The organism is Legionella taurinensis, assembly GCF_900452865.1.
Classification (GTDB): domain Bacteria; phylum Pseudomonadota; class Gammaproteobacteria; order Legionellales; family Legionellaceae; genus Legionella_C; species Legionella_C taurinensis.
This window is the reverse complement of record NZ_UGOZ01000001.1, coordinates 2414823-2471393: the sequence shown is the minus strand read 5'-3', so window position 1 is coordinate 2471393 and position 56571 is coordinate 2414823. Positions and strand designations below refer to the sequence as shown.

Genomic DNA, 56571 nt, shown 5'->3' with positions numbered 1-56571 from the left:
GTTCATCAAACCCGATGTCAGCACCCTGTGTATCGGCCAGGCTGCCTCTGCCGCCGCGCTGCTGCTTTGCGCCGGCGCTGACGGCAAGCGGTTTTGCCTGCCCAATGCCCGCGTGATGATTCATCAGCCTTTAGGCGGTTACCGCGGCCAGGCGACAGACATTGAAATTCACGCACGTGAAACGCTGGCTGTCAGGGAGCGATTGAACAATATCATGGGTAAACACACCAAAAAGACGCCTGACCAAATCATGCGGGATACCGAAAGGGACAACTTTATGAGTGCGACCCAGGCGATGGAATACGGGTTAATTGACAAGGTCCTCTACGATCGTAATGCTCTTGCGAGCGAAGTGTAATTCAGACGGCTACGAAAAGCACAGGCAACTGTTAAGTTTTCGTAGCCGCATTGCCTTTATTTTTTCAATTGTCTAAAATTTTACTAGATTGCCACAGATAATGGCATAAAGTAAGAAAGGGGTTTATCAATGAGTAAAACTGGTAACAGCGATGGGGATAAAATTCTTTATTGTTCATTCTGCGGAAAAAGCCAGCATGAAGTCAAGAAGTTAATCGCTGGCCCTTCCGTATTCGTCTGTGACGAGTGCGTGGAATTATGTAACGATATTATTCGTGAAGAAACACAGGATGTGGCGGAAGAATCAGAATCCCATTTACCGACGCCCCGTGAGATTTCACAGTTCCTGGATGAGTACGTTATTGGTCAACCTCATGCCAAGAAAGTCCTGTCAGTCGCTGTGTACAACCATTACAAGCGCCTGCAGCATAAAACCGAGGACGGCATCGAGCTTGGCAAGAGTAATATTCTGCTGATTGGACCGACAGGAAGCGGTAAAACCCTCCTGGCTCAGACCCTGGCCCGTTTGTTGAATGTACCGTTTACCATGGCAGACGCCACGACACTGACCGAAGCCGGTTATGTGGGGGAAGACGTTGAGAATATCATTCAAAAACTGCTGCAAAAATGCGATTACGATGTGGAAAAAGCCCAGCAGGGCATTGTCTACATCGATGAAATCGATAAGATTTCACGAAAATCTGACAACCCGTCGATAACGCGCGATGTCTCCGGCGAAGGGGTCCAGCAGGCCTTGTTGAAACTAATTGAAGGCACGGTGGCTTCTGTTCCTCCTCAAGGCGGCCGTAAACACCCGCAGCAGGAGTTTTTGCAGGTCGATACCTCCAACATCCTGTTCATTTGCGGCGGTGCTTTCGCCGGTCTTGAAAAAGTCATCCGCGAGCGCAGCGACAAATCCGGCATTGGTTTTGCCGCCCAGCTTAAAAACCAGAAAGACAGCAAGATCAATGAAAAGATTCTGGAATCCCTGGAATCCGAAGATTTGGTGAAATACGGCTTGATTCCTGAGTTTGTAGGCCGTCTGCCAGTGGTCACTACCCTGCACGAGCTGGATGAAGAGGCCTTGATCGACATTCTGACGCGGCCGAAAAATGCGCTGACAAAACAATTCCATGCCTTATTCAAAATGGAAGACGTGGAACTGGAGTTTCGTGATGAAGCCTTGCATCAAATCGCCAAAAAGGCATTGGAGCGAAAAATAGGTGCTCGCGGTCTGCGCGCCATCCTTGAAAATATTCTTTTAGATACCATGTATGATCTACCTTCCCTGGATGGGATTAAGAAAGTGGTGATTGATGAGAATGTTGTCAACAATACCGGTAAACCTATCCTCATCTTCGAAGGTGACGAGAGCAAGCAATCTGCCGCTGGCGGTTAAGCGCTGTTTTTTTACACCTTGTCGTTAGATTGCCATTGATTTTTAAGAAATCAATGGCAAGTGTCCCAATCTTATATGCGTCTAAGCTGTTTTGATATAAATTGGTAATGATACTTGGGATAATCGTCTGAAGAAGGGCTTATTATGTCTAGTGAAAATAAATTCATATCGAATGAAAGCGAATTGGTGTCACCATTACCTGTACTGCCGCTTCGTGATGTCGTGGTATACCCTCATATGGTTATTCCGCTTTTTGTGGGAAGGGAAAAATCCATCAAGGCCCTGGAAGCGGCGATGGTGGACAATAAACAGATTTTTTTAGTCGCTCAACGCAAATCATCCAATGACGATCCAACGCCGGAGGATGTGTTTAGTGTGGGCACCGTATCGAGTGTTCTGCAACTATTAAAATTGCCTGACGGCACCGTCAAAGTCCTGGTTGAAGGCGAGGTGCGGGCCAAAGTGGTGTCTTACAATCAGGAACATGGTTATCTCGAAGCCAGTCTTGAGCCAATGCACGAAGTCAATGAGAGCCATAAAGAGCAGGAAATTGAAATCATCATGCGCTCGCTGATGTCTCAGTTTGAGCAATACATCAAACTTAACAAAAAAATCCCACCCGAAGTGTTAAGCTCCTTAGTCGGCATTGAAGAGCCAGGCCGACTCGCGGATACCATTGCTGCGCATTTGAGCATCAAAGTGGATGATAAACAGGAATTGCTGGAAATTGTCGATGTCGGTACCCGCCTTGAGCGATTGATGGCAGCCATTGAAGGTGAAATTGATTTACTGCATGTGGAAAAGCGCGTCCGCGGCCGCGTGAAACGGCAAATGGAAAAAAGCCAGCGCGAATATTACTTAAACGAACAAATCAAAGCCATTCAAAAAGAACTCGGGGAACTGGGTGAAGAAGGCAATGAGATTGAGCAGCTTGAAAACTCGATTAATAAAGCCGGTATGCCCAAGGAAGCCAAAATCAAAGCGACTGCTGAGCTGCAGAAACTAAAAATGATGTCGCCCATGTCGGCTGAAGCGACCGTCATTCGCAATTACCTGGACTGGATGCTGAGCGTTCCCTGGAAGCGTAAGAATAAAATTCAATTTGATTTGAAGAAGGCCGAGAAACTGCTGGATAAAGAACATTACGGTCTTGAAAAAGTCAAAGAACGAATCATCGAATACCTGGCGGTCCAGAAGCGCGTAAAACGCCTCAAAGGCCCCATTTTGTGTCTGGTTGGACCACCGGGGGTAGGTAAAACCTCTCTGGGACAGTCGATTGCCAATGCCACGGGCCGTACGTTTATCCGTATTGCCTTGGGTGGTGTGCGCGATGAGGCTGAAATACGCGGCCATCGCCGGACCTACATTGGTTCCATGCCCGGTAAAATCATTCAGAAACTGTGTAAGGCCGGCGTAAAAAACCCGCTGATTATGCTGGATGAGGTCGATAAAATGGCCATGGATTTCCGCGGTGATCCGGCTTCCGCCCTGCTGGAGGTGCTTGATCCGGAGCAAAACCATACCTTCAGCGATCACTACCTGGAAGTAGATTATGACTTAAGCGATGTCATGTTCATCGCCACAGCCAATTCCCTGGAAATCCCCGCACCCCTGCTTGACCGGATGGAAGTCATTCGCCTTGCGGGTTACACCGAGGATGAAAAGGTCAATATTGCGCTGACTTACTTAGTTCCCAAGCAGGTTACGCTCAATGGTCTTAAGTCCGATGAAATCAACATCGGCGAGAGCGCGGTCAGGGAAATTATCCGTCATTATACCCGTGAGGCTGGGGTGAGGAATCTGGAGCGTGATATTGCCAGCATCTGCCGTAAGGTGGTGAAGGAAATTTTATCAAGCAAGAAAACCAGAAAAATCACCATTTCCCGGGCCAATATTGAAAAATACCTGGGCGTTAAAAAATTCCGTTACGGACTGGCTGAACAGTTTGATCAGATTGGTCAGGTGACCGGACTCGCCTGGACAAGCGTCGGCGGTGAGTTATTAACCATCGAAGCCTCCATGATACCGGGTAAGGGCAAAACCATTCATACCGGCCAATTGGGCGAGGTCATGCAGGAGTCCATCCATGCTGCCATGACGGTGGTCAGAAGCCGTGCCAAAACCTTTGGGATCGCAGATGATTTCTATGACAAGAATGATTTCCACGTGCACGTGCCGGAGGGGGCAACGCCTAAGGACGGCCCCAGCGCGGGTATCGGCATGTGTACGGCGCTGGTATCGACGCTGACGCAGATTCCTGTAAGGGCTGATGTGGCGATGACCGGTGAAATTACTCTGCGCGGGCAGGTTCTGCCCATTGGCGGTCTAAAAGAAAAGCTCCTGGCTGCTCATCGCGGCGGCATCAAGCATGTCATCATTCCTGAGGAGAATTCCAAGGATCTGGAAGAGATCCCTGACAATGTCCTGCGAAAGCTGACTATTCACCCGGTGAAGACCATCGAGCAGGTTTTAGACATCGCTTTACAGCGCAGCCCCAGGGTTGATTCACCCATTTCAGAGGTAAATCCGGTGGTGACAACAAAAAGTTCAAAAAAAAATAAAAATAAGGATTTACACGCACACTAATAAGGGGTATATTTCATTCCGTTGCCCGCCACTGGCGGGCAGTTCAAGGATGTGGACGCTTAAACCGAGAAGATGCAGTTAATCGACTCAACTTATGGATGAATAACTGGATAGGGGAAAAGATGAAGAAGAGTGAATTGGTAGAAGCAATTGCTAGTAGTGCTGGTGTTACTAAAGCAGATACCAGTCGTGTATTAGATACTTTTATTGCGACTGTGACTGATGCTTTAAGAAACGGCCATGATGTTGTGTTACCAGGATTCGGTTCATTTTCAGTTGGCAATCGTTCTGCTCGTACAGGAAGAAATCCACAAACTGGCAAAACCATTCAGATCCCTGCTTCAAGAGTTCCAAGATTCAAGTCTGGAAAGAATCTGAAGGAAGCAGTACAGGAAGCGTAAGTTTTTTGGGTGCTTAGCTCAGCTGGGAGAGCATCGCCCTTACAAGGCGAGGGTCGCAGGTTCGATCCCTGCAGCACCCACCAAGAATTGGAGTGGTAGTTCAGTTGGTCAGAATACCGGCCTGTCACGCCGGGGGTCGCGGGTTCGAGCCCCGTCCACTCCGCCAGATTAACGCGCCGTATGGCGCGTTTTTTTTATCAACCGAGTTAATCTGAATTTCTTGCGTATTTACATTAAAATATGGAACTTCGAATATGTTGCAAAAGTTAAATGAACGCATACAGGGCGTTGTAGCCTGGGTAGTGATTATTCTGATTGCGGTAACCTTCACTTTATTCGGAGTCGACTATTACATGCAGTCTCATCAGGCATCAGATTCTGAAGTGACCGTTAATGGTGAACCCATCAGCAAGCAATCCTTTGAAATCAGTTATCGCCGTGCCCGCCAGCAGCGCGACCCTTCGCAAATGACAACCGCCAGTGAAGTGGCCTTGCGTAAGGAAGTACTGGAAAACATGATTGTCAATCAGATTACCGTGCAAGCGGCGAGAGGGGCAGGCTTTGAAGTGAGTCCTGAACAGGCCAATGCCGCCATCGTCAGCATTCCCCAGTTCCAACAGGATGGTCATTTTTCTACTGAACGTTACCAGCAGGCTCTAAGCGGTGCAATGTTCACGCCGGAGTCTTTTCAGAAAGAAGTGCGTCAGGGCATGCTGTTGAATCAACAACGGTTTGCCTTCATGGGCAGTGCCTTTGCTTTACCCGAAGAAATCAAACGCTTTGTCAAGCTGTACATGCAGACCCGCGATTACAATTACCTTGAAATTCCCACCTCGTTATTCACTGATCACATTAAAATTGATGATTCCCAGGTGGCTGCATACTACAAAAAGCATCAACAGCAATTCATCGAAGCGGAAAAAGTCAGCATCGATTACATTCGCCTGTCCATGCAGGACATCCGTAAAAACATTCAAGTCACTGACAGTGACATTCAGCGTTACTATGAAGACAATCAAAGCAATTTCCTGACACCTGCTCAATGGCAGGTAGCCCACATTCTGTTCGCGATACCGGACGACGCCAGTGTCGAAACGGAAAAGCAGATTAAGCAAAAGGCGGAGGAAGCTTATCAGGCACTGGAAAATAATCCCATGCAATTTTCTCAATGGGTAAAAACCATGTCAGCGGATAAATTGTCTGCGGCCAACGATGGTGTCTTGCCCTGGATTGTGGCTGGAAGTACTGAATTTGATAAGGCCCTGTCCGGCCTGACTCAGCCCGGCCAGATTTCTGCACCGTTTAAAACGGCTCATGGTTATGAAATCTTTAAACTCATCGCCTATAAGCCGGCCAAGCTTAAGCCGCTGACTGACGTGAAAAAAGAAATTTCCGAACAGCTTTCCGCTGAACTTGCACAGGCTAGTTATGCTCAGGTGTTGGAACAGTTGACGGATCTAAGCTACCAGACCCCCGATTCACTGTCGCCGGCAGCCGATGAATTGAAACTAAAAATTGAGCAAACCGAACCGTTTACCCGCCAGGGTGGCCAAAGCGACATTACCCGCAACAAGCAGGTTGTCAATACGGCATTCAGTCACGATGTGCTGGAGTTGGGCAATAACAGCGAACCGGTACAATTGGACAATGACAGCGTCATTGTTCTTCGGGTAAATAAACACATCCCGGCTTCCAAAAAACCCCTGGAACAGGTGAAAGAAACCATTGTTAAAAAACTAACTCTGCTGCAGGCGCGCAAAGAAGCAAAACAGTTAGGTCTTGATTTGCTCTCTACCAAGTCGGACAAGGGCAAGCAGGAAAAAATCATCGACGAGAAAAAATTGACCTGGCATGAAGTAGAACAGGCCACACGCGATACCGATAAAGCCGATGCCATGATCAATGACCTCGCCTTCAGCCTGCCGCGTGTCAACAGCCGCGAAGGTCGTAGTCTGGTCAATGGCGACTACGTGATTGTTCAGCTTAAAAAAATTAATGATGGCCGTTATTCTTCGCTGGATAAAGAGCAACAGGCAAGCCTGGCTCAGCAGATTGAATCGAGCTATGGCGTTATGGATTACGATCTGTACGTCAATAGCATTATCGCTAAAGCCAAAATCGAGAGACATCAGTAAATGGTATAAGGTTGTTTAGGGAGTAAGCGTATGGCAAAAAATTTTTCTGATAACATGCTGTCCCAGATGTATTTAGGTTTGGCGGCGGATTATAAGAAGCTCTTTGAGCAAAGCCCGGCATTAGCACCTGAACAAATTTACTGGACTCTTTATTTTAAAGTCTATGGCGAATTGGCTAATGATGGTTCTGCATTCTATGGTCTTGATGTTGAAGGGCAAGGCAAGGCCTGGGCTGTGTTTAACGCTTTTATCGCTTCCACGCCATTGTACAGTAATAATTTTGCCCAGTTACAGCAATTTCAGCGTGAAGAAAATATTAAAAACAAGCTTAAGAAGAGACAACAGCTCATTTTCATCAATACCGATCCCTATTGCCGACACGATGCCCTTTTTGATTGGGCCATGCTTAACCTTTATTTCAGTAGCCTTCACGCACACCATCACCATGGCGGATGGTGGGGCTCTCATCATCATGGTCATGGCAGCAATGACAGCATCAACGGCGAAGGCTTAGCTTTTTTAATTCTGCTGGTTCTTGTGCTTATTGCTGCAGTGTTGGCCTGTATCGCGCTTTATTACATGTTAAGTCAGACCCTGAATAGCTTAGAGCGCTTTGTCTGGAATGAAGGTTGGTTACAGGCGTTTATCACCCTGTCAAGCATGGCTGCTTTCACTACCGCTGGCGCCTTGTTGGGTACCATGGTGGTTGCATCGCCTTTGTCGGCGTTGGTTCTGGCGGCTGGAATCAGTAATCCCGTGGGGCTGGTTGTTTTTACTACCGTCTGCCTGTCACTGGCTTTAGGTGCCCTGGGTTGTTTTGCGACAAACAAATTACAAAAGTACCTTTTGAAAAACAACGATGCAATTGATCCCATGGATGCCTGCCGTTTTCAATTAACGGATTCAGAAATGAACGACTTGCTGGACGCAGGACTTGACCCTATTGCGGTCAAATGTGCCATTACAGCCCTTCGCGGAAGAATGGGTGAGGAAGGGGTTCCTGCGTTATTAACTCGCTGGTTTACGACCCGCGGCGGGGAAAAGCAAGCGATTTTAGCCCAGGTTCGTCAGCTAAGACGAGGCGAACTAGAGGAAATCAAAGTCGATGACATGACGTTCAATTTACGCCGTCCCCAGGTGTTTATACCTGCCTATTATTACAATGCACAGACGCAGGATTATGTTTATCAGACGGGCAATCTTTACCCGCAACTGAACGTGGTGCCTCCGTCACAGCCTGATGCTTACGTGCAACATCATCATGGCCATCCATCCAACATGGCATCCTATTCTGATTCACCGCCACCTTACGAGCCAACTCAACCGGTCTATGCGCCTACTGCGCCTAATTTCGGCTAGTCATCAAATCTCTGGGGCTGTCCATTGCGTGTGGACTAGCCCTCACAGCACCCATACGGCAACCAATTTCCGTGTTTATTCCAATCGGTTTAGCATCTGGCTGCGCCTCATTCTTTCAATCAATGCCCTACACATAAAGCCAGTAAAAATGAAATGGATTGACAGCAATGGGAGCGGTGAAGTGAAGCAAGCAGCGCGTGCTGGGTTAAGAACCCAGCATCACGTCAACAAAGAGGTTATTCGGTTAAATCCGACATGGAAACGGCATGGTATCCCGCATCCACATGGATGACTTCGGCAGTAATGCCTGAGGCTAAATCAGAGCAGAGAAAAGCGGCCGTATTGCCCACTTCTTCCGCAGTGACATTGCGGCGCATTGGCGTGGAATTGGCATAGGAAGCCTGCATTTTACGGAAATCCTTAATGCCCGCAGCAGCCAGCGTTTTAATGGGGCCTGCTGAGATAGCATTGACACGGATGCCTTTGGGACCAAGGCTTGCCGCGAGGTAGCGCACGGAGGCTTCAAGGCTGGCTTTGGCAATGCCCATGACATTGTAGTTGGGTACGGCCTTCTCAGCACCGTAATAGCTTAAGGTCAAAATGGACCCGGTGTCAGTCATCATGGGAAGAGCGGCTTTGGCCAGGGCCACCAGGCTGTAAGCGCTGATGTCATGGGCAATGCGGAACCCTTCGCGGTTCACGGATTCAACAAAATCGCCGCTGATTTGATCGGCTGGCGCAAAGGCTACGGAATGAATCACGATGTCAATCTCATTCCATTGGTTGCTCAGTTGCTCAAAAACGGCCTGGATATCCTGATCACTGGCTACATCGCAGGGGAACGTCAGGCTTGAACCAAATTCGGCCGCCATGGTTTCGACCCGCTCCCGTAACTTTTCATTTTGATAGGTAAAGGCCAATTGTGCGCCTTGCTCATGGAAGGCTTTGGCAATGCCGTAAGCAATCGAACGGTTACTGGCAAGGCCAACAATCAGAGCCTTTTTTCCATTTAAAAATCCCATCATATACTCCTCTAATCTTTTTTATGAGTCGCAAGCAGTTCGCGCATTTTGGCTTGAATCATGTCAATAGCAATCCGGTTTTCACCGCCACGGGGAACAATAATGTCCGCATAACGGCTTGAAGGCTCAATAAATTGCAGGTACATGGGCCTTACGGTGGTTTCGTATTGGTGAACCACGGATTCAAAGGAACGATGCCGTTCAACCACATCCCGTTTTAAACGGCGGGTCAGGCAGACATCCAGGGGCGTTGACATGAAAATGCGGATATCCATGATTTCACGCAGGGCTTTGTCGCTGAACAATAAAATCCCTTCCAGTACAATGATGGCATGCTGTCCCACCTTGCGGGTTTCAGGCAAGCGGATGTGTTTGGAATGGGAGTAAATGGGAATCTCTACCGACTCGCCATCCTGCAGGCTCTTTAAATGCTGACATAACAGCGCATGATCAAAGGCATTGGGGTGGTCGTAGTTGATTTTTTCCCTTTCGGCAAAAGGAAGATGGCTGTTGTCTTTGTAATAGGCATCTTCTGAAATCACAACCACCTGCTCAGAACCGAGTTCATTGACAATGGTATTGGCTAAAAGACTTTTGCCTGAGGCAGAAGGGCCTGAAATCCCGATGATAATCGCTTTTTTACTCATGATCGTTTCATACTTAAATTTGTGCAAATGGTAAGCGTTTATGACGATAAATTCAATCGAAAACGCATGCAAAAGCCGGAAAGTGCATTCATTTCATGCATTAATCATGACGTTGCCTCTTTAATAATACATACAGGGCCCCTGTACCGCCGTCTTTGGGCTTGGCGCTATGGAAAGCCAGCACGGTGGGAATTTGTTTGAGCCAATGATTGACCAGGTTTTTTAGCACGGGCGCTTCCCCATGCACGCCGCCTTTGCCATGGATAATCAGAATTGAGCGATGCCCTGCCTCATATTGACAGAGGATAAAGGCAAGGAGCGTTTCACGGGCATCTTCCGTTGTTAAGCCATGAAGATCCAGTTTGGCTTGCCAATGGATGGCTCCCATTTTTAATTCCCGGAATCGTTTGGCCGGAATGCCATGGCTTGTGTACGACAAGGTCGTGTGTGCCAATACCTCGTCAGTATAATAGCTGGACAGGTTAATCGGTGGGGGAGGCGGCATTTCACGCCGCGTCCGTTTGGGTGGTGCGGTATGATGTTGGGGTACAATGACTTCACTCACAGACTTGGCCTTACCCTTTTTTAGCGGCTTAACCGACTGCATAGCCTGACGAAACAATGCTTTGTCTTGATCAGATACCCCATCATCCGCCATTACTAAAACCCCTATACAAACCTATTTTAATTATACTCAATCAGACTCACAACATCACGCAGGGGATGGGAAAGGTAAGGCATGTTCTAAATTTAATCATATCGTGGTACAATTGCTCTACCCGATCTCTTTGGAGTCTTTATGCCTAATACTAATCCCTTTACTGTGGTTGAGCTAAACCTATCCTCTTCAAAAAAGAGCGATGTATCGCAAGACCTGCCTTATTTTGAACTCATTAACAGGAGTCAAACCCATGGGAGTGTAAGGACTGAGTCAGAAAGCCTGCCCCCTTATTTTGAATCGCCTGAAGATGACCAAGCCACCGCATTATCGTATGGCAAACCTGAAAAAAAAGAAGTCGACATTGAGCTGATAGTAACTGATGAGGGGTATGACCCAAAAACCAAGGTAAAAATTGGCTCCGGTGCCTATTCTTTAGTGTATAAAATACAGAACGCCAAAACCAGCAAGTGGGCAGCCATCAAAGAATTTGATGAGGATAAAACCGTCGAAAATGATGCAAAAATCTTAAAGACGCTCACTCATAAAAAGAAAGCAACAGCGCTTGAAGGAAAGTATACCGTCGATTTTCTGGACCGTATTGGGCTTGAGGGTAAATTTTACCTGGTAATGGAATACATGCCGCAAGGTGATCTGGAAGGGTTTCTTAGTAATTTTAAAGCGATTCCCAAGAAAAACTGGGATGCTTATTGGAAAATCGCTTATCCAATCATGCTTCATTGCCTCAAAGGGCTGGATTTTATTCACAGTATGGGCATAGCTCATCGGGACATCAAACCGCCGAATATCCTATTAACAGCAACGTACGAACCGAAATTCTGTGACTTTGGTCTGGCGGGAAAATTGGGCAATCCAGCAGAGGCCGTTGGGTCGCCACTTTACTGTGCCCCCGAAATTGTCGAATTGCACAGACGAAGTCAGCAAAGCAGAGGGGCAAAAGCGTCAGTCGTCGGTGACTTGAAAGTGGAAGCCAGTGCCGATTACTTTGCCTTGAGCCTGACTTTCTGGGAATTGGCCGCTCGCGACGAAGTGTATGAAGGCGACATGGAACAATTATACCAAAATCGAGTGGTTAAGGGTGAGCGTTATGACTTGCCCGAAAATTGCCCGGTGAAGGTTTCCACCATCATCCAGTCTTTATGGTATCAGGATCCTGCCAAGCGGCATATACCAACTGGTCTTGATGAACAAAAAGACTTGTCTCCCAAATAACTTAACCGACGCTATTGTTTCAATCTCGATACGCCGCGGCTTTGCCCGCGGCAGCCCATTCAAAATCAGCCGACGAGGCTGAACTTAAACATCGATGCGAGTCCGCTACCGAGAGAGCATCATCTGTGTTTAATAATTCGTTAATGTGTTTATTATAAAATTCATAAGTTGTAATTTCGATCAAATACGATCCCTTGGCCATACCAGGTCTGTCTTATTTTGGAGTCTTTATGCCCAATACTCAACAGAACTTGAATGAAGCAATTCATGCTTTTTCAAAGGAGAACGAGGCCAGCGCTCCCATCGAAGTGTCAGGCGGCAATAAAGGGAAAGAGACCAATCAAATGCCGGCTGACAAGTCAGAAAAAACAGACGGTGAGGATGAGCTGATTGACTGCAGTACAGAGTATAAACCGGAAACCAAGACCAAAATTGGTATGGGCGCCTTTTCTGTTGTCTACAAAATACAACACACCGAGGCTAATCGTTGGATAGCCATTAAGAAAATCGATGATGAAAGCGTCGTCAATGAGGTGCAGGTTTTAAAAGAACTCACCCGACAGAAAAATAAAACCCCGCTGGCAGGGAATTACATCATTGATTTAGTGGGAAAACTAAGCCTGAAAAAACAGGTCTACCTGGGTATGGAATATGCTCCGAAAGGTAATCTCGACGCGTTTTTTAAAAATCATAAACAGATTCCTGTGACGTCATGGGAAGCCTATTGGAAAATAAGCTATCCCATCGTTGTGCAATGCATTAAAGGCATGCAATTCCTACATAACGCCGGGTATGCCCATTGGGATATTAAACCTCAAAACATTCTGTTAATGTCAACGTTTGAACCGAAGTTCTGTGACTTTGGCTTAACGAAAGCCATTGGCAGTCAGGTCGAACAGGTGGGATCGCCGAGTTACTGTGCCCCTGAATTGTTGGAGTTTTTACAAAAAGAATCCTTAAAGGAAAACCGGGTCGAAGGGCAGGAGAAGCCCCTCACTCATTCGTTGAAAGTGACGCGGGCCGGCGATTATTTTGCATTGGGTATTCCCTTTTGGGAATTGGCCGCCCGCAAGGAAGCCCCGGAAAACGACTTGACTGAATTGGTTGAAAACAGAGTGAATAAGGCTGCGCGTTATGGTATTCCCGAATCCTGTCCTGTCAAAGTAGCCACGGTCATTCAATCCTTATGGCATCAGGATCCAACAAAACGACGCTTGCCGGATACCATGGAATTGGAAGAAGTGAGCATAACCCCCTCATTGTAAGAGAGCGTTCGTTAAACGGTTTCAGGTAAACAGCAGGCCTTAGTCGCTGGTTATACTGCCACACGCCGTCGGCGTGTGCTTTTTCTCGACGGGCACTAACAGAATATGGTTTAATTGACGCACAATTTAGGATAATTCTGCGCAATTAATTAACCATAAGGTACCTATGACTGCTCTGACTTTACCAGACACTTCCGAGTTGGTGACGATTCTTGATTTCATTCGCTTTGGCGTCACCCAGGCGAATGCGCACGATCTGTATTATGGCCATGGCACCGACAACGCCTGGGATGAAATGGTTGCTCTGGTGCTTGGCAGCTTGCGGCTGCCGGCTGATTACGATAGCCGATTCTGGCAGGCACGATTGACTCAATCAGAAAAAGAGCAGGTGACCGAGCAATTGTCACGCCGAATTATCAAGCGCGTCCCGGTGCCTTATTTAATTCAGCACATGACGTTTTGCGATTTGCCTTTTTATGTGGATGAGCGGGTGCTTATTCCGCGTTCGCCCATTGCTGAATTAATCAATCACCAATTTTCTCCCTGGATTGACAGTTCAAAGGTACAACGCATCCTCGATCTATGCACGGGCAGCGGCTGCATTGCCATTGCCTGCTGCTATGCTTTTCCCGAGGCGGAGATTGATGCGGTTGACCTGTCCGAAGACGCGCTGGCAGTAGCTGCCATCAATCAGGATAGCCATGAGCTTCACGAGTCGCTCTGTCTCATTCAATCCGATTGTTGGGAAAACGTGCCGGCTGTCCGCTACGACATCATTGTGTCCAATCCCCCCTATGTAGGCGAGGAGGAAATGCAGACTTTGCCGCCGGAATACCGTCATGAACCCGTGATGGCGCTTGAAGCGGCTAACAATGGCCTGGCCCTGGTTGAAAAAATACTGGCCAATGCCCATCATTATCTGACGGATCATGGCATTTTGGTCGTTGAAGTAGGGAACAGCGAGGAGGCGCTCTCGAATGCCTTTCCCGATCTGGAATTCACCTGGCTGGAGTTTGAAAATGGCGGCCAGGGGGTTTTCCTGCTGACTCAGACCCAGCTTAAGCGCTATTTTGGCAAATAAAGGAAGCAACATGAGCGGAAATACCTTTGGCCATTTGTTTCGAGTGACAACGTTTGGCGAAAGTCATGGCAAGGCGTTAGGCTGTATTGTCGATGGCTGTCCCCCAGGTTTTGCCTTAAGTGAAGAGGCCATACAGCCTTTTCTGGATAAACGAAAACCCGGCCAATCCAAATACACCACGCAACGGCGCGAGGCCGATGCTGTGGAGATTCTCTCCGGTGTTTTTGAAGGAGTGACCACCGGCACACCCATCGCCCTGCTGATTCGCAATCAGGATCAGCGCAGCAGTGACTATGAAGAAATAAAGCATGTCTTTCGCCCAGGCCATGCCGATTACACGTACCATCACAAGTACGGCCATCGCGATTACCGCGGCGGGGGGCGTTCTTCTGCGCGTGAAACCGCGGCCCGGGTGGCGGCGGGCGCCATTGCTCGTTTGTATTTGAAGCAGGAAGCGGGGATTGAAATCGTTGGTTACCTGCAGCAAATGGGGGAGTTAATCCTCGATTTTGTTGACGAAAACGAAATCGCTCGCAATGCTTTTTTTTGCCCTAACACGCATCAGATTGACGCGCTGGCCAATACCATTGATCAATTACGCCGGGAAGGGGATTCCATTGGCGCCCGCGTGAACGTCATCGCTCGAAACATGCCGGCGGGTCTGGGTGATCCGGTTTTTGATAAACTCGATGCGACGCTCGCCGCCGCCATGATGTCGATTAATGCCGTGAAGGGCGTTGAAATTGGTTCGGGATTTGCCGTGGTCACCCAAAAGGGGAGTGAGCATCGAGATGAAATGGATAAAACCGGCTTTTTGAGCAACCATGCCGGCGGAATTTTAGGCGGTATCTCTACCGGGCAGAACCTGGAGGTCAGCTTAGCCCTCAAACCGACCTCCAGCATCATCAAACCGGGTAAGACACTGAACACAGCGGGGGAAGAAGTCACTGTTGTGACTAAAGGCCGTCATGATCCCTGTGTGGGCATTCGCGCCGCTCCTATTGCGGAAGCGATGATGGCTTTAGTCATCATGGATCATTATTTGCGTCATAAAGCGCAGAATCGCTGATGAAGGCGTTCCATGAGCCTTGACGCGGCGATGAACTTTCCCCAAGATTTGAAGACAACAAGACAATGAAAGAGGTTATTATGAGCAGACGGCTGAATGTGGCGATCGTAGGGGCGACAGGCGCTGTGGGAGAAGCGTTTCTGACGGTGCTTCAGGAACGCGACTTTCCCGTGGATAAGTTGTATCCCCTGGCCAGTGAGCGTTCAGCAGGAAAAACGGTGCGATTCAATAACCGTGAACTGGAAGTGCTGAACCTCGCTGATTTTGATTTTTCAGGGGTGGACATTGGTTTATTTTCAGCGGGCGGGTCGGTGTCTAAACAGTATGCGCCCATCGCTGCCGCTGCAGGCTGCGTTGTCGTCGACAACACCTCCTGTTTCCGTTACGAACAGGATATCCCGCTGGTGGTTCCTGAAGTCAATGCGCATCGCATCCGCGAATACACCCAACGCGGCATCATTGCCAATCCCAATTGTTCCACCATCCAGATGGTGGTGGCATTAAAACCCCTGCACGATGCTGTGGGAATCAAGCGAATCAATGTGGCCACGTATCAGGCGGTTTCCGGTACGGGCAAAAAAGCAATCAGTGAGCTTATCCACCAAACCGGTGAGTTATTGAATGGCCGTCCGGTGGATGCCCGGGTTTACCCACACCAGATTGCCTTCAATGTCCTGCCGCACATTGATGAGTTTATGGAAAACGGCTATACCCGGGAAGAAATGAAAATGGTCTGGGAAACCAAAAAAATCATGGAAGATGACAGCATTCTGGTTAACCCCACCACGGTCAGGGTTCCGGTTCTCTATGGGCATTCCGAAGCCATTCATCTTGAATTGAAAAAGCCGCTGAGCGCATCCGAAGCACGCAAACTGTTAGCCAAAGCGCCTGGGGTCAAAGTGGTGGATGATCCAGCCAAATTGCGTTACCCGACGCCCTTTTCCCATGCCATCGGACAGGATGAGGTGTTTGTGGGTCGCATACGGGAAGACATCACCGATCCCTGCGGCTTGAATTTATGGGTGGTTGCTGACAACATCCGCAAAGGAGCGGCCACCAACGCGGTACAGATTGCTGAAATACTGCAACGTGAGTATTTATAATTTATACTGTGTAGTATGAGTACTAAACCAAAAATCCCTAACGCCTTCACTGGCCGTCTGGCGGCCGGCATTACCGTGTCTCCTGACTTAGGGACACTGGCTGGCGGTACGGAAGTCACGATTACGGGTCCCAATTTAAGCGCTGCCATCGGGGTAACCTTTGGCGGCAAAGCCGCCATGCGTTTTAAACTGGTCAATCCAACCACGGTAACGGCCCTTACACCCTCTGGGCGCGGTATTGTTGATGTGGTGGTGGTGACCCGCCAGGGCAATATCGTTCATCATGATGCGTTTACTTACAGTGAGTTACCGGAGGTCAAGCGCACCGGGTCCTACCTTGCCGATGAAACCGGCAGCATGGAACGCAAACGCCGTTTGATGGAGCAGGAAGGGCATCGTCAGCTGGCCAGAGTCCATGCGCGTGAACACCCGGATGAACAGCCGTCCAATGTGCCGGAAGGGGAGTTGCAAAATTCCATTCAACAACATCCCTGGCTGGATGCCCAGCGTTTTGATGGCATTGATCCGAATTTGAATCCGGAACCGCCGCTCAATACCGAAGCCCGCCGCGAATTTGACAATGAACGGCGAGAGCAGGAAATGGAGAAACAGTTGCGCCTGGGGAATATGCCCAAATTCACCACTGCACCCAAACCACAGGGACCATAATTCATGACCATCGCCAATGACATCATCAGTTGCCGTATGCCTGATTTTGAGCATTACCTGCGATTGGGTGAATCACTCGATGACATTGATGAGTATGGGTTCACGCCGTTGATTGAATGCGCGATTACGCGTCAGCCCGCTGTTGCCGAGCAGTTAATCAGCCGGGGAGTGAATGTCAATAAAGCGGACGTGACTGGCCGAACCCCGCTTCACTGGGCTGTCGATAATCAGGATCTCGAACTGACGCGGCTGCTGCTGGAACATCAGGCCGATCCCAATGCCTATACCCATTCCGGACTTTCGGTGCTGGTTTATCCTGTTCTTCGTGGTCAGGACACCCTAAAACATTTACTGTACCAATACGGCGCCAAACTGGATTTTGCCCTTGATTTCATTCATGGCAAACTGCTGGGTCATCGTTATGAATTAAAGGGTGATGTCGACATCGTCAATGCCAAAGGCGAGTTTATTGAGCTTGATTACGAAGGCTTTATTCTTGAGTTTACCGTGGCAGTCATCAAGGATTCGTTGCGTCGTTTTACCAGCAGCTATTCCACCCGGCATTTACGGGAACATTTTCCTTTTTTACATGAAATCATGGATGCGTTGGGCACTGCGGCAGAATTGCTTAAGTTTCAGCACCATCCCCATCTGCAGGAAGAGCAGCTTCGTCAGATTGACCGCTTAAGGCAGGCTCCCCTGTTAATTCTACCCGCTGCCAGCCGGGGGCATGCCATGGCCTTTATTCGTTATGGCCAATGGTGGGCTAAAATTGATCGCGGTGAGAACAGCCTGAAAGAAGGCAGTGTCAATATTTACCGCATCACCCGGCCAGACGCCTTTAATCTGGCATTCCTTAAGGAATTTCTCTACCGAAAACAGGGACGAAAGTATTTTCATCAGACTATCAATCAACACCTGGGATTGGTGCCGACGGCACAAATGCCCATCAGTTCACAAATCAGCGGCAACTGTTCGTGGGCAAACGTTCAATCCGTTGTTGCTGTGGGTTACGCCCTGCAGAAAATGGCTATAATCGGACGCCTGGATGACGAAGAAGCCATGAGTCTTTATGATACCTGGGTTGAGTGGGATAAAGACCGGGCGCTTGATGAGTGCGTTCATCGCTTTTACCTTGCCGATCCTGTTCGCAAAGCCAGCTTTGCCGCCATGTTAGGCGCTGTGCTTTTTCAAGCCTGTGATCACAGCCAATCCCATCACATTGCCCGTGCCGAAAAAATATTAACCATACTCAATTTGCCGGAGTATTATTACATACTGCAAAGTTACCTCGAAACGTATTGCATCAAACGCTTAACCCGTCGCGGTAATAATTTGCTGAAACTTCTGGATGACTGCGGCATTAATCCCAATATCGGCGTCACGCCGATTGCAACGGGATTGGAGGATTCAAATTAAGCCTGCCTGAGCTTGTTGAAGCCCAGGCAGGTATCAAGGTCAATTAATCGTGTACTCAGGATTAATCAAGACCTCTTCTTTGCTGTTTTGAGATTTGAATTGCGTTTTAAGCTGTTCAATAAACAACTGGGTTGACGTGGGCTTGTTGCGGTCCTCAACGAAGAAGAGATTGCGGTGCTGGCTAAGGACTTTGGAGACCGGCACGATGACGTTGCTCGACGCGCTTTTGAATTTCTCCGCGTTTTGCCAGTTGTTGATGATCAATGGAATATTCACATCCTCAGCCGTATTGAACGCCTTCAGAATTTCTTCTTTTAATAGTTGTAAGGCTTCAATTTTTGCTTGCGGACTGCTTAAGAACGGGTTGTATCGAGTCGCGCTTAAGTGCTTGATGTGACTGTCGATTAATTGTTGTATCTCGAGGTGTTTCCCATGCGTTTCCATAGCCGCTGTATACACCTCTTCGGATTCCATTTTTTGAATATACAATGTACCAATAGGGAGCTCAGGATTGTGGGTCGCCTTGTACATGTCGACCCCTTGAATGACATTAATGTTGTCATCGACAATTAAAATGCTGCTGACCCAATCCGGTTTGTGATGCAGAAAGAAATCGAGCATCAGCGACTTGGTGTGGCCTTGCTGCTCGCCGGATTTTTTGTCCAGATCAACATACCCCTTGTTCTCCGCCAGATAATCAGTAAAAACCTTTACCATGGTGCTTTTGGTTTCTAAATTATTAGGGAGTGCGGAGGCATCGGGATCAAACGCCTCGTTCGCTTCGTCATAGCTGCATCCAGGGCGGTTTTTTTCAGGAGAATACTGTTGCAATCCAGTTACGAAAGGATTTTTACTTATGAATTGTTGATCACTAATTGCTTTAGTAAATGCCGCACCAGAATATCTTGACAGTTTGGTTTCCAACAGAGCCCTGTTGAGCTTTTTCGCTTCGTCACCGGTTAATTGCGACCACAGAATATCGCAGGGGGTCAGTACACCATGGACAGTAAGACCTTTGTCTTGAAGGTGTTGAATCAGTTCCCTCCGCTCCCGAATAGAAGAGGTCCTAAAGGCCATGTCGGTGAATAGGTAGACGTCTTTAATGCCTTTTTTTAATAAAGCCTCAATAAGGGTGTCGTTATAAATCGCGCCGCCGTCATCACTGTTTGGATCAGGAAAAATAAGGGTATGATCCACATCAAGAAATGCAACAGGTTTAACCATAATATTAATTTCCGATTTAGGTAAACCTAGAGTACTCCTTGAGTCTTAAGGGAAGATTAAAAGAGCCGGCCATTTGATGAATATATGTTGAGACGAGGATGTGTATTGGCTTAGGCAGGGAAAAAAGCCCTCAATCTGCCTTGCGGGCTTTAGGTAAGGGGGCCTGCCCGAAAAATGAATCGCATCCACCCCCTGTCTTGCCCGGGCAGGCGGGCATCCATTCAGTGGCAGGGCCTTTTGCAACCGGGCTTGCAGTTGCAGGTGTCCAACATCCGGAATCCGAATGGTTACCCGCCTTCGCGGGTAAGAAAAGAGGGAGCTCACGAAGCGGGCATCCTTGGTTGTGGACAAGGACAGCTTGAGCGTAGCGGATTGAAGCGGCTTAAAGCCTCAAGCCACGAGAATAAAATTGTGCGGATTAATAACAGGATTCGTGAAATAGTCCCCCTTGCGGGGCACGTTGACTGAACTGCCGCGGTTTAGCCACGGCAGAAAGAACTGGCCATGGTGGGCGCCATGGCCGAAGCGTTAATCAATTGTCTGTTGACTCTCGGTTAACTGGTTCTTTTTTTTTTGCGGATTCCTGCTTTATGGGTAGGACCCGTCCGTTTTGATTTTGATGACCGCCACTCGTATTTTTCTTGCGTTGCTGCTGCTGTTGTTGCGGCTGTGCATTTCGCTGCGTATTCCCCGCAGGGCGGCGGCGGCGATTGCTTTGATTGTGGCTTCGACGCTCTCCGCTATGCAGAGTATGCTGATGGCGGGGTTGACCGCTGTGAGGTTGTTTTTCAGTGCGATGACTGGCGGCTGGAGCGACTTCTTCGCCACCAAACAAACTCTTCCACAAACGTTTGATAAACCCGTTTTGATTCGCCTTGGTTACTTTGTGCGAGGTGAATGATTTCACGGCCGGTTCATCCACTTTGACAGTGTCTTGATCCGTACGGACTAATGTCAGTTCAGGCGGCTGAATCAGGGAATAGCTTGGCTTTTTGTTTTTACCGACATTGTCTTCCTTCAGTCGGGTAATTTCATACTGCGGCGTCTGCATGTAAGGGTTGGCAATGATTAAAACCTGAACACCATGTCGTTTTTCAATGTTCAGTAAAAAATCGCGCTTCTCGTTAATGATGAAGGTGGCCATTTCAACCGGCAGTTGCACTTGCACTTCAGCGGTTTTTTCCTTTAAGGCTTCTTCTTCAATAAGACGGACAAGGGACAGTCCATGAGACTGAATATTACGGACAGTGCCGCGGCCTTCACAGCGCGGACAAACTTCCTGTGCCGTTTCGCCTAATGACAATCTTAAACGTTGACGTGACATTTCCAGAAGGCCGAAGCGGGAAATGCGTCCCACCTGAATGCGGGCCCGATCCGCCTTTAAGGCTTCTTTTAAACGGTTTTCAACGTCGCGCTGGTTTTTACTGGAGCTCATGTCAATGAAATCAATGACGACCAGGCCGCCCAAATCGCGCAGACGAAGTTGCCTTGCGATCTCATCCGCAGCCTCCAGGTTGGTATTTAACGCGGTGGTTTCAATGTCAGAACCGCTGGTGGCTTTGGCTGAGTTCACGTCGATGGACACAAGCGCTTCGGTTCTGTCGATCACCAGGGCACCACCGGAAGGCAGCATTACTTCGCGTTGGTAAGCGGTTTCGATTTGACTTTCAATCTGATAAAAATTAAACAGCGGTACGGTGCTGTTGTACAGCTTCAGGTTAGGCAGAAAATCAGGCTTGACCTGCTCAATGTATTGCTTGGCCTTAACGTAAGAAATTTGATCATCAATGATGATTTCGCCAATGGACTTGCGCAGGTTGTCGCGAATGGAGCGGATAATGACATCGCCTTCCTGATGAATCAGGCAGGGGGCGAGTTGCGTTGTATACGCCTGGCGTATTGCCTGCCACTGGTTGCACAGCATGTCCAGGTCACTTTGCAGCTCATCGAGATTTTTGCCGACGCCGGCCGTACGAATGATGAGACCCATGTCGTCCGGAAGTTGCAGGGCGTTTAAGGTTTCTTTCAATTCATCGCGATCATCCCCTTCAATGCGGCGTGAGATACCGCCGGAATTGGGGTTGTTCGGCATCAGGACTAAATAACAACCGGCTAAGGTGATGAACGTAGTCAGGGCGGCGCCTTTATTACCGCGTTCTTCCTTATCCACCTGGATGAGAAGCTCCTGCCCTTCGCGAATCAGCGAAGTAATCGGCGGTTTGTTGTCATCATTGTAGTCGTTTAAATTTTTGCTTAAGTATTCCGGCGCAATTTCTTTTAAGGGAAGGAAACCCTGACGCTTGGCGCCGTATTCAACGAATACCGCATCAAGGCTGGGTTCGCGCCGCGTGACCACGGCTTTGTAAATATTGCCTTTTTTCTTAATTTCAGAAGGACAATCAATATCCAAATCATAGAGATGATTGTCTTTCACCAGAGCAACACGTACCTCTTCGGCCTGCGTTGCATTGATTAACATTTTTTCCATCGGTTACCCCAATCAGGGCGCAACACACACAGATTAAGACAGTTCAAAGGCCTCGGGTTTGTGTGACAGTCGACGACGTCACATGACAGGCTTGCCCATAACAGGGTCATGGAACAAAGGATACAGTCATGTTCAAGTTGAACCTTACTGTTCTGCCGCCTTACTTACATCACAAACCAGTTCTTTAAGCATCCCAATACGAAGGACAGACCGCGTGCATACGACCGACTCGTAGTACGGTGCATGCTGATGGGTATCATCAGTCATTACTGGTTGTGCAAAAAACAGGGGCATCACGCGCTGTTCTGTACAGTCGTGATCCCTGGCGGATTGATTGCATGGTAAGTAATGTCTAATGTCAGGCATGTCTGGCATGCGCGGGTATCTGAATGAGTTTGTCTTCAATTTGGCTCTGTATTGGGTTGCTTCCTTCTGTCTTAGCCTGAGGGAAGCGCGTTTTAATTATAGAATTCAACAACAAAAACTCGTGAATCCTAAAACAGCCGCGTTGATACCATCGGCTGCTGAATATTTTTATTCGTTTATGCGTTATAATTCGGTCGCGGAAAAAATTATTCCCCGCAGTCATTAATGATAGCAAAAAAATCGGCTACAGCAAATAGGTTTAAGCAGAATGAGTGATGTAAAATACACCGAAATCCAGGCTGAGGAAGCAGGGCAGCGACTTGATAACTACCTGATGCGCGTGCTCAAGGGCGTGCCCAAAAGCCATATCTACCGCATTATCCGCGGCGGGGAGGTCAGGGTCAATAAAAAAAGAGCCCAGGTGTCAACCCGTCTGGCTGCGGGTGACGTGGTGCGGATTCCACCGGTTCGTACAACGCAGGATAAACCGGTTTTTGTCGGGTTAAAGCTGGAACAACGCCTGAAAGACAGCGTGATCTTTGAAGACGAGCGACTGTTGGTCATTAATAAACCCGCTGGGATCGCCGTGCATGGCGGCAGCGGCTTAAGCCTGGGGGTGATTGAGGCGTTGCGCAAAATGCGTCCTGATTTAGCTTATCTTGAACTGGTTCACCGTCTGGATCGCGAAACCTCAGGCTGTCTGCTGCTGGCTAAAAAACGCAGTGTGTTACGTGCAATCCAGGCCTTGCTGGAAGCAAGGGAGGTGACTAAAACCTATTGGGCTTTGCTGGCGCATCCCTGGTCGGGTAAAAAAATTCAGGTTGTTGAAGCCGCGCTTGAAAAAAACCGGCTTAAATCCGGCGAGCGGATGGTGACGGTCAACGAGGTAGGCAAAGCCTCACAGACTCAGTTCAAACTGCTTGAAAATTACACTTGCGCCTGTTGGGTGGAGGCATCCCCCAAAACGGGGCGAACCCATCAAATCCGTGTGCACAGTGCGCATCTTGGCCATCCCATCGTCGGTGATGAAAAATATGGTGAAGTCATCCGCACAGGCGATGTAGAATTGGATCAAAGCCGGCTTTATTTGCATGCGCGGGCAATTCAATTTAACCTAAATGGCATTAAGCACGTGTTTGAAGCCAATCTTGATGAACGCTTTGCCAACACGTTGAAAAATTTACGCTCAAGGAGCTTTTTATCTCATGAGTAAGCGATACCGCTTGGTAGTTTTCGATTGGGAAGGAACCTTAGGTGATACACTAGGACAAATTTTGAACAATGTGGCCGTCGAGGCGCGCCGTTTAAATTTTGGGGAACTGGATGAACAACTGGCCCGCCAATCCGTGGAGTTGGGGTTGGTCAAGGCTATGAAAATTGTTTTTCCTCACCTGACTCTGCAGCAGCATCAACAATTGTTGCAGGCGGTTCAGCAATCCCTGGTCTCGCGGCATGCGGATGTTTATTTGATTCCCGGAGCTAAATTAATCGTTGAACGGCTCGCGGCGGCAGGTTTGGACGTGGCGATTGCCACCAATAAAGGCCAACAGTCTCTGCATCGGGCTTTGCAGCTTTCCGGGCTTGATGCCCTGATTAAAGTCACCCGCTCGGCGGGACAGACGCCGCCCAAGCCCTGTCCGCAGATGCTTGAAGAAATTTTAGATGAATTCTCTCTGACGCCGAAAGACGCGATCATGGTCGGGGATTCTGTGACGGACATTGAAATGGCGAAAAGCATTGGCATGGATGCGGTGGGGGTTGATTTTTATCACCAGCAACGCGAGGCCCTGGAAGGCGCAGGTGCGCTTTGTGTTTTCGACGACTTTCAATTATTCGCCGAATTTATCCACTTACCGGAGTTTCCAAGGAAAAGCGAGTTATGACCACGTTAACCAGCCTGCCTAATCTTCTTACCCTGGCCCGAATCGTGTTAATCCCGGTTTTTATTGTGACGTTTTATCTGCCGTCCCCGGTGGCTCATGGCCTGGCGGCGGCCATTTTTGCTTTAGCGAGCTTTACCGACTGGCTGGATGGTTATCTGGCAAGACGATTAAAACAAATGTCGCCTTTCGGGGCTTTTTTAGATCCCGTTGCGGATAAATTACTGGTGGCCAGTTCGTTGTTGCTGTTGGTCGGAGCCAGGGACATTGATTACATTACCTTGCCTGCCATCGTCATCGTCGGTCGCGAAATCGTCATTTCTGCCCTGCGCGAATGGATGGCTGAGATTGGGCGCCGGGCCAGTGTGACCGTGAGCTACATCGGGAAGATAAAAACCACGGTGCAAATGGTTGCCTTGGTGTTGCTGATTGCCTTTTATCCTGCCCAATCCTGGTGGGGTGTTTTAGGCTTTGTACTCCTTTATGTGGCTGCGATTTTAACGATTTGGTCAATGGTTATTTATTTGTCCATTGCCTGGCCTGAACTCACAAAAAAAGTTAATTGAATGAGTTGACAGGAAGTGAATTTGAGGTAGAATGCCACCTCAAGAGATGCGGGAATAGCTCAGTTGGTAGAGCACAACCTTGCCAAGGTTGGGGTCGCGAGTTCGAGTCTCGTTTCCCGCTCCAAATTAAAGCGACCCAACGTCGCTTTTTTTTTCTGCGAAACACTGGCTGTGTGGCAGAGTGGTTATGCAGCGGCCTGCAAAGCCGTGTACGCCGGTTCGATTCCGGCCTCAGCCTCCAAAAATGCCCAGGTGGCGAAACAGGTAGACGCAAGGGACTTAAAATCCCTCGGGAGTTAAATCCCGTGCCGGTTCGACTCCGGCCCTGGGCACCAATCGATTAAAGAGATGTCGCTAGTATTTCAACGCTGTTTTTCCCCTGTCGTTTAACCTGGCGCATCTAATAAGTTGTGTGCTTTAATTCGTAGTTTCTCATTCCCAGTCATTAAAAAAGCCCTTTTTAAGTAATCAATGGCAAGAACGGGATTGCGCTCTCGCTGATCAGAGACTGCTTCAGAATGATCGGCCCTTATCGACTGGATGGCCAAGTCGTGTCATTTGGAAACAATGACGGGGCTTGCCTGGAAGCGATGACATTAACGCGTCCCTATCAAGGGATTATGTATAATCATTTAAGCTTTCTGCCAACGGGCACACCCTTATAAAGCCCAGGGCTTTGCTTGTGAGAGATAATTTCCCTTCGGTACGGTCAATTTTTACATGGCGCTCCGTCTTTGGGTTTTTAACCTGTACGTTGTCATGTTTTTTACCGGACGGTTTATCGTTTTGAGTGACCAGGTTGTATCTCACAGTGTGTGTTCAATATTAAGTAGAGTGATCAATAAAATGGTACATAAATTAGCTGCTTATTTTAAGCGTGTCTATTACGTCTGTTTTTAACACTTAAAATTTGATACGATGGCACAAGTCAGGGGAAATTAGGGATTGAATTCGATTCTGACTTTAGTCACCCATTTAATTTTATTACCAATCGATCTCATGCCAAATAAGTACCTGATTCCTTTTAAAAGCGCATTATCCAATTACCTCAACCAAACTAAACGTACCCATTATTCGTTTCAATCAAACGAAAAGCATATTTATCAAAGCGATTTTTTGGGATTCTTTCGACACAGTCAAACCGTTTATCCGGCAGTGCAGCAATTACAAAAAAAATTAGACGAAGCAGGCGATGAGGCAGCCAAAGGCATTATCAAGCTTCACTTTATGGATAAGAAGAATAAATGGAATAACTATTCATTTAATCATTACCTGCTGGATGAACTCTATAAAGTAGAGTCTCCGGAGGATTGGGAAAAGGAATGGAAATCCTTTGATCCAAATCCAATTGTCTATTATCAGGGAATTTTATTCAGGGGTTCGGCAGAGTCTACCGCCCATTGCTTTCAATACGGAATAACAGAAAGCACTCAATCGGAGTATCTCGAGGATTACATTCAGGATATGAATGGGGCGATTGGTGTATCCACCACCAAATCCTTTCAGGTCGCAAAAAATTATGCGTTGCCAACCATTGTTACCCGCAATGAAGTGATCCTGGCTACCAAGCCCGTTTGGGCTGAATCGTTTATTTACGTCATCGATTTTAAAGGAAAGACAGCCATCGATCTGAAAGCCACATTTAAATTAAGAGAGAAACACAGCTCGGCTGAATTGTCAGGCAATAAGAAAGAGGTCAACATCGTCGGCACTGTTTGCTCGGAAGAAATTCTGGGTGCATTTTATGTTAACCGTCTTGGGAAAATAAAATGGCATGTTAATCCTTATCGTAAAGAGCCATGGGATGCTGCATCGTTAGAAAACCTCCTCCCCCAAGAATTTTATAATGAACTGGCCAAAGAAACCAATCCGTCATTGTCCAAGCCGGTATTTTCCTGATTGTTGTTTGTTAACCTGTGTTTTTTTGCTTCTTTACGTTCCGGCTTAAAAAAAAGACAGCGCTTTTCGGTAAACACTAATTTGGCGGATTGCTGAATAAAAGCGTCCTGCAGGTTGCTTTGCAGGGTTTTAAACAGGAATAGGGCATTGTGAACTCCTTCATCGCGGCTGGAGTTGAGCTCCCAAAGTAGCAACAGAAAATTAACCCCCGCTTTCATTAACGGTAACCAATATTCCATGCGGTTATCGCCTTCAGGATCATAGTTTTTTATCAAATGGGATTCTTCAACTGGGGAGAGGCATGATTTGAGGGAAAACAGCGCCAGATCGTAGCTGCGATGATTTTTGCCGGAATATTCCCAATCAACGATAATTGTCTTTTCACCATTGAAATAAATACTGGAGGGCAGCAGATCATTATGGGAAGCGACAAACTCCTTATCATCGCGAGTTATCAAAGAAAAAATACTGACAACCACACGATAAATTGCAGTCATTTCTATGTTTCCACTGGCTCTTAAGCGCCGGCTGGCACTGCTTAACGTTTGTTGAAAGGAATAATGGCTTTCAAAATGCGCCAGTTGATGATATTTCTGTATTGTTTTTGCCACAGCCTGGATCGCGCTTATCCGATGGCCTTTAACATTGATTCGGGTAAAATTCTTCGTTTCATCCTGCAAATCGCAGATTTGAAATCCCTCCTCAGGCTTATTGGCGACTAAAGCGGTGTCAAATCCCTGCTTCTTTAATTGCTCAAGGTTGTGGTGTTCACCCTCGCGAGTAAAGGGAGGCCATAATTTACCATTAATGCGAATTAAATAACGCTTGCCGCTCATATCGTTCAGGATTAAAAACTGATTGGTTATGCCGTCCTGAAAAGCATGGGATTTCGCCTCAGTCACTGATTCTCTCAGTACGATTCCTCGGTTGTTAAACTCGCGTTGGATTGCTTCGGCTTTCGTTTGCATCATCACCCTCTAATTCTAAAGAAGAACAGAGTGATTATAAATATAACAATTCGATAATAAAAATCGATTAAATTGATAATAAAGATAGATTTAGATTATGGTTTGTGGGTTAGCCATTCAATTGCCATGACGCGGACGATTAAAAATGCAAGAAAGCATTTAAAATAAAGTTGGATTGCTATACATTAGAGACCTATCTCATGCGGGTGTAGTTCAATGGTAGAACTTCAGCTTCCCAAGCTGACGGCGTGGGTTCGATTCCCATCACCCGCTCCAAAAACGGATCGTCACTCCTCTCCTACGCGCCGACTCATGAGATTGGTAACGGCCTGTCGAGGGGTTATTTTCGATTGCAGCAAGGTATTAATCTGGGTGCAAATGGGCATGTCGACTTGATGATCGCCAGCTAATTTACAGACCTGAGCCGCATTGTGCCTGCCTTCGACCACCTGGCCAATCGTGGCCTCAGCCGTGGCAAGATCCATTCCCTCGCCGAGATATAAACCGAAGCGTCGGTTACGGGATTGATTGTCTGTACAGGTCAATACCAGATCGCCCACGCCGGCAAGTCCCATAAAGGTCTCTTCCCGCGCGCCAAGCGCCAGGCCCAAACGCCGCATTTCCGCTAAACCACGGGTAATCAATGCCGCTTTGGCATTGGCACCAAACCCCAAACCATCACTGATGCCGCAGGCGATGGCCAGAACATTTTTTACCGCGCCACAAAGTTGCACGCCAATGATGTCATTGCCGAGATAAACGCGCAGATTGTCATGGTGCAGGGCTTGTTGCAGGCTTTTTTGATACTCGCCGTGGTTGCCTGCGAGCGTCACCGCCGTAGGTAATCCCTGGGCCAGTTCTCTGGCAAACGACGGGCCTGAAAGGATGGCAAGAGGGTAGTTTTTACCCCAGTGTTCTGTGACTAACTCAGAGAGCAAGCGATTACTCGCCGGATCAATGCCTTTGGTTAACCAGGCAATGCCCGATTCAGGCCTCTGCAATTTAGCCAGCAACGCGGCAAACGCATGCGAGGGAACGGCGAGAATCACCTCGTCCGCGCGTTGTTGACAAGCCGTTAAATCGGCTGTGGCTTCTAATGTTGCCGGAAAGAGTGTGTCGGGAAGGTAGCGCGAATTGCAGCGGTCGCTCTGCATTGTTGCCATGTATTGGCTGTTTTGCCCCCAAAGCAGAACACGATTGCCATGCCGGGCTAAATGAATGGCTACTGCGGTTCCCCAGGAGCCGGCTCCCAGAATGGCAATCGTTTTTTCAGTCATGATTAGTGTGCAGATTCTGTCTGAGATTGGCCTGCGTTTTGTTTTTCCTGTAATTGCTGCATGTACAGAGCGTCAAAATTGATGGGCGCTAAGACCAGCTGCGGGAAACTGCCGCGAATCACTTGAGCAGTAATGGTTTCGCGTGCATAAGGGAACAGGATGTTGGGGCAGAAACTGCCAAGCAGATGATCCAGTTGCTCTTTGGGCGCGCCTTCAATCGTAAAAATACCGGCTTGTTTGACTTCCGCCAGAAAAGCCACGGCATTTTGATTTTTGACTGTTGCGGTAACGGTCAAAACCACTTCATAAATGTTGCTTTCAAGCTGGCTGCTTGCTGTATTTAAATCGAGCGTCAGTTCAGGCTCCCATTTTTGCTGAAAAACAGCCGGCGTGTTTGGGGTCTCGAAGGACGAATCTTTCATGTAAATGCGCTGAATCATAAATTGCGCTTCAGCGTGTTGCGGTTGATTTGCCTGTTCAGTCATAGTTGTCAGCCTTTTAAAAGTTTATCCAAACGCCCCTGTTGTTCAAGGGCATACAAATCATCACAGCCACCGACATGCTGGCCATTGATAAAAATCTGCGGCACGGTGCGGCGTCCGCTTTTGTGAATCATTTCGTCGCGAAGCGCGGGATTATCGTCAACGCGAATTTCGTCATAGTGTACGCCTTTGCTGTCCAGCAGCTGCTTGGCGCGAGAACAGTAGGGGCAATAGCCGGTGCTGTAAACGACAATGGTGGTCATCTGTTATTTTCCTTTTACCAGAGGTAAGTCGGCAGCCTGCCAGGCACTGATGCCGCCGGCCAGCACCACCGGATTGACAAATCCTTGTGTACGCAATTTAGCAGCCAGGGCCGCTGATTGCAAACCGCGTCCGCAAACGAGAATGATGGGTTTGTCTTTGTACTTGTCCATTTTATTCTGCTCAAAATCGTCCTGGCTGGCGCGAATGGAGTCGATGATGTGGCCTTTGCGGTAATTTTCGGCATCGCGCAGATCGATGACGACGGCATTGTCATCGTTAATTAATTTAATCGCTGCCTGCGGAGGCAGTTCTTTGCCGCGGCTACGCTGTGCCTTCAGTTCATTAACAAAGATCATGATCAGGACGACAATCAAGGCTGTCACCATAGCCCAATGATGAATAATAAACGTTTTGAACTGTCCCATGCTTTACCCGTCTCATCTAAAAATAGCAAATTATCCTTAGAATGCCTGCATAACGCAAGGCATCTTGTTAATTACCTGCCGCCATGGCCTGCAAACGTTTGATTCGTTCGGCAGTAATGGGATGAGTAGAAAATAATTCGGCTATTTTCTGACCACTTAGCGGGTTGACTATAAACAGATGCGCCGTGTTGGGATGTGCATCGGCCTCGGTAAACTCTTCCTGTTGACTGGCGGTTTCTAATTTGGCTAAGGCGCTGGCAAGCCATAAAGGATGGCCAGTAAGCTGGGCGCCAAACGCATCGGCTTCATATTCCCGCGAACGTGACACGGCCATTTGAATCAATCCGGCCGCCAATGGCGCCAGAATCATCATCAGTAATCCAACCACGGGGTGTGTGTTTTCATTGTCGCTGTTGTGGTTGGCCACGGAAGTCCACATGAACATGTTGGCGATACTGCCAATGGCGCCGGCCAGTGTTGCGGCAATGGCGCTGATGAGCGTGTCCCGATGAACCACGTGAGCCATCTCATGAGCGAGAACGCCGGTTAATTCCTCCGGGGTCATTCGCGTTAAAATGCCGCTGGTGACGGCAATGCTGGCATGTTCAGGATTACGGCCTGTGGCGAAGGCGTTGGGCGTTGGATTATTGATGAGATAAACCCGGGGCATGGGTATCTGCGCTTTTTTCGCCAGTTGCGACACGATGGTGTACACCGGGTGGGAGGGATCAAGGGGCTGGGCATTGTACATGCGCAGCACAATTTTATCAGAATACCAATAGGCGCCCATATTCATGACAACAGCCAGTACCAGGGCTATCATCATGCCGACTTGACCGCCAAGCAGCCGCCCAATGATCATCAACAGGGCGGTTAAGGCTGCCAGTAAAATAAATGTTTTAACGTTATTCATTGTATTCTCCCCAACAGCATTTATCTTTCAGGTTAGTTCAGTTTTCACCGCTTTCAAGCGTCATTTTCATAGGCTTTGGTCACTTCTTCCAGGCGGTGTCCAATGGTGGCCGACGGTGCTTTTATGAGCAGCAAGGCAGCCAGGGTTGGCGCTATGTCAATGGTTTCTACCGGACGGGTCAGACGCTGGGGCTTAAATCCCGGATTGACAAACAGCAGGGGCACATAACTGTCATAATTCCAGGGCGAGCCATGATCCACACGGGCTTCTGCATTATTTTCCATGGCTTGATAGGGCGGCGGAACCAGATACAAATCCCCTGCCCGTCCGGGGAAAGCCATTTTATCCACTTTAGCGCTTAACCAGTCGTATTCTGTGCCGCGCAGAGGCAGAGGGTAAGCCTGGAAAATATCCCGACGCTGACGCAGTAATTCAGCGAGGTAGGTGCTGACGGTATTGACGCTGAGCTCATGATCATGGATGAGTTGATGATCAAGGTAAACATAGGGGCCGTCGACTTGAAGCAGCGTAGCAGCCGGTAATTGGAAGTGTTTGATCAACGCCTGGGTTATCTGCTGTTTGACGGCTGGCACGTCAAGACGCTGGTTTTCCTTCATCTGATGGCTGGCTAAGAACGCGGGGGAGTCGCTGACGCCATGATCGGCGGTTAAAACAATCAGCGTGTTTTCAAGACCGACCTGCTCATCAATGGCCTTAAGCAAGTGGCCTAGCGTTTGATTTAAGCGCAGTAAATTGTCTTCCGATTCGAGGCTGTTGGGGCCGAATTGATGGCCTACTGCGTCGACTGCGGAAAAGCTGATGCCTAGATAATCGACTTGATCACGGCGGGTTCCCAATTTTTCTCTTTTTAAGAGTTGCATGGCGAAATCAGCCGTCAACTCATCCGCATACGGACTCATGGACAGGAATTTGTAGTAGGTTTCAGCGTTTGGTTGGCCCAAGTCATGCGGAAAGTGATAACCATACGCAGGGAAACGGTGAGTCAGTCCGGGGGCCTTGGCATAATGGTATTGTTCAATTCGTTTGCTTAAAGTCCAGATTTGTTGTTTGGGTTGATAACGGCTGTTCCAATCGGCAACCCAGCCCGGGTAAGCCGAATAATAATGCTGACTGGTGACAAAGCCGCCGTTCTCCTTGTCAAACCAAAAGGCCTTACCCGCGTGTCCGGCCAGGGTGATGGCGGCGCGATCTTTAAACGAGACGCCGAAGGCACGCCCTTTTTGTGATAAAACCAGTTCGTCGCTTAAAGTTGACGCCAGCAGATTGCGGGGTGAACGCCCGTCAACGGCCTTGGTGGTATGCGGCGTTGGCAGAATGCGGCTTTCCGGATCTTCCATGCAGTAAACGCTTTTTTTAAGTGCCGGATCAAACCAGTCATTGGCCACCACACCGTGCAGAGTAGGGTAAGCCCCGGTGGCAATGGTTGCATGCCCCACGCAGGTGACGGTGTGGGCGTGCGGGTGGTGGGCGTTCTGGTAGTCTAGGCTGTGCGTCAATAAATAATGAAAACCGCCGTCGCCAAAATCCTTGCTGTACTGGTGCAATAAATCACCCCGTAATTGATCAACAACCAACTGAACAATCAGACGCGGTGGTTTGGGGGCCGCAATCAGGGGCAGGGGAAGTAACAACAGGGCGGCAATGATTTTCTTCATGGTCAATCCTTTCTGCAATAAAGCTTGCAGCATCCTAAAGGAGATTGGCTGAGGGGTAAAGAGGTTTTATTACTTCAAACGAAAGAAGGGAGACCAATTGATTGGGCTTTTCCTGGATGTAAATTTAGTCTAATATTTGCTCATTTTGATTTTAAAAAATATAAACTCAAGGAGGATTTTCCATTATATCAGCAGGTTGTAAATTGATTAAGCCGTTTAAAGAAAAGCCATGACGAATTGGTTTAATTCGTATACACTAACTTTTCGGTGCGATCTTGACACCGGAACCTATTAATGGAGTTTAAGGAGAAAGAAGATGGGTTTTCAATACAAATCATACTCAGAATTGAAAGACAACTGGACAGAAACGAAACGTCTTTACTGTGCTCGCCATGAAGCCACCGATATACATCATTTGCCCCCGGCCCGTAAGCATCGCCAAATTCAATTGGAAGTGATCGAAAATGTCTTTTCCGAAATTGATAAAAATGAAAAGATGGACGCAACGCGTCGAGCCAAAGTGATAACTGGCTTTGTACATATCCTCCGAGAAGAAATTAAAGAGGCCAGGGAACAATCAGGTTATTTAAGCCGTCTTTTAAAAAGCATGATTGGTGAAACAGAGAAAGGCGATACACTTGAAAAAGGCCAGACTGAAAACCTGCTGGATGTAGCCGCTGCGGATTCCATGGTTTTAGCTGCGTGGCAGTTCTTTAATAGCGTAGTTTATGAAAGTGGAAAAGTTGGTGATAAAGTGCGCAAAGACCATGCTTTTAAAGTAGATGGCCTTGACGTGAATAAATACCATACTCACATGGTGGCATTGAAAGAGCGTTATAGTCAGACTGTATTTAGCTCAGCCCATACAAAAACAGAAAAGGAACTCCAGGCAGAGGCTGAGGAACTGAAAAGAGCTGAGAGAGAAAAACACCCGAGTATGCTGCAATCAGTAAGAAGTAATCTGTCTTCTTTCATTTGGGGGGCAAACAGCAAAGCAGAGAAAACTGAAGAAAAAAACGTTGTGACTACACAACCAAGCAACAGCTGATAGTCCAGGACACCCCTCCGCAGAGGGGTGTTTCCTTTATCGGTCAACCGGATATCCCGCTTTCATCCAATCCATAATCCCGCCATCCAGAGAATAAAGCGCTGTGTAGCCTAAATCTTTAAGCGTTTGCGCAGCCGTTAACGAACGCACGCCGCCTTTGCAATGCAAATACACCGGGGAATCAAGATCGGGCGCTACGTCTTTGATGCGGCTGGCAATTTCATCTTTTGGAATGTGGTGCGCGCCAGGAATGTGGACTTCCTGCCATTCATCCAGTTCCCGTACATCGATGACGCAAAGAGAAGAGTTATTGTCCCAGCGCTTCTTCAATTCATGGCTGCTGATGGTTTTAATCGGATTGTCGGTCATGGCATTTCCCTGTTGTAGTTGAGTGTTGGTCTTGTCAAGGTGGAGTGGTGAATGAACCAGTAAATGGCGGCAGTCACTACCCCGCCCAATAACGTCGCAAAAGCCCAGGTTCCGGCTGAAACCAGCGCTGTGCGCTGCCCGAGCTTATAAAGATTGCCTGCATCACGTGCCACGGCCCCAGCAAAGAAAAGATGCAGCAAGGCATTGATAATCAACAGCAGGTATTGAAGGGTCTCTATCTGATTACTGTACTGCTGCGCCCATTCATTCAACATGCTGCACCTCCCGGGTTTGTCTTGATTGCCGCCACGACAGCAGAAAAATAGCGGCGATGACACAGAGCATGGCCAACTGCTGCACGGAATTCGGTACTTCTGCGAAAATGACAAAGCCCCAGAAGAGCCCGGTCAGGGCTACGACGCCGCCGGTTAAACTGTAAAAAACGGGGCCTGCGAGGCGAATGAGTTTAAAGAAAATAAAATAGCCGGCGCTGGAAAGCAGAATTTCAAGAATAATCACTTGCTTCGCCGTCGTAAACGGTGGCGTCAGAGAATAGAACGCGTGCTGTTGAATCACCAGAGGCGTTAACAGCAGAGAAGCTGCCAGCAACATGCCGCTCGCTGCCTGGATAGCATTGAGCTCGGCGGGTTGTCTCACACCAATGTAAATGGAGCAGAGGGCAAAGCCTAAAGGACTGATTAAAGCCAGCAGTGTCCAGCCGGACATCAGGCCGCTGCTGCCTGGCGCGATGATCATGACAATGCCGGCCACACCCATCAGCAAGGCTAGAATCCGCCAGCGATCAAAACGCTCCTGCCGGGTGACCAGCGCCAGCGGATAGACCAGCAGTGGAACCGTGTTGACCAAGACGGCGAGCAGGCCTGCCGGCAGATGGCTGGCAATAAAATACATGTTGGTATTGGGAATGGCGATGCCTGAAAGACCGCAGACAAAAAAATAGGGCCAATGCTGCCTCTGCCACAACGGGTTGTTTTTAGTAAACAGGCCGCTCAACGTCAGAATGATCGCGGGCCCCAGCGCTTGCCAGAATGAATAACCCAGGGGCGGGACGTCATGGGTCATGGCGTAGCGCGCAAGGCTATAGCCTGAACCCCAGATGAATCCCAGTAAAATGAGCAGCATCAGGGCTTTCAGTGAATTAAATGAGTTCATTGAATCCTTTATTCTAACGAGTCTGTCAGGCCGGTTGGCAGCAATTTGCGTTGCTATGCGTAAAAAGCTATAGTCAACAAGCCTTGTTCAGCTGTTCTGACAAGCCTGCCAATGGCCAAAGAGTACCATTATGCCATTTTTGGCGGGGGCTGACTATTCTTCATTCTGCCGCCCACTTACGTTACTATCGTCTACCCCCACATCATGATCGAGGAAGAAAGTATGCACCCACACGATGTCCCAGTGCCTCATTTAACCACCGCCCATTGCGGCCCGCTGTACCATGTTGAAAAAGTCATTTTAAGCCAGGTAGCGGCCATTGAATCCTGGTTTCGCCAACAGTGGCAACTCACGCCGCCATCGCTTACTTCTTCAGTGGATTTGCGCCATGCCGGTTTTAAACTGGCTCCGGTGGATACCAATTTATTCCCGGCTGGATTTAATAATTTAAACCGCGATTTTCTGCCGCTTTGTATTCAGGCCGCTCAGGCAACCCTGGTGGATTATCAGCCTGAATGCCGACAAATTTTATTGCTTCCCGAAAACCACACGCGCAATCGTTTTTACATGCAAAGCCTGAGTGTCCTCCGCGATATCCTGGTGAAGTCGGGCTTTGTCGTCCGTATTGGCAGCCTGGATCCGGAAGTGACTACGCCGCAGGAAATAGTAACTGACAATGGGGTGACGCTGTTAATCGAACCCGTCATTCGTGATAACAATCGTCTTGGGCTGCGTGATTTCAATCCTTGCCTGCTGGTGTTGAATAATGATTTATCCACCGGTGTGCCGGACAGTTTAAAGGGCCTGGAGCAGCGCATTGTTCCTACGGCGAAATTGGGGTGGTCCAGTCGCCTGAAATCAAGCCACTTCACGTTTTTTGAAGAAGTTGCACAGGAGTTTTCACACCTTGTGAATCTTGATCCCTGGTTTATTAATCCCTACTTCAAAGCGGTGGACCGCATTGATTTTATGGCGCAGGAAGGGGTTGATAACCTGGCAAATGAGACGGAGCAATTGCTGAAAGTCATTCAGGATAAATACACCACCTATGGAATTGAAGAAAAACCGTTCGTGGTGGTCAAGGCGGATAATGGCACGTACGGCATGAGCGTGATGATGGTGCATGATGCGGAACAATTGCGGCAATTAAATCGCAAGCAACGCACGAAAATGGCCGCGAGCAAAGGCAGCCAGAAAGTCGAGCGAGTCATCATTCAGGAAGGCGTTTACAGTTTTGAAGCCATGCCGGATGGGGCTGTCGCAGAGCCGGTGGTGTACATGATTGGCCCCTTTGTGGTTGGCGGTTTTTATCGGGTGCATCAGGGACGGGGCAGTGATGAAAATTTAAATGCGCCCGGCATGCATTTTGAGCCTCTGGCTTTTGCTCAGGCCTGTAATATGCCAAGGGATGATCTGGATCCCGTGGAGTGCCCTAACCGCTTTTATGCCTATGGCGTCATTGCCCGTCTGGCGGCGCTGGCGGCAGCCCGTGAAATCGCTGCCGTTGGAGGTGAATAATGAAGCTGGCTGTTGTCATGGATGCGCCCCATTTATTAAAACCCTATAAAGACACAACAGTCGGCATGATACGCAGTGCCCAGCAATTGGGCTGGTCTTGTGTTTATTTTACGCTTAAGGAGTTGCTCTGCCGTGAAGGGCAGGCCTATGCGCGGGTCTCCTCCATTCAGGTGGCCGATGACGACACCAAACCGGATTGGGCCACAATCACCCCGCTGGGGGAAAAGCCGCTTGCTGAGTTTGATGTGATTCTGATGCGAAAGGATCCCCCCTTTGACATGGAATACATCTATGCCACCTATGCTCTGGAACTGGCAGAAAAAACCGGTGTCCTGGTGGCGAATAAACCGCAAAGCCTTCGTGACGCCAATGAAAAATTCTTCACCCTTCATTTTCCGCAATGTTGTCCGCCGACCTTAGTCAGCCGCGACATAGCTATACTGCGTCAGTTTTGGGAGCAACACCGGGATGTGATTTACAAACCCCTGGAAGGCATGGGGGGCAATTCCATCTTTCATGTCGATAAACACGGAAAAAATTTATCGGTCATCCTCGAGGTCTTAACCCACTCGCAAAGCACCATGATCATGGCACAGCAATACATTCCCGACATTGTCACCGGCGGCGATAAACGCATTTTGTTGATCAATGGCGAACCGGCGGCTTACGCGTTGGCTCGTATTCCCGCCAAGGGGGAGTTGCGGGGTAATCTTGCTGCCGGCGCCCGCGGTGAAGTGGTTGCGATTACGGCGAGGGATCGTTGGTTATGTGAACAGATTGCCCCCACGCTTAAAGCCAAAGGACTTTATTTTGTGGGCATCGATGTGATTGGTGATTATTTAACCGAAATCAATGTGACCAGCCCCACCTGCGCCCGCGAAATCATGGCGGAAACCTCAGAAGACATCACCGGTGATTACCTGCGTTGTTTAGCTGAGATCAAACAGAAACTGAATTAACGCACGGCCTGTCTGAGACAGGCCGTGTTCTTACAAAAAGTTTAGGCTAATGCGCTGAACCGGATGGCATGCACAGTGATTTTTTTGAACGATGCTCGATGAACCGAAGGACCTCCATAATGCTGTCCCAATGGATCGCGTCCTCTGTTTTGTATCGTTCCAGACGGTCCAGGAACGACTCATGGTTGTCGTGTTTTCGGAAAAACACGGTTTTGAAAAAATACAGCATCGCGTGAATTTCGCTTCTGTCGATTCCCAAACGTTTCATGCCGATGATGTTAATGGAATCGAGCGCGGCGCGAAAACCTTCTGCATACCCATAAGGAATGAGATCATTGGCAATGGATGACGCACCGGACATCATGGCGGCCTTACCGATGTGAACATATTGTGCAACCACGGAAGCGCCTCCCAGAACCGCGTAATCATCGATATGGACGTGTCCTGCCAACAAGACGGCATTGGCCAGCGTGACATGATTCCCTATCTGGCAGTCATGGGCGATATGCGCGCAAGCCATGAACATGTTGTGATCGCCAATGCGTGTGACGCCCTGATCCTTGGATGTGCCGCCATTAATGGTGACATACTGACCGATGTAGTTGTGCTCACCAATAACCAACAGGGAGTCTTCTTCGGTGTAATTTCTTACCTGCGGCACATCGCCCAGACAGGCGAAGGGATGCACGCACGTGTGGCTGCCAATTTGCGTATGGCCTTTGATGACCACGTGGGAGTCAATGTGAACATGATCGCCTAAGGTCACATCCGGGCCAATTATGCTGTAAGGTCCAATGCTAACATGCTGACCCAGGATGGCTTTTTCATCGACGATCGCAGAAGGGTGAATGACTGTACTCATGTGCTATACCCCATCAAATAGAACAAATTTTGTGCTATTTAAGTGTAGATGGCGGTTAAAGAGTGTCAAGAATGATTTGAGCAAAAATAAATCAATGGTGTTTTGTACGCTGGTTTACTCGCTGAAATTGAGCTGTCTTAACGCTTCAAAGAGGATAATGGCGACCGAATTGGACAAATTCAAACTGCGGCTGTTCGGTTGCATGGGAATGCGGATAACGGCATACCGTTCGCGCACCTGTTCGGGAAGTCCGCGGGTTTCAGGACCAAAAAGCAGCATGTCGTCGTGTTGATAGTCAATCTCGTGATAAGCGGCGGTGCCTTTGGTGGAGCAGGCAAAAATACGCCGATGCTGATTTTTTTCTATGAATTCGGCATCATTGGCATAATGAATGACCTGAGCCCACTCGTGATAGTCAAGGCCGGCACGCCGCATGCGCTTGTCATCGAGAGTAAAGCCTAAGGGGTGAATCAAATGCAATTGGGCGCCGGAATTGGCGCAAAGCCGAATAATGTTCCCGGTGTTGGGAGGAATTTCCGGTTGGTACAGAACAACATGCAACGCCATAATGCCTTAAGCCTCGTCTTCATCCACGTAATCAGTACCCAGATTCTCGTCGCTGCCTTCATCATCCACGTAATCACTGCCGTCATTGCTGTCATCGCCGTTTGCCGCCAGGGCTGCTCCCTGTTGGCCGGTAATACGGTAATGACGATGCTGCAGGTAGGCATCGCGCAGGAAAGCGTAAGGATCGAGCGCCTCGCTCATCAGGCGTTCGGTTTCAAAAAGTTGTGAGCGTAAATCAACATAACGCAGGCCAATTAAACCATAAATCACCGCGTCATTGCCGATGTAGGGGTAGGGGGTTATCACTGTGTATTCAAACAACATGCCCATGCCATCGCGAATGGTGCTTGGTCCCATCAAAGGTATCATGATGAAGGGGGATTTTTTATCTCCCCACTTGGCGAACGTGAGCCCCAGATCGTTGCTGTGGGGCGGCAAACCAAAGCGTTTATCAGCCACATCAAATAACCCGCCAATACCAAAGGTGGAGTTAACGACAAAACGCCAGGTGTCTTTAATCGCATAACGCCATTCCCATTGCAGCACGTCGTTGGCCACAGTAGGAATCATATTGATGTTATTGTAGGCATTATTGATGCTGGCCCTTACCGGATCGGGCAGGACGGCCTTATAAAGGCGGGCTGGCGGTTTTAAAATGGTGGCGTCAAAGGCATTATTAAAACGATAAATTTTGCGGTTAAGCGATTCATAAGGGTCATCTGGGTTGGGACCTTTATGAAAGCAGCCTGACAACAGTAAAGCACTTGCCAGTGTGGTTAGACTCGCAATTAAACGCATAATTTAACGGTTTTTTGAGGGAGTAAATCTGATGTTACACCAGAATCCGGATGCAGACCACCTCAAAATTAAAATTGCATCACAAAGGTCACCGGCCCGTCGTTGCAGAGATGAACCTGCATGTCTGCCCCGAATTGGCCGCTGGCGACGAGGGAATAATGTTGTCTGGCCAGAATGAGCAGTTCTTCAAACAGCATTTGCCCCTGCGAGGGGGGCGCGGCTTTGGAAAAACTGGGTCGCAATCCCTTACGGGTGTCTGCGACTAAAGTAAATTGCGGTACCAGCAGCAGGCCGCCTTCCACCTGGCGAAGGTTCAAATTCATTTTGCCCTGCTCGTCACTGAACAGGCGGTAGTTCAGGCATTTCTCAAGCATGGCCGCTAAGGTGGTCAGGCTGTCGGTGATTTCAAACCCACACAGGATTAACAGGCCGTGGTTGATGGCGCCGATGGTGGCGTTGTTGACTTCCACCCGGGCTTCCTTCACGCGTTGAATGACAGTCAGCATGCATCAGACCCCTGACGAGCCATTTCCTTGGCGGCACAAACCAGCGCATCAATGATGCCTGCCTCGCGATCGGAATGCCCCGCATCCCTGACAATGCTCAAATTGGACGTGGGCAGAGCCCGATGTAAATCCCAGGCGCCCGCCAGTGGACAGACCATGTCGTAACGGCCATGGACGAGGTAGGTGGGGACATGGCGGATTTTTTGGGCGTTGTTTAACACCTGATTTTCTTCAATAAAATAGTGGTTGACAATGTAGTGCGACTCCAGTGTCGCCAGTGCGAGGGCAAAATGCGGTTCGCTGTATTGATCAATGACACTTAAATGCGGCTGCAGGCTGCTGCAGCGCGCCTGCCACAGGGCCCAGTTTTTAGCCGCGCTCATGCGCGCCAGTTCATTATTGCCTTGGAGGCATTCGGCATAATACTGGGGAATTTCCCCGCGTCTTTCCACGGGCACGATGCTTAAGAATTCCTGCCAGTAGTCTGGGTAAATCAGACTGGCGCCCTGTTGATAAAACCAGGCCACGTCGCGGGGGCGGCCTAAAAAAATACGGTGCAACAGTAAACCGCCGATTTGCTGAGGGTAAAGCTCGGCATAAAGCAGCGCCAGCAGAGAGCCCCAACCGCCACCAAAAAGCATAAACCGGCTAATGCCCAAATGGGTTCGGATTGCATCGATGTCATCCAGCAGGTCCTGAGTGGTGTTGTCCCTGATTTCAGAATGTGGGGCGGAACGGCCGCAACCGCGCTGATCAAAAATGATGATGCGGTAAACCTGCGGATCAAAAAAACGGCGTAAGTAGGCGCTTCCACCAGCTCCTGGACCGGGATGAAGCACCATCACGGGCAACCCTTCGGGATTGCCGGTTTCTTCAAGGTACAGGGTATGAAGGGGGTTGACGGCCAGTTCATGCCGTTTGTAGGGTTGGATTGCTGGATATAAAGTATGCATAGACGACTCGGGTATTTTTATTAATCTTATACCTCACCTGCGCAACTTGGCAAAGATTCGCGGGGAATTTATTTGCCGTTGGCCCGTTCGCCGTCCAAGCTGGTGTTTGACTGCTAAATTTAACATAATAACGCCTTTCTTTTGTTGGAAGTGAATCAATGACCGTGGATGCTTTACTGAAAGGGCTGAATGACAGACAACGACAGGCGGTTGTTGCGCCTTTGGGTAATACGCTGGTACTCGCCGGTGCCGGGAGCGGTAAAACGCGTGTACTGGTCAGCCGCATAGCCTGGCTTATTCAGGAACATCATTTCTCTCCCCATTCCATTCTGGCGGTTACCTTCACCAACAAGGCCGCTGGGGAAATGAAGGCGCGTTTAAGCCATCTGCTGCCGGTGTCTCTGGCTGGATTCTGGGTTGGAACTTTCCATGGTCTCTGTCATCGAATTTTGCGCCGTCATCATCAGGATGCCCGTTTGCCCGCTGAGTTTCATATTCTTGACAGTGAAGACCAGGCGCGGGTGATTAAACGAGTCATTGCGGCGCTGAATCTCGATGACGATCAATGGCCTGTCAAGCAGGCTCAGGCATTCATCAACGGCAGGAAAGACGAGGGGCTTCGCCCGCAGCACATCCATGCGCAATCCTTTGGACCTACACGTACCTTAATCCAGATTTATCAGGCGTATGAGCAGGCCTGCCAGACGGCCGGGGTGGTGGATTTTGCCGAATTGCTTCTGCGTACGCATGAGCTTCTGCGTGACAACCCGGACATTCTGCAACACTACCAACACCGTTTCCGCGCCATTCTGGTGGATGAGTTTCAGGATACCAACACCATTCAATACGCCTGGATCCGTCTGCTGGCAGGGCAGGGCGCATCCGTCATGGCTGTGGGAGATGATGACCAGTCCATTTACGGCTGGCGGGGGGCCAAAGTTGAAAACATTCAGCAATTCTCACAGGACTTCCACAACACGCTGGTTGTGCGTCTGGAACAGAATTACCGTTCAACCGCCACCATCCTCGATGCCGCCAATGCGTTAATTAACAATAACCAGTCCCGCATGGGCAAGGAATTATGGACCGAAGGCAGCGCCGGCGAAAAAATCATGGTCTACGCCGCGTTTAACGAATTGGATGAAGCCCGGTTTATCAGCGAGCGCATCCAGATGGCCATTCACGATGGGCGCAGCGCGGACGAGATTGCCATTCTCTATCGCTCCAATGCCCAGTCGCGAGTCATTGAGGAAGCCTTATTAAGGGCCGGAATTGCGTACCGCATTTATGGCGGCGTGCGCTTTTTTGAGCGGGCGGAGATTAAAGACACCCTGGCTTACCTGCGCTTACTGGCAAATCCGGATGACGATACCGCCTTTGAACGCGTGGTGAATTTTCCCACGCGGGGCATTGGTGAAAAGACGCTGGATGAATTGCGCCAGCTGGCCAGGAACTGTCAGGGGTCTCTCTGGCAGGCCGCCGGCGAATTGCTGGCTCAGGGTGGATTGCCGCAACGGGCCGCCACTGCCTTGGAAAAGTTCATCCAGCTCATCCGTGGATTGCAGGCTAAAACGCAATACCTGGAATTGGATGAGCAACTCTCCGAAGTGATTAACGGCAGTGGTTTATACGCGCACTTCTCCAAGATCAAGGGGGATAAATCAGAATCGCGTCTCGATAACCTGCAGGAATTGATTAACGCGGCCAAACAGTTCCGTTATGAACAGGATGTCGATGAGGAACTCCCTTTACTGGTTGCTTTCCTGGCCCATGCCTCATTAGAGGCCGGCGAAATGCAGGCGGCAGAACATGAGCGTTACGTGCACTTAATGACCCTGCATGCCGCCAAAGGACTGGAATTTCCCATGGTGTTTCTCGCGGGCATGGAAGAAGGCGTATTTCCCGGCAAGCAATCCATCGAAGAGCCCGGCCGTCTGGAAGAGGAGCGCCGCCTGTGTTATGTCGGAATGACGCGCGCCATGGAGAAACTCATGCTTTCCTATGCGGAAGTCCGGCGTCAGTATGGACGGGAAGAATACCACCGCCCATCCCGTTTTCTCCGCGAACTGCCCGCTGAATTGCTGGATGAAGTCAGGGTGAAGGCTCATTATCAGTCAGCGCCTTCCTCATCGCCCAAGTCGTCTTCGGTTGCAGCGGTGGCAGCCAGTGAGGCGGGATTGAAACTCGGGCAGAATGTTTCGCATGCGAAATTCGGTCAAGGGGTTGTGATCTCTGTGGAAGGCAGCGGCGCGCATACGCGTGTGCAGATTAAATTTGCCGATCATGGCGTGAAATGGCTGGTGTTAGCCTATGCCAATTTAACCCTTGCTGAAAATTGTTCTTTTTAAAAGATCTGCAAGAAGAATGTGCGCGGATGGCATCCCTGGGCTTGAATTTCAGGCCATCCGGTGCTACGGTTCGTGTGGCGAAAAATAAATGACGTCGCTTGGGTTTTGAGTTTATTACATCAATTAAGGGGAATTACGTGAAGCTTAAAAGTCTAATGACTGCCGGTGCACTCCTGGCTGCAGTCGCATCACCCGTTGTAATGGCCGCTGATAACACCATGTCAGATGACCAGAAAAAAGCCATCGAAAAAGTTGTGCATGATTATTTGGTCAATAATCCCGAAGTGTTGCTGGAAGCGTCTAAAGCCTTACAGGAAAAACAACAGGCCAGCATGCAGCAACAGGCTCAGGCCGCTATCCTTGAAAATGCCTCGCAGTTATTCAGCGATAAAATGACCGTTTTAGGTAATCCAAAAGGCAATGTGACGCTGGTTGAGTTTTTTGATTACCAGTGCATTCACTGTAAAAAAATGGCGCCCATTGTTGCCGCTTTGATTAAGAAAGACAGCAACCTGCGCGTGGTGTTCAAGGAATTCCCCATTTTCGGCAGCAGTTCGGACATGGCTTCACGCGCGGCACTCGCAGCCGCTTTGCAGGGCAAATACCAACCCATGCACGAAGCACTGCTCAAGCAGGAAGGCCGTCTGAATGAGAAAATCATTATGGACACGGCGAAATCTGTCGGTCTGGACATGACCAAATTTAAAACGGACATGGACAGCCAGGCTGTCAAAGACGCCTTGAGTGCGAACCGTGAGCTGGCTGAAAAACTGCGACTCATGGGTACGCCTGCGTTTATCATTGCGTCAACACCTGCGGGTCAATTCAAAACCGGAACCACGCCGGCGTTTATCCCGGGTGCTGCCAGCGAACAGGCGCTGCAGGATCTGATTAAAAAAGCCTCCTCCAGTTAATGCTTTTTGCCGGCAGATTGCCTGACAGTCTGCCGGAAATTCCTTAGTCCATTCAGTGTCATCGGAATTTCAGGATGCCAATCAGTTAGTTGAGAACACTATGACAAAACCCAGTACTTTCCAGGATATTATTCTGACGTTGCAACAATTCTGGGCAGCAAGAGGCTGCGTAATATTGCAACCCCTGGACATGGAAGTCGGTGCCGGAACCTTTCATCCCGCGACCTTTCTTCGGGCGATTGGACCTGAACCCTGGTCTGCAGCCTACGTGCAACCGTCGCGACGGCCTGCGGATGGGCGCTATGGCGAAAATCCAAATCGAGTACAGCATTACTACCAGTTTCAAGTGATTTTAAAACCATCGCCGCTGGATATTCAGGACAAATACCTTGATTCCCTGCGGGCTCTCGGTGTTGATCCTCTGGCGGATGATATCCGCTTTGTCGAGGACAACTGGGAGTCGCCAACGCTTGGGGCCTGGGGCCTCGGTTGGGAAGTCTGGCAAAACGGCATGGAAGTGTCGCAATTTACGTATTTTCAACAGGTGGGAGGACTCCCCTGCAAGCCGGTGACGGGCGAGTTGACTTATGGCCTTGAGCGTTTGGCCATGTACGTTTTAGGGGTCGATAATCTCTTTGATTTGCCCTGGGCGCATACGGCACAGGGGCTCGTCACTTACGGTGATGTGTTTCATCAGAATGAAGTGGAAATGTCGGCGTTCAATTTTGAGCATGCCAACGTGGACGCGTTGTTTCAACAATTTGATTATTATGAACAGGAAGCCGAAAAACTGATTGCTTTGAATTTACCGTTGCCTGCCTATGAAATGGTGATGAAGGCCTCGCACGCCTTTAATCTCCTCGATGCGCGGCGCGCCATTTCGGTGACGGAAAGGCAACGTTACATTTTACGGGTGAGGCAACTTTCCAGAGCAGTAGCCCAGGCTTATTATCAGGCGCGCGAAACCCTGGGTTTCCCCATGCTGAAGGTGTCACATGAAGTTGAATGATTTTTTATTTGAAATAGGGTGTGAAGAATTACCCTTTGCAGCGGTTAAAAATCTGGCCTCTGCGCTGGCGGACAACGTCAAGGCGGCTTTCGATAAGGCGCAGCTGACGTATCAAGCGATCCATCCCTTTGCCAGCCCAAGACGTCTGGCGCTGCTCATTACCCAATTGCCGGAAGAGCAGCCGCAACAACAGTTATCGCGTCGCGGACCTGCCCTCAATGCCGCCTACGACAATCAGGGACAGCCAACCAAAGCCCTGTTGGGCTTCGCTAAATCCTGTGGTGTGGACATCAGTGAGTTGACTGTGCTTAAAACCGACAAGGGCGAATGGTTGGTGCATGACACAGTCGCCAAAGGGGCTAAAACCAAAGACCTGTTGCCTGAATTGATAAACCAGGCTGTTGCCGCACTGCCCATCGCCAAACCCATGCGCTGGGGGGATGGCGAGGTTGAATTTGCACGGCCAGTCCATTGGATAGTCATGCTTTTGGGTGAAGAGGTGATTCCTTGCACCGTATTGGGCGTGCCGGCGGGACAAACGACTTACGGTCACCGTTTTCATCACCCTGAAGCCATTCATTTAACGAAGCCAGACGCCTACGAAGAAACACTGGCTAAGGCTCTGGTTATGGTGGACCCTGAAAAACGGCGCCAGCAGATAAAGGACGACGTCGAGGCGCTGGCGACAAAACACCAGGCTAAAGCCATCATGTCCGATTCACTGCTGGATGAAGTGGCTGCCATTGTCGAATGGCCCAAGCCCTTGTTGGCCAGCTTTGCTCCTGAGTTTTTACAGGTGCCGCCGGAAGCGTTGATTGCATCCATGCAATCGCATCAGAAATGCTTTGCTCTGGCAGACAGTCAGGGGAAATTGTTGCCGCACTTTGTCGCGGTTGCCAACATCAACAGCACCAATCCTTCACAAGTGATCGCCGGCAATGAAAAAGTCATGCGTGCCCGCTTAAGCGATGCGGCATTCTTTTTCGATCAGGATAAAAAGCAGGCCTTGAGTCAGCACAAGGCAGCCACGGAAAAAGTCGTTTTCCAGGCGCGCTTGGGCACCCTGGCTGACAAGGCACAGCGCATTCAGTCGCTGATAAACAACCTCATTACTCCATTGGAATTACGTGAGGCTCAGGCTCATCGAGCGGCCGAACTCAGTAAATGCGATTTAATGACGGGGATGGTCGGTGAATTTCCGGAATTGCAGGGATTAATGGGGTATTATTACGCTTTGCATGATGGCGAAGATCGTGACGTTGCGGTGGCTTTAAACGAACAATACCTGCCGCGTTTTTCGGGGGATGCCTTACCGGCCACACCCCTGGGTCTGGCATTATCGCTTGCTGATCGCCTGGACACGCTGGTGGGCATTTTTGCCATCGGACAGAAGCCGTCTGGCGTCAAAGATCCATTTAAATTACGCCGTCATGCCCTGGCTGTCGTTCGCCTGTTGCTGTCCACGCCTGCACGCATTTCCTTGCAGGCATTAATCAACCAAAGCAAAGCGGCGTATGGGGACGTGATTAACCAGCAGGAAGAAAGCCTCAATGAAATCAAAGGCTTCATTCTTGAGCGTCTGCAATCCTTTTATCAAGCCAAGGGTGTTTCTGGCGATTTGGTGCAGGCGGTGAAAGCACGTCAGGATGACTGGTTGTATGATTTTGATCGCCGTGTGACGGCCCTGGCTGATTTTGTCACCCGGCCCGAAGCGTCCGTGTTGAGTGCCGCCTGTAAGCGAGTTAATAACATTCTGCAACAGGCAGAACCCATGACAGCCGGTACGGCCCTGATGGTGTCCTTATTGGAAGAGGGCGCTGAGCATGCGCTTTACACCCATTTGAATCAGATTGAAGACCACATTAAGCCGCTGTATCAGAAGGGCGATTACAGTGCCATCCTAAATCAGCTCGCTCGCTTGCGGGAACCAGTGGATGCCTTTTTTGATCAGGTTATGGTGATGGTTGACGATGAGCAAATCCGCATGAATCGCCTCCATCTGTTAAAACAACTGCAAACGGTGTTACAAGGCGTTGCCGATATTTCACTGTTGCAATTGCCCGGCAGCAGCAACGGATGAAGAAATGCATCATTTTGGACAGGGATGGCATCATTAACCAGGATTCTCTGCACTACATCAAGTCGGTGAATGAGTTTATTCCTATCCCTGAAAGCCTCAAGGCCATTGCCCGTTTAACACGGGCCGGGTATCAAATTGGTGTGGCCACCAATCAATCGGGTGTGTCGCGCGGCTACTACAGCGAAGCCGAGTTACAGGCTATCCACGCCAAAATGCTGGCGACAGTACGTGAAGCGGGTGGGGACATTCTGGCGATTGAATACTGCATCCATTTGCCTGATTCCGGCTGTGACTGCCGCAAGCCCCAACCGGGTATGCTGCTGAAACTGGCCGATTATTTCCAATGCACGCCCGATAATTTATTGTTTGTCGGTGATCGGGTGTCGGACATTCAGGCCGCGCAGGCGGTGGGTGCGACACCCATCATGGTACTGTCACCCATGACAGACCGGGCTTTGTTAATGCACTACCCGGAGGTTCCTGTTTACCCTTCGCTGGCGGCTTTTGTGGATGAATTCCTTGTCCAATCCCATGCATGACTTCGCCATAGGCTACGCGGAAGAGGCCCTGCGCGTGCAGGCGCAGGCGTTGGCGGCATCATTGCACTTACCCCTTGACAATCAAGCCCCCAATCGGTTGGTGTTCACCGCCGAGCGGCTGGAGTTGCACATTCAGGGGTTTAAACCCCAGTATGCGGATTTCAGCAGCAGGCTCTGGCAGAGACGGCGGGATGCCGGTAAGCAGCAGGGGTTGGTGAAAGCCTGTAAACCCGTTGCGGGTATGCGCCTGCTGGATGTGACCGCAGGATGGGGGCGTGACGCGGCCATATTGGCCAGTTTTGGCGCCGACGTGCACATGCTGGAGCGCAATGTTGTGATGGCTGCTTTGCTGGCAGATGCCTTGGCGCGTCGTGATCTGCGCTCTCAGGAGGTGTTGCATTTGCACATTCAGCATCAGGATGCCCTTCAGTATTTGAATGAATTGACGGAGTCTGAATACCCTGACGTTATTTACATGGATCCCATGCATCCGCCGCGCGACAAATCGGCGCTGGTTAAAAAAGACATGCAGAGTTTGCAGCAACTGATAGGCGAAGATAAAGACGCCCTGGCTTTATTGACTCTGGCAAGACGCAGGGTCAGGCAGCGGGTGGTGGTTAAGTGGCCGCAGCACGCTGAGCCGTTGGTCAAGCCTTCTCGACGCATTGAAGGTAAAACGGTACGGTTTGATATTTATTTGCCCTAGTCTGAGGTTGAGATAAGCGGAGCGTGTGTGTTGTTTCGCGGAGAAATCGCAGTGCAATACTCCCTCCCGTCGGAGAGGGAGGACGTGCAGTCAAACGTAATTGTATTCGGCTAATTCTTCCCGCAGGCGCTTTTCTTCGGCCAATTCTTCAATACGGCGTCGTCTTTCCAATTTGGTAGTGGGACTGCTTTCAATAAGAATGGCATCAGGATTGTCACTGAAATCGTCAACCTCGGTCTCAAAATCATCAAAAGTTTGTGAACTCATTGCATTCTCCATTGCTGAGTGTGATTGTCTAAGGGAGGTAATCCAGAGACTGGATACAGAAGACAACCTAATCCATTTATGACGAGTAAGGCATCAGGAACAAAGTAACAGAATTCCACTGCGAGGAACAGTGGAATTTTTTAGTCAACATCCGTTGGATCAGGGCGCGGGGAGCTGTTGCGTCGTTTGCTGCTGTTGTTGCTGCTGGGCTTCGGCTTTTTCCTGGGCTTCGGCAATTTTAGTTATTCTGTCTTTGAAGTCGCGTGTTGCTTCCGGACCGGATGCGCGTTTAACGTACTGTTCACGGCGTTGATTGTCGGTGACGGCTTTATCCTCCATCAGCTTCAAGCGGTTAGGATACTCAGCGAACAATTCATTCGCTTTTTTCGCTTCGCCATTGACATTGATGGTGATTTTATCCGGCGGAAAACCGGCTTTGAGCGCGCCTTCGTAAGCTTTGCGGGCCAGATCCATCACGTGTTTATTGTCCGGTTCGCCCTTGCTGTTGGTTTGATAGGATTTGTAATTGACATCCATGACAATGGAATCGTGACCGCAGGCTCGTACGGCCGCGGCAATGGTAGTCATGTCGCCAAGGACTTTGTCTTCGGAACCGTAGTAATAATTCAAACCCCACTTGGGTAAAGTCATTGTCAGGACGGTTTCAGATTTGTTGTCTTTGCCTTTTTGTTCTTCAATGTTAATTTGACGGCCGGTATAACTTAAAAAGCCTTTTAAATCTTCCACGCGCACGTTTTTAAACGTTGCCAGGCCCTTATTGGCATCAATACCAACGTGAATGGCGGTGCTTTCCTGGGTTTTGCGGTTTTTTTCTGCCAGGGCATCGATGGCAGCCTTATTTTGCTTGTTGCGGTACAGATCGGCTAAAAAGGAAATACGAAAATACTCATCCTGAGAGGCTTTATAGAGCTTGTCCATATCACCCTTGACCGCTTTTTCAAATTTATCGAGATCCTCGCCCTGGCGCTTTTTAAGGGCGTCAGTCATCCCTTTCTGAACTTCAGGAAGATCGACATCGGTTACACCCAGGCTTGTTTTTAAGTTATTGACAAAGGTAGTGTCTTTAAACAGGGCTTCAAGCTTGTTCAATTCCAGCTGATGCTGCGCTTTAATGGCCTTGGTGGCCTCGCTTTGCAGTTTATGTAATTCAGAACCCACGGCTTCGGGGTTAAAACTGGCAGATTGGGCATTGTTTTTCGCCAGATTCTTGGGGAGATTGTCCGTGACAATGGCATTCAGTGCCTTGGCTTGGCGGTTAAATGCCTTGATGGCGTTGGACAGGTTCTGGTCTGCTTTCAGCGCGTCTTCGAGTTGAGTTTTAACCGCAGTCACTTCGGGGGTTGTGGCATTCAGTTTTTCATCCAGCGTGGAACCGTTGGGTAATTTGAGTTTGCCAAAGTCCGTGACTTTTTGCATTCTGGATTGGGAGAATGCATCAAAAGCGCCAATGCCGGTTAACCCGGCATTGAAGTTGACGCTATCGCTGTACATTTCAAAATAGACTTCTTCGGCGCGCGGTCCAAAATGCTTGATAAGCTCTTTTTCCGCATTCAGGTAATTGCGTAATTTTCCAAAAGGAACAAAGGTCGGCAATGGCATAATCTCTTCCGCGTTTTAATCCATATCAAAATTATATCAGTTAAAGCTTAACTGATGATTAATTTTTTTCATCCCAGGCTGGAATCGCCGCATCGCCAAACAATTCCTTGGCTTTTTCTTTGACTGGATTGGAGTTCATGGCTTTGACAAATTGTTCCAATTGGCTTCGTTTGTCGCTGTCACGGCGGATGACAATCAGGTTGGCGTAGGGAGAATCCTTGCCTTCCAGAAAGAGGGCATCACGCGATGGGCTTAAACCGGCGGGAACTGCAAAATTGGTATTGATCACGGCGGCATCGACATCACTCAGGACGCGAGGCAACTGCGCGGCATCCAGTTCTTTGATTTGCAGGTGTTTGGGATTGGAAGCGATGTCATCGGTGGTCGCCGTGGTGGTGTGTTTCAGCGTAATCAGCTTGGCTTTTTGCAGAAGGATTAACGCACGGGCCTCGTTACTGGGATCATTGGGAATGGCGATAATGGCATTCTCGGGCAGCTTTTTCAGTGACTTGTATTTGGATGAGTAAATGCCCGTGGGGTAAACAAAGGTTTTGCCTATTGCTTCCAGATTATAACCGTGCGCTTTGATGGCAGCCTGCAGGTAAGGTAAATGCTGGTACACGTTGGCATCGAGACTTCCGTCCTGCAGGGCCTCATTGGGCAGGTTGTAGTCATTAAATTCCACAATTTTAATGGTCAGGCCATAATCCTTAAGCGCCTGCTCTTTAGCCACGTCGACCAGATCGGTTTCCGGCCCGGCAATGGTGCCGATGGTTAATGTGTTGGGTGAGGGTTTGTTGCAGGCGACTAAACCCACAGCCAGAATCAGAATACTCAATAAACGCATGGCATGAACTCCCTAAAATGCTTTTTAAACCTATCGATGCGAGAGATGGCGGGCCAGTTTATCACCGCCCATTTGCAACAGTTGCACAATCATAATCAGAATGACGACAGTCGCCAACATAATTCCCACATTAAATCGTTGATAACCATAACGAATGGCCAAATCACCCAAACCGCCGCCGCCGACCGTGCCGGCCATGGCGGAATAATTGACCAGGGCAATGGCAGTCACCGTAATGGCCTGAATTAAGGCAGGCAAGGCTTCGGGAATCAGAATGTGACGAATCATTTGCCAGGTTGTTGCCCCCATGGAAAAACCGGTTTCGATAAGGCCAGCAGGCAGATTCTGATACACGTTTTCAACCAGTCTGGCAAAAAAAGGCGTCGCACCCAGTGTCAGGGGCACGATGGCGGCGTTAATGCCGATGGAGGTGCCTACCAGTAACCGGGTGAACGGAATTAAGGCCACGAGTAAAATAATAAATGGAATGGAACGGCTCATATTAATCAAACCACTGATGCTTTTATGAAGCAGGGGGTGCGGTTTGATTTTGCTGCTGCTGAACAGCAGGGTCCCCAGAGGAAGGCCCAAGGCAAAAGCCAGCAGGGTGCTGATGGTCACCATATAGAGGGTTTCCAGACTGGCTTGCAGTAAATCATAAAATAGTGTCAGTGACATAACCTAGAATCTCCACGGTTAAATTGGCATCATTGCATCGCTGGATAAACTGCTGAAGCAGGCTCTGATTGGCATGCAATTCAACAATCAGAACGCCACAGGTGACGGCATCGAAGCGGTCAATATTGGCCAGCAGAATATTAATGTCGATGTGCAGCTCGCGGCTGGTTTTACTGATGAAAGGCACCGTGGCGCTCTCACCATGGAAAAATAAACGAATAACCGGCTTGTCGCTTTCTACGGCGCTTAAATGGCTGGTTAAGCAGGCGGGCAATGGCGGGCTTAACTGGGCGTAAAGCATTTTTCTCGCCTGGCTTAGGGGATTATTGAAGACTTCATTCAAGGCTGTCATCTCAATAATCTGGCCTCCTTCCATAACCGCGAGGCGATGGCAAATGCGTTTAACCACTTCCATTTCATGAGTGATAAGGACGATGGTGATGCCATAGAGTTTGTTGATTTTTTTTAATAATTCGAGAATGGCGTCGGTGGTTTCCGGATCCAGCGCGGAAGTGGCTTCATCGCATAACAGGATTTTGGGGGAGCAGCTTAAGGCTCTGGCAATGGCCACCCGCTGTTTTTGCCCACCACTTAATTGAGAGGGGTAAGCCTCCTTTTTGTCCTGCAATTCCACTAAAGGCAACAATTCATTAATTTTAATTCGGATTTGATCTTCATCCATGCCTTGAATACGCATGGGCAGGGCAATGTTGTCGTAGACGGTTTTGGACTGCAGAAGATTGAAATGCTGAAAAATCATCGCCATTTTGTGGCGCGCCTGACGTAATTGGGCATTGTTGAGGTTAGTCAGCGTTTGATTATCGATGATGACTTCACCCTGATCGGGCCGCTCCAGTAAATTAATGGTTCGCAACAGGGTCGATTTCCCAGCCCCGCTTCGGCCAATAATGCCAAAAATTTCGCCTTCCTGGATAAAAAGATTAATATCACGGAGCGCGATGGTGTCCGCATAGGATTTATTTAATCCAACTAATTCAATCATTTATATAACCTAACGAAGTAGCGCAGCGGGGGATGCTAAGGGGGTATACTGAAGCCCGCTTTAGCCGTGTTTACAAAAATTGAAGTACTACTTTAACTTTTGAGCGCCCGCAAGCTGAGTTATTCAAATCGGCGCGATTGGCGATGATACCATGAGTTGGGGGAGGAGGCAAAATATTGCGGACATTTCGCTTTATTTGTGGGGCCTGATGCAGTATAAGGTGCAGGTATTTTTTGGTGACAGGAAACCAAACAAGTTTATACATTAATGTAATTTATCTCATTATTATTTACTTTATAGTAAAGTGATGCTAATTTTGTAATATGTACAAAGGTAGAGAGTCATTTTGAAAGAGTTGATAAAAGAGAATCATTTAAATCCTAATGAAAGCTTATCAAAAAATCTCTCGGCATTAATGAAGAATAGTGGTGTTTCTGAAAGTGATTTAGCCCGAGCATTGCAAATTCCCTATAACACTATTCATAGGTTAGTTAGTGGATATACTACTGACCCAAGACTTTCGACTTTAAAGTTAATTGCTGCTTATTTTAATGTCAGTCTAGATACCTTGTTAACCCACAAATTATCAAAATCCAATAATAACCAAAAAGCCGTTCCAATAATTACATGGGAGCAGGTTACAGACAATATTCTTTTAAATTCAATTAATAGTCAGAATTGGACTCATTGGTTACCAATCCCCTTGGTTTCTTTAGATAATATTAGCTTTAATGCGTTTGCACTTGAAAGTCGTCCATCTATGCAACCGAGATTTCCTATTGGAACATTTTTCATAATTGATCCTGTATGTAATCCAATGGATGGAGATTTAGTTCTGGTTAAGATTAAAACAAACGATGCTGTTTCTCTTCGTGAACTAATGATTGACCCTCCAACAACAAAATTATTACCTCTTATGCAAAATTCAGAAGCACTCAATTTTATTGAGATTGAACACGAAATCATTGGTGTAGTTGTTCTTTCTATGCACCATCTTAGAAGAAGTTAATATGTTGTATTTGATTAAATTTTTTAATTTTTTTATAAATTTTATAAAATTATATTTTCCAGAAAAAAATTATCTTTACAGAGTTGAAGAGATAAATGAATGTACTAATCAAGTTGTAATATCCTGTCATGGAAAAGGGGTGACAATAATTACTACCATAGAAGATATTGGGCAAGATAAATATATCATATGCTCTCTACCACCTCATCAAGCATGCTGGCTTGGCTATTATTTTGGGAAAAATTGGAATGTAAGAAAAGAATTCGGGAATAAACTATATACTGATGAATCTGAAATTTATTGTGATAAAAACTCAGACTATAGGATAATTTATCAAGACCGATATGGAGAAATTACTTATCAGAATTCATATACTGGTTTAGTATCAAAAATGGATCCTATTGAGTTGGCAAAAAGCAAAAAAATCACGCTATTTAATGCTTCGCAAGCATTTTATATCGGATTCCTTGCTGCTTTAAAAAATGGAAAAGACATAAGGAAAAAGCCCCAGCTAAGAACTTCCAACAAACCTATTTTAAAACTCATTAAGAATAAGTAGTTCAAATGTTAAATCAATTAATTCAAATAAAAAATACTGATGCTTATAGCATTAATTCGTATAAATATATTACTTTTCTTTCAATGACTTATTTGGCGTGTGAGTTAGCCTCCCTTGTCTTATCTTTCAAAATTATTCAATTGAAATTTTTTTTTGGTGCTGCGGCTTCATTGATCTTCCCCATTACTTATACATGGAATGATATTATTACCGAGGTGTATGGATTCAGAACAGCCAAAAAAATTATTTGGTTTGTATTCTTATGTGATTATCTTTTTGTTTTATTGGTCTTTTTTGCTATTCAGGCACCTTCACCGATCCCAAATCAAGAAGAATCATACAATATTGTATTGGGTTCACTATGGCGTTCTCTATCCAGTGAAATGGTTGGTGTATTAGCAGGTGCCTTTATAAATTCCATAATTATTTCAAAATGGAAAATTATTACACATGGGAAAATTTTTTGGCTTAGAAGCATTTGCTCATCAGCAATTGGCGAATTAATTATGTTATTTATTTCTGTCCCATTAGCCTTATATGGGACATTAAATTGTAAGGAAATAATTACTCTTATTCTATATGCCTATTCCTATAAAATTATATTCGCAATTGTTATCTCAGGGCCTGCAAATTACCTTGCAAATCAATTAAAAGTAAGGGAAGGAATTGAAATTTATGATTATAGCGTTAGTTATAATCCTTTCCGGACAAATTGATTCTTTAAGTCTGTCCATATTTCTTACTTGTTTTTGAGTTTGGGGGCGATCTAGTAATATTTTTAATAAATATTATTTACATTAAAGTAAAAACAATTTAGGATTCACTTACTTTTTTGTAAGTGGCGTGTTTATGATTATTCTATTTGTTCAGAACCTAATAAACTAGAAAATTAGGCTTCTATATATCAAATAAAGTATTTTTAATTTTTCATCGCTATCCAAATGACTTAATCTGTAAAATAGGAAGATATATGAAGGGGATCAATTTAGAGCGGCATCATGCATTGCAAAGTGCACATAATGTACAGGAGATTTGTAGTCCAGCCCTTAAATTGTTAGGCGTATCGTATTTTAATTACATTAAAGTTTACAATGACGACTGCTCACGTGAATTGCTGGCGAGTCATGCTCCCTGGATTAAGCATTTTTATGAAAATGCCTTATTTCAATCCTCCAGTATTGTGGATATAGAACATCTTTTACCCAAGGGGTTTTATTTGTGGACGGAGTTGGACAAGAAAGATCCTGCTTATTTCCAGGGTAGGGATTTTAATATTGATAACGGCATCAGTTTTGTGTCTAAAACCGCCAAGGCAACGTACATTTATATTTTTGCTTCCACCCCTGCTCAATATGGGATGAATAATTTTTATATCGCCAACATAGACTTATTGCAACGATTCATCCAT

Annotated in this window: 56 protein-coding genes and 6 tRNA genes (2 of these 62 running past the window's edge); 37 read left to right on the top strand and 25 right to left on the bottom strand. The window is 48.2% G+C overall.

All coding sequences use genetic code 11. The features are described from left to right. The 8 genes from clpP to DYE45_RS11235 form a co-directional block, all read left to right on the top strand. On the top strand, positions 1 to 358 hold the 3' portion of the coding sequence (clpP, locus tag DYE45_RS11270) for an ATP-dependent Clp endopeptidase proteolytic subunit ClpP (protein WP_058531055.1). Its footprint begins 281 nt before the window's first position; 358 of the gene's 639 nt are visible here — the last part of the coding sequence; the start codon falls outside the window, past its left edge; it ends in the stop codon at positions 356 to 358. A 129-nt stretch (positions 359 to 487) separates the two neighbouring features. Continuing rightward, positions 488 to 1756: an ATP-dependent Clp protease ATP-binding subunit ClpX gene (clpX, locus tag DYE45_RS11265; protein WP_058531056.1), complete on the top strand. Its 1269-nt coding sequence runs from the start codon at positions 488 to 490 to the stop codon at positions 1754 to 1756. A 144-nt stretch (positions 1757 to 1900) separates the two neighbouring features. Further along, the gene (lon, locus tag DYE45_RS11260; RefSeq protein ID WP_108290651.1) at positions 1901 to 4342 is read left to right on the top strand and encodes an endopeptidase La; all 2442 of its coding nucleotides are present in this window, start codon (positions 1901 to 1903) and stop codon (positions 4340 to 4342) included. Between the two features lie 122 nt (positions 4343 to 4464). Beyond that, positions 4465 to 4743 carry an HU family DNA-binding protein gene (locus tag DYE45_RS11255; protein ID WP_165481661.1) on the top strand — a complete coding sequence of 93 codons (279 nt, stop codon included), beginning with the start codon at positions 4465 to 4467 and terminating at the stop codon, positions 4741 to 4743. A gap of 7 nt (positions 4744 to 4750) precedes the next feature. Then, positions 4751 to 4826, top strand: a tRNA-Val gene (locus DYE45_RS11250). Between the two features lie 6 nt (positions 4827 to 4832). Next, positions 4833 to 4909 (top strand) — tRNA-Asp (locus DYE45_RS11245). An 88-nt stretch (positions 4910 to 4997) separates the two neighbouring features. Next, positions 4998 to 6878, top strand: coding sequence for a SurA N-terminal domain-containing protein (locus tag DYE45_RS11240; protein WP_115300920.1), 1881 nt, complete (start codon positions 4998 to 5000; stop codon positions 6876 to 6878). A gap of 30 nt (positions 6879 to 6908) precedes the next feature. Then, the gene (locus tag DYE45_RS11235; protein ID WP_115300919.1) at positions 6909 to 8237 is read left to right on the top strand and encodes a hypothetical protein; all 1329 of its coding nucleotides are present in this window, start codon (positions 6909 to 6911) and stop codon (positions 8235 to 8237) included. A 236-nt stretch (positions 8238 to 8473) separates the two neighbouring features. Here the strand turns inward: DYE45_RS11235 and DYE45_RS11230 are convergent, their stop codons facing one another. The 3 genes from DYE45_RS11230 to DYE45_RS11220 all read right to left on the bottom strand — a co-directional run bounded on the left by DYE45_RS11230 (position 8474) and on the right by DYE45_RS11220 (position 10564). Further along, positions 8474 to 9259, bottom strand: a complete 786-nt coding sequence (locus DYE45_RS11230) for an enoyl-ACP reductase FabI (protein ID WP_108290643.1) — start codon at positions 9257 to 9259, stop codon at positions 8474 to 8476. A gap of 11 nt (positions 9260 to 9270) precedes the next feature. Continuing rightward, complete coding sequence (gene udk, locus DYE45_RS11225) at positions 9271 to 9906, bottom strand: uridine kinase (protein ID WP_058527274.1); 636 nt, start codon at positions 9904 to 9906, stop codon at positions 9271 to 9273. A 100-nt stretch (positions 9907 to 10006) separates the two neighbouring features. Then, complete coding sequence (locus DYE45_RS11220; protein WP_108290641.1) at positions 10007 to 10564, bottom strand: Smr/MutS family protein; 558 nt, start codon at positions 10562 to 10564, stop codon at positions 10007 to 10009. A 141-nt stretch (positions 10565 to 10705) separates the two neighbouring features. Between DYE45_RS11220 and DYE45_RS11215 the strand changes: the two genes are divergently transcribed. The 7 genes from DYE45_RS11215 to ankH all read left to right on the top strand — a co-directional run bounded on the left by DYE45_RS11215 (position 10706) and on the right by ankH (position 18403). Then, entirely contained in the window at positions 10706 to 11797 is a 1092-nt protein-coding gene (locus DYE45_RS11215; RefSeq protein WP_108290639.1) for a protein kinase domain-containing protein, read from the top strand. 230 nt (positions 11798 to 12027) lie between these two features. Next, positions 12028 to 13062, top strand: coding sequence for a protein kinase domain-containing protein (locus tag DYE45_RS11205; RefSeq protein WP_115300917.1), 1035 nt, complete (start codon positions 12028 to 12030; stop codon positions 13060 to 13062). 166 nt (positions 13063 to 13228) lie between these two features. Continuing rightward, positions 13229 to 14143 (top strand): 50S ribosomal protein L3 N(5)-glutamine methyltransferase, encoded by a 915-nt coding sequence (prmB, locus tag DYE45_RS11200; RefSeq protein WP_108290635.1) that lies wholly within the window; start codon positions 13229 to 13231, stop codon positions 14141 to 14143. A 10-nt stretch (positions 14144 to 14153) separates the two neighbouring features. Further along, the gene (aroC, locus tag DYE45_RS11195) at positions 14154 to 15212 is read left to right on the top strand and encodes a chorismate synthase (RefSeq protein WP_115300916.1); all 1059 of its coding nucleotides are present in this window, start codon (positions 14154 to 14156) and stop codon (positions 15210 to 15212) included. Between the two features lie 80 nt (positions 15213 to 15292). Then, complete coding sequence (locus DYE45_RS11190) at positions 15293 to 16315, top strand: aspartate-semialdehyde dehydrogenase (protein ID WP_108290631.1); 1023 nt, start codon at positions 15293 to 15295, stop codon at positions 16313 to 16315. Positions 16316 to 16330: 15 nt separating this feature from the next. Continuing rightward, entirely contained in the window at positions 16331 to 16984 is a 654-nt protein-coding gene (locus tag DYE45_RS11185; RefSeq protein ID WP_108290629.1) for an IPT/TIG domain-containing protein, read from the top strand. Positions 16985 to 16987: 3 nt separating this feature from the next. Further along, positions 16988 to 18403: a Dot/Icm T4SS effector AnkH/LegA3 gene (ankH, locus tag DYE45_RS11180; RefSeq protein WP_115300915.1), complete on the top strand. Its 1416-nt coding sequence runs from the start codon at positions 16988 to 16990 to the stop codon at positions 18401 to 18403. A gap of 39 nt (positions 18404 to 18442) precedes the next feature. Here the strand turns inward: ankH and DYE45_RS11175 are convergent, their stop codons facing one another. Further along, a complete protein-coding gene (locus DYE45_RS11175; protein WP_108290625.1) occupies positions 18443 to 19627 on the bottom strand; it encodes a hypothetical protein in 1185 nt (394 codons plus the stop codon). Between the two features lie 174 nt (positions 19628 to 19801). On the opposite strand from DYE45_RS11175, the gene DYE45_RS11170 reads away from it, so the two are divergent. Then, a complete protein-coding gene (locus tag DYE45_RS11170; RefSeq protein ID WP_115300914.1) occupies positions 19802 to 20095 on the top strand; it encodes a hypothetical protein in 294 nt (97 codons plus the stop codon). A 64-nt stretch (positions 20096 to 20159) separates the two neighbouring features. Here DYE45_RS11170 and DYE45_RS11165 read toward each other — a convergent pair whose 3' ends face one another. Then, the gene (locus DYE45_RS11165; RefSeq protein WP_115300913.1) at positions 20160 to 22115 is read right to left on the bottom strand and encodes an Rne/Rng family ribonuclease; all 1956 of its coding nucleotides are present in this window, start codon (positions 22113 to 22115) and stop codon (positions 20160 to 20162) included. Between the two features lie 634 nt (positions 22116 to 22749). Here DYE45_RS11165 and DYE45_RS11155 point away from each other — a divergent pair. The 7 genes from DYE45_RS11155 to DYE45_RS11120 all read left to right on the top strand — a co-directional run bounded on the left by DYE45_RS11155 (position 22750) and on the right by DYE45_RS11120 (position 26826). Beyond that, positions 22750 to 23694: an RluA family pseudouridine synthase gene (locus DYE45_RS11155; protein WP_108290617.1), complete on the top strand. Its 945-nt coding sequence runs from the start codon at positions 22750 to 22752 to the stop codon at positions 23692 to 23694. Beyond that, positions 23687 to 24364, top strand: a complete 678-nt coding sequence (locus DYE45_RS11150; RefSeq protein ID WP_108290615.1) for an HAD family hydrolase — start codon at positions 23687 to 23689, stop codon at positions 24362 to 24364. The genes DYE45_RS11155 and DYE45_RS11150 overlap by 8 nt, the downstream gene beginning before the upstream one ends. After that, a complete protein-coding gene (gene pgsA, locus DYE45_RS11145; protein WP_058531074.1) occupies positions 24361 to 24927 on the top strand; it encodes a CDP-diacylglycerol--glycerol-3-phosphate 3-phosphatidyltransferase in 567 nt (188 codons plus the stop codon). Before DYE45_RS11150 ends, pgsA begins: the two co-directional genes overlap by 4 nt. Positions 24928 to 24975: 48 nt before the next feature. Continuing rightward, positions 24976 to 25051: transfer RNA gene (locus DYE45_RS11140), tRNA-Gly, on the top strand. Between the two features lie 43 nt (positions 25052 to 25094). Beyond that, positions 25095 to 25168: transfer RNA gene (locus DYE45_RS11135), tRNA-Cys, on the top strand. Positions 25169 to 25173: 5 nt separating this feature from the next. Further along, positions 25174 to 25262: transfer RNA gene (locus tag DYE45_RS11130), tRNA-Leu, on the top strand. Positions 25263 to 25926: 664 nt separating this feature from the next. Further along, complete coding sequence (locus tag DYE45_RS11120) at positions 25927 to 26826, top strand: hypothetical protein (protein ID WP_133138137.1); 900 nt, start codon at positions 25927 to 25929, stop codon at positions 26824 to 26826. Here DYE45_RS11120 and DYE45_RS11115 read toward each other — a convergent pair. Beyond that, positions 26769 to 27797 (bottom strand): phosphotransferase, encoded by a 1029-nt coding sequence (locus DYE45_RS11115; RefSeq protein WP_115300910.1) that lies wholly within the window; start codon positions 27795 to 27797, stop codon positions 26769 to 26771. The genes DYE45_RS11120 and DYE45_RS11115 overlap by 58 nt on opposite strands. Before the next feature lie 199 nt (positions 27798 to 27996). On the opposite strand from DYE45_RS11115, the gene DYE45_RS11110 reads away from it, so the two are divergent. Next, positions 27997 to 28070 (top strand) — tRNA-Gly (locus DYE45_RS11110). A gap of 11 nt (positions 28071 to 28081) precedes the next feature. Here the strand turns inward: DYE45_RS11110 and DYE45_RS11105 are convergent. From DYE45_RS11105 to DYE45_RS11080, 6 genes are all read right to left on the bottom strand, one after another. Continuing rightward, positions 28082 to 29071 carry an NAD(P)H-dependent glycerol-3-phosphate dehydrogenase gene (locus DYE45_RS11105; protein WP_108290609.1) on the bottom strand — a complete coding sequence of 330 codons (990 nt, stop codon included), beginning with the start codon at positions 29069 to 29071 and terminating at the stop codon, positions 28082 to 28084. 2 nt (positions 29072 to 29073) lie between these two features. After that, positions 29074 to 29556 (bottom strand): protein-export chaperone SecB, encoded by a 483-nt coding sequence (gene secB / locus DYE45_RS11100; protein ID WP_058531078.1) that lies wholly within the window; start codon positions 29554 to 29556, stop codon positions 29074 to 29076. Positions 29557 to 29561: 5 nt separating this feature from the next. Beyond that, positions 29562 to 29816: a glutaredoxin 3 gene (gene grxC / locus DYE45_RS11095; protein WP_108290607.1), complete on the bottom strand. Its 255-nt coding sequence runs from the start codon at positions 29814 to 29816 to the stop codon at positions 29562 to 29564. A 3-nt stretch (positions 29817 to 29819) separates the two neighbouring features. Continuing rightward, positions 29820 to 30242 carry a rhodanese-like domain-containing protein gene (locus DYE45_RS11090; RefSeq protein WP_108290605.1) on the bottom strand — a complete coding sequence of 141 codons (423 nt, stop codon included), beginning with the start codon at positions 30240 to 30242 and terminating at the stop codon, positions 29820 to 29822. 67 nt (positions 30243 to 30309) lie between these two features. Beyond that, positions 30310 to 31155, bottom strand: coding sequence for a zinc metalloprotease HtpX (gene htpX, locus DYE45_RS11085; RefSeq protein WP_115300909.1), 846 nt, complete (start codon positions 31153 to 31155; stop codon positions 30310 to 30312). A 53-nt stretch (positions 31156 to 31208) separates the two neighbouring features. Then, positions 31209 to 32831, bottom strand: a complete 1623-nt coding sequence (locus DYE45_RS11080; protein ID WP_108290601.1) for an alkaline phosphatase family protein — start codon at positions 32829 to 32831, stop codon at positions 31209 to 31211. Positions 32832 to 33147: 316 nt separating this feature from the next. On the opposite strand from DYE45_RS11080, the gene DYE45_RS11070 reads away from it, so the two are divergent. Further along, positions 33148 to 33879, top strand: a complete 732-nt coding sequence (locus DYE45_RS11070; protein WP_108290597.1) for a hypothetical protein — start codon at positions 33148 to 33150, stop codon at positions 33877 to 33879. 36 nt (positions 33880 to 33915) lie between these two features. Here DYE45_RS11070 and DYE45_RS11065 read toward each other — a convergent pair whose 3' ends face one another. From DYE45_RS11065 to DYE45_RS11055, 3 genes are read right to left on the bottom strand one after another with little or no spacing between them, the layout of a single operon-like run. Further along, on the bottom strand, positions 33916 to 34248 hold the full coding sequence (locus DYE45_RS11065; protein ID WP_108290595.1) for a rhodanese-like domain-containing protein: 333 nt from the start codon (positions 34246 to 34248) through the stop codon (positions 33916 to 33918). After that, positions 34245 to 34523, bottom strand: a complete 279-nt coding sequence (locus DYE45_RS11060; protein WP_108290593.1) for a hypothetical protein — start codon at positions 34521 to 34523, stop codon at positions 34245 to 34247. The genes DYE45_RS11065 and DYE45_RS11060 overlap by 4 nt, the downstream gene beginning before the upstream one ends. Next, positions 34513 to 35421 (bottom strand): DMT family transporter, encoded by a 909-nt coding sequence (locus DYE45_RS11055; RefSeq protein WP_108290591.1) that lies wholly within the window; start codon positions 35419 to 35421, stop codon positions 34513 to 34515. The genes DYE45_RS11060 and DYE45_RS11055 overlap by 11 nt, the downstream gene beginning before the upstream one ends. Positions 35422 to 35643: 222 nt before the next feature. Between DYE45_RS11055 and gshA the strand changes: the two genes are divergently transcribed. Further along, complete coding sequence (gshA, locus tag DYE45_RS11050) at positions 35644 to 36939, top strand: glutamate--cysteine ligase (RefSeq protein WP_108290589.1); 1296 nt, start codon at positions 35644 to 35646, stop codon at positions 36937 to 36939. Beyond that, positions 36939 to 37898: a glutathione synthase gene (gene gshB / locus DYE45_RS11045; protein ID WP_108290587.1), complete on the top strand. Its 960-nt coding sequence runs from the start codon at positions 36939 to 36941 to the stop codon at positions 37896 to 37898. Before gshA ends, gshB begins: the two co-directional genes overlap by 1 nt. 46 nt (positions 37899 to 37944) lie before the next feature. On the opposite strand, the gene lpxA is transcribed toward gshB, so the two are convergent. The 5 genes from lpxA to pip form a co-directional block, all read right to left on the bottom strand. Then, entirely contained in the window at positions 37945 to 38760 is an 816-nt protein-coding gene (gene lpxA, locus DYE45_RS11040) for an acyl-ACP--UDP-N-acetylglucosamine O-acyltransferase (protein ID WP_108290585.1), read from the bottom strand. 114 nt (positions 38761 to 38874) lie between these two features. Then, positions 38875 to 39327, bottom strand: a complete 453-nt coding sequence (gene trmL, locus DYE45_RS11035) for a tRNA (uridine(34)/cytosine(34)/5-carboxymethylaminomethyluridine(34)-2'-O)-methyltransferase TrmL (protein ID WP_108290583.1) — start codon at positions 39325 to 39327, stop codon at positions 38875 to 38877. 6 nt (positions 39328 to 39333) lie between these two features. After that, on the bottom strand, positions 39334 to 40125 hold the full coding sequence (locus DYE45_RS11030; RefSeq protein WP_108290581.1) for an MlaA family lipoprotein: 792 nt from the start codon (positions 40123 to 40125) through the stop codon (positions 39334 to 39336). 68 nt (positions 40126 to 40193) lie between these two features. After that, on the bottom strand, positions 40194 to 40631 hold the full coding sequence (dtd, locus tag DYE45_RS11025; RefSeq protein WP_108290579.1) for a D-aminoacyl-tRNA deacylase: 438 nt from the start codon (positions 40629 to 40631) through the stop codon (positions 40194 to 40196). After that, positions 40625 to 41584 carry a prolyl aminopeptidase gene (gene pip / locus DYE45_RS11020; RefSeq protein WP_108290577.1) on the bottom strand — a complete coding sequence of 320 codons (960 nt, stop codon included), beginning with the start codon at positions 41582 to 41584 and terminating at the stop codon, positions 40625 to 40627. Before pip ends, dtd begins: the two co-directional genes overlap by 7 nt. A 158-nt stretch (positions 41585 to 41742) precedes the next feature. Here pip and uvrD point away from each other — a divergent pair, with 158 nt between their 5' ends. The 6 genes from uvrD (at position 41743) to DYE45_RS10990 (ending at position 49180) form a co-directional block, all read left to right on the top strand. Beyond that, positions 41743 to 43932 carry a DNA helicase II gene (gene uvrD, locus DYE45_RS11015; RefSeq protein WP_108290575.1) on the top strand — a complete coding sequence of 730 codons (2190 nt, stop codon included), beginning with the start codon at positions 41743 to 41745 and terminating at the stop codon, positions 43930 to 43932. 137 nt (positions 43933 to 44069) lie between these two features. Then, entirely contained in the window at positions 44070 to 44846 is a 777-nt protein-coding gene (locus DYE45_RS11010; RefSeq protein ID WP_108290573.1) for a DsbA family protein, read from the top strand. Between the two features lie 100 nt (positions 44847 to 44946). Next, a complete protein-coding gene (glyQ, locus tag DYE45_RS11005) occupies positions 44947 to 45855 on the top strand; it encodes a glycine--tRNA ligase subunit alpha (RefSeq protein ID WP_108290571.1) in 909 nt (302 codons plus the stop codon). After that, positions 45842 to 47935 carry a glycine--tRNA ligase subunit beta gene (gene glyS / locus DYE45_RS11000; protein WP_108290569.1) on the top strand — a complete coding sequence of 698 codons (2094 nt, stop codon included), beginning with the start codon at positions 45842 to 45844 and terminating at the stop codon, positions 47933 to 47935. Before glyQ ends, glyS begins: the two co-directional genes overlap by 14 nt. Next, positions 47932 to 48474, top strand: coding sequence for a D-glycero-beta-D-manno-heptose 1,7-bisphosphate 7-phosphatase (gene gmhB, locus DYE45_RS10995; protein ID WP_108290567.1), 543 nt, complete (start codon positions 47932 to 47934; stop codon positions 48472 to 48474). Before glyS ends, gmhB begins: the two co-directional genes overlap by 4 nt. Beyond that, positions 48467 to 49180: a class I SAM-dependent methyltransferase gene (locus tag DYE45_RS10990; protein ID WP_108290565.1), complete on the top strand. Its 714-nt coding sequence runs from the start codon at positions 48467 to 48469 to the stop codon at positions 49178 to 49180. The genes gmhB and DYE45_RS10990 overlap by 8 nt, the downstream gene beginning before the upstream one ends. A gap of 90 nt (positions 49181 to 49270) precedes the next feature. On the opposite strand, the gene DYE45_RS14785 is transcribed toward DYE45_RS10990, so the two are convergent. The 5 genes from DYE45_RS14785 to DYE45_RS10970 all read right to left on the bottom strand — a co-directional run bounded on the left by DYE45_RS14785 (position 49271) and on the right by DYE45_RS10970 (position 53595). Then, entirely contained in the window at positions 49271 to 49447 is a 177-nt protein-coding gene (locus DYE45_RS14785; RefSeq protein ID WP_165481662.1) for a PA3496 family putative envelope integrity protein, read from the bottom strand. A gap of 159 nt (positions 49448 to 49606) precedes the next feature. Continuing rightward, positions 49607 to 51067 carry a hypothetical protein gene (locus tag DYE45_RS10985; RefSeq protein WP_108290563.1) on the bottom strand — a complete coding sequence of 487 codons (1461 nt, stop codon included), beginning with the start codon at positions 51065 to 51067 and terminating at the stop codon, positions 49607 to 49609. 58 nt (positions 51068 to 51125) lie between these two features. Then, the gene (locus DYE45_RS10980) at positions 51126 to 51914 is read right to left on the bottom strand and encodes a MetQ/NlpA family ABC transporter substrate-binding protein (protein WP_108290561.1); all 789 of its coding nucleotides are present in this window, start codon (positions 51912 to 51914) and stop codon (positions 51126 to 51128) included. 30 nt (positions 51915 to 51944) lie between these two features. Beyond that, positions 51945 to 52592 (bottom strand): methionine ABC transporter permease, encoded by a 648-nt coding sequence (locus tag DYE45_RS10975; RefSeq protein ID WP_058531100.1) that lies wholly within the window; start codon positions 52590 to 52592, stop codon positions 51945 to 51947. Beyond that, positions 52570 to 53595 (bottom strand): methionine ABC transporter ATP-binding protein, encoded by a 1026-nt coding sequence (locus DYE45_RS10970; protein WP_108290559.1) that lies wholly within the window; start codon positions 53593 to 53595, stop codon positions 52570 to 52572. Before DYE45_RS10970 ends, DYE45_RS10975 begins: the two co-directional genes overlap by 23 nt. 346 nt (positions 53596 to 53941) lie before the next feature. On the opposite strand from DYE45_RS10970, the gene DYE45_RS10965 reads away from it, so the two are divergent. From DYE45_RS10965 to DYE45_RS10950, 4 genes are all read left to right on the top strand, one after another. Beyond that, positions 53942 to 54604, top strand: a complete 663-nt coding sequence (locus DYE45_RS10965) for a helix-turn-helix domain-containing protein (RefSeq protein WP_242602619.1) — start codon at positions 53942 to 53944, stop codon at positions 54602 to 54604. A gap of 1 nt (position 54605) precedes the next feature. Further along, a complete protein-coding gene (locus DYE45_RS10960; protein WP_115300907.1) occupies positions 54606 to 55163 on the top strand; it encodes a phosphoheptose isomerase in 558 nt (185 codons plus the stop codon). Positions 55164 to 55168: 5 nt separating this feature from the next. Continuing rightward, complete coding sequence (locus tag DYE45_RS10955) at positions 55169 to 55879, top strand: queuosine precursor transporter (RefSeq protein ID WP_115300906.1); 711 nt, start codon at positions 55169 to 55171, stop codon at positions 55877 to 55879. Between the two features lie 254 nt (positions 55880 to 56133). Continuing rightward, positions 56134 to 56571 carry the 5' portion of a LuxR C-terminal-related transcriptional regulator gene (locus DYE45_RS10950; protein ID WP_108290545.1) on the top strand. Its footprint extends 390 nt past the window's final position, so only the first 438 of its 828 coding nucleotides appear in the window; it begins with the start codon at positions 56134 to 56136; its stop codon lies off the right edge, out of view.

Bases quoted from the DNA above. Each gene is read 5' to 3' on its own strand.
- clpX (WP_058531056.1), top strand. From the start codon at position 488: ATGAGTAAAACTGGTAACAGCGATGGGGATAAAATTCTTTATTGTTCA.
- lon (WP_108290651.1), top strand. From the start codon at position 1,901: ATGTCTAGTGAAAATAAATTCATATCGAATGAAAGCGAATTGGTGTCA.
- DYE45_RS11255 (WP_165481661.1), top strand. From the start codon at position 4,465: ATGAAGAAGAGTGAATTGGTAGAAGCAATTGCTAGTAGTGCTGGTGTT.
- DYE45_RS11240 (WP_115300920.1), top strand. From the start codon at position 4,998: ATGTTGCAAAAGTTAAATGAACGCATACAGGGCGTTGTAGCCTGGGTA.
- DYE45_RS11235 (WP_115300919.1), top strand. From the start codon at position 6,909: ATGGCAAAAAATTTTTCTGATAACATGCTGTCCCAGATGTATTTAGGT.
- DYE45_RS11230 (WP_108290643.1), bottom strand. From the start codon at position 9,259: ATGGGATTTTTAAATGGAAAAAAGGCTCTGATTGTTGGCCTTGCCAGT.
- udk (WP_058527274.1), bottom strand. From the start codon at position 9,906: ATGAGTAAAAAAGCGATTATCATCGGGATTTCAGGCCCTTCTGCCTCA.
- DYE45_RS11220 (WP_108290641.1), bottom strand. From the start codon at position 10,564: ATGGCGGATGATGGGGTATCTGATCAAGACAAAGCATTGTTTCGTCAG.
- DYE45_RS11215 (WP_108290639.1), top strand. From the start codon at position 10,706: ATGCCTAATACTAATCCCTTTACTGTGGTTGAGCTAAACCTATCCTCT.
- DYE45_RS11205 (WP_115300917.1), top strand. From the start codon at position 12,028: ATGCCCAATACTCAACAGAACTTGAATGAAGCAATTCATGCTTTTTCA.
- prmB (WP_108290635.1), top strand. From the start codon at position 13,229: ATGACTGCTCTGACTTTACCAGACACTTCCGAGTTGGTGACGATTCTT.
- aroC (WP_115300916.1), top strand. From the start codon at position 14,154: ATGAGCGGAAATACCTTTGGCCATTTGTTTCGAGTGACAACGTTTGGC.
- DYE45_RS11190 (WP_108290631.1), top strand. From the start codon at position 15,293: ATGAGCAGACGGCTGAATGTGGCGATCGTAGGGGCGACAGGCGCTGTG.
- DYE45_RS11185 (WP_108290629.1), top strand. From the start codon at position 16,331: ATGAGTACTAAACCAAAAATCCCTAACGCCTTCACTGGCCGTCTGGCG.
- ankH (WP_115300915.1), top strand. From the start codon at position 16,988: ATGACCATCGCCAATGACATCATCAGTTGCCGTATGCCTGATTTTGAG.
- DYE45_RS11175 (WP_108290625.1), bottom strand. From the start codon at position 19,627: ATGGTTAAACCTGTTGCATTTCTTGATGTGGATCATACCCTTATTTTT.
- DYE45_RS11170 (WP_115300914.1), top strand. From the start codon at position 19,802: ATGAATCGCATCCACCCCCTGTCTTGCCCGGGCAGGCGGGCATCCATT.
- DYE45_RS11165 (WP_115300913.1), bottom strand. From the start codon at position 22,115: ATGGAAAAAATGTTAATCAATGCAACGCAGGCCGAAGAGGTACGTGTT.
- DYE45_RS11155 (WP_108290617.1), top strand. From the start codon at position 22,750: ATGAGTGATGTAAAATACACCGAAATCCAGGCTGAGGAAGCAGGGCAG.
- DYE45_RS11150 (WP_108290615.1), top strand. From the start codon at position 23,687: ATGAGTAAGCGATACCGCTTGGTAGTTTTCGATTGGGAAGGAACCTTA.
- pgsA (WP_058531074.1), top strand. From the start codon at position 24,361: ATGACCACGTTAACCAGCCTGCCTAATCTTCTTACCCTGGCCCGAATC.
- DYE45_RS11120 (WP_133138137.1), top strand. From the start codon at position 25,927: ATGCCAAATAAGTACCTGATTCCTTTTAAAAGCGCATTATCCAATTAC.
- DYE45_RS11115 (WP_115300910.1), bottom strand. From the start codon at position 27,797: ATGATGCAAACGAAAGCCGAAGCAATCCAACGCGAGTTTAACAACCGA.
- DYE45_RS11105 (WP_108290609.1), bottom strand. From the start codon at position 29,071: ATGACTGAAAAAACGATTGCCATTCTGGGAGCCGGCTCCTGGGGAACC.
- secB (WP_058531078.1), bottom strand. From the start codon at position 29,556: ATGACTGAACAGGCAAATCAACCGCAACACGCTGAAGCGCAATTTATG.
- grxC (WP_108290607.1), bottom strand. From the start codon at position 29,816: ATGACCACCATTGTCGTTTACAGCACCGGCTATTGCCCCTACTGTTCT.
- DYE45_RS11090 (WP_108290605.1), bottom strand. From the start codon at position 30,242: ATGGGACAGTTCAAAACGTTTATTATTCATCATTGGGCTATGGTGACA.
- htpX (WP_115300909.1), bottom strand. From the start codon at position 31,155: ATGAATAACGTTAAAACATTTATTTTACTGGCAGCCTTAACCGCCCTG.
- DYE45_RS11080 (WP_108290601.1), bottom strand. From the start codon at position 32,831: ATGAAGAAAATCATTGCCGCCCTGTTGTTACTTCCCCTGCCCCTGATT.
- DYE45_RS11070 (WP_108290597.1), top strand. From the start codon at position 33,148: ATGGGTTTTCAATACAAATCATACTCAGAATTGAAAGACAACTGGACA.
- DYE45_RS11065 (WP_108290595.1), bottom strand. From the start codon at position 34,248: ATGACCGACAATCCGATTAAAACCATCAGCAGCCATGAATTGAAGAAG.
- DYE45_RS11060 (WP_108290593.1), bottom strand. From the start codon at position 34,523: ATGTTGAATGAATGGGCGCAGCAGTACAGTAATCAGATAGAGACCCTT.
- DYE45_RS11055 (WP_108290591.1), bottom strand. From the start codon at position 35,421: ATGAACTCATTTAATTCACTGAAAGCCCTGATGCTGCTCATTTTACTG.
- gshA (WP_108290589.1), top strand. From the start codon at position 35,644: ATGCACCCACACGATGTCCCAGTGCCTCATTTAACCACCGCCCATTGC.
- gshB (WP_108290587.1), top strand. From the start codon at position 36,939: ATGAAGCTGGCTGTTGTCATGGATGCGCCCCATTTATTAAAACCCTAT.
- lpxA (WP_108290585.1), bottom strand. From the start codon at position 38,760: ATGAGTACAGTCATTCACCCTTCTGCGATCGTCGATGAAAAAGCCATC.
- trmL (WP_108290583.1), bottom strand. From the start codon at position 39,327: ATGGCGTTGCATGTTGTTCTGTACCAACCGGAAATTCCTCCCAACACC.
- DYE45_RS11030 (WP_108290581.1), bottom strand. From the start codon at position 40,125: ATGCGTTTAATTGCGAGTCTAACCACACTGGCAAGTGCTTTACTGTTG.
- dtd (WP_108290579.1), bottom strand. From the start codon at position 40,631: ATGCTGACTGTCATTCAACGCGTGAAGGAAGCCCGGGTGGAAGTCAAC.
- pip (WP_108290577.1), bottom strand. From the start codon at position 41,584: ATGCATACTTTATATCCAGCAATCCAACCCTACAAACGGCATGAACTG.
- uvrD (WP_108290575.1), top strand. From the start codon at position 41,743: ATGACCGTGGATGCTTTACTGAAAGGGCTGAATGACAGACAACGACAG.
- glyQ (WP_108290571.1), top strand. From the start codon at position 44,947: ATGACAAAACCCAGTACTTTCCAGGATATTATTCTGACGTTGCAACAA.
- glyS (WP_108290569.1), top strand. From the start codon at position 45,842: ATGAAGTTGAATGATTTTTTATTTGAAATAGGGTGTGAAGAATTACCC.
- gmhB (WP_108290567.1), top strand. From the start codon at position 47,932: ATGAAGAAATGCATCATTTTGGACAGGGATGGCATCATTAACCAGGAT.
- DYE45_RS10990 (WP_108290565.1), top strand. From the start codon at position 48,467: ATGCATGACTTCGCCATAGGCTACGCGGAAGAGGCCCTGCGCGTGCAG.
- DYE45_RS14785 (WP_165481662.1), bottom strand. From the start codon at position 49,447: ATGAGTTCACAAACTTTTGATGATTTTGAGACCGAGGTTGACGATTTC.
- DYE45_RS10985 (WP_108290563.1), bottom strand. From the start codon at position 51,067: ATGCCATTGCCGACCTTTGTTCCTTTTGGAAAATTACGCAATTACCTG.
- DYE45_RS10980 (WP_108290561.1), bottom strand. From the start codon at position 51,914: ATGCGTTTATTGAGTATTCTGATTCTGGCTGTGGGTTTAGTCGCCTGC.
- DYE45_RS10975 (WP_058531100.1), bottom strand. From the start codon at position 52,592: ATGTCACTGACACTATTTTATGATTTACTGCAAGCCAGTCTGGAAACC.
- DYE45_RS10970 (WP_108290559.1), bottom strand. From the start codon at position 53,595: ATGATTGAATTAGTTGGATTAAATAAATCCTATGCGGACACCATCGCG.
- DYE45_RS10960 (WP_115300907.1), top strand. From the start codon at position 54,606: ATGTTGTATTTGATTAAATTTTTTAATTTTTTTATAAATTTTATAAAA.
- DYE45_RS10955 (WP_115300906.1), top strand. From the start codon at position 55,169: ATGTTAAATCAATTAATTCAAATAAAAAATACTGATGCTTATAGCATT.